We start from the raw sequence: 57,671 nt of genomic DNA, 5'->3' as shown, positions 1-57,671 counted from the left end.
GGACAGTTTGAGACTCCCTTACGGGATGGAAGCTCGCCCTGCAACAGCTGTGCCGGCCCTCATAGCACCAGCAATCGTGCAACAAGCTGTTGCACTAATCAGCACTCCGCCTCCCCCTAGGAGACTTGAACCGTCCGCACGCTCCAAAGAAGAGAGCAGTGGCATTAAGTCTCGTTGCTCCCTATCCTGTCCATCACTAATCAACTGCTCACACCTCTGGCATCCAAGGCCATCAGCGTGAGTGTTGCCCACGTCGGGTCATGTCGATAGCCGGCCCAGCACAGATGAACACACGTGACTGTCAAGAAATGCGAAGAGTGCACCGAAGGCTTCGAGTCGTCCCGCAGGACACAGCGCTTCTGTTCGACGCGCTGTGGCAACAGGCAGCGGGATCGTCGACGTCGGACTCGCCACCGCCCTGCCCTAACACCCAAAGCGGACTCGCTGGCCACTGACCTGAAAGCCCAACTGGAAGCAACCAAGCGACAGCTGGAGTCGAAAACGAGATCATGCCAGCGGCACCGCGAAGTACTCCAGTCCAAGCTCCGTTCTCAAGCCTGCGAGATCGATCGTCTCGAAGCGGAGAACTCGGAACAAAGAATGAGTAACAACCTCCTCCAGTCAGAGGTCTCTCGCCTCAAACGCGCGCAAAGGACCAACGTTCGGGATCTGGCGCACGTCTCTGCCTGGCTGGTCTCCATTGCCCAGGCAAAGGGCGTGGCGCTCGATCAAGCAACCCTGGAAATTTTCCGTCGTCGTGGGTGGCATCCATCGAAGCGCCAAACTGGAGCACCGCGGCTATGACAATGTCCATCGCACGGCTCTCGGCACAATCCGGCCTGCGCTACCTGTTCAAGACGACGATGATGAACGACCTCGCCTCCTCTCCCCCGGACGCCACCACCTACTACATGAAAGCCGGCACACCGGAAGGCCGCTGGATCGGCAGTGGACTCAGCGGAATCAACAGAACCGCCGCTGAACCCGTCTCCGAAACTGACGCGAAAGCAGTCTTCGACTTAGCAGTTCACCCCGACACGGGCGGGCCGCTGGGTCGCCCGCACAGCCAACCCACCGCCGTCGACAACAAGACCGGCCCATCGACCGTGAGGCACGCCGTCGTCGGCTTCGACCTGACCTTCAGTGTGCCAAAATCGGTGTCCATCCTGTGGGCACTCAGCCCCCGAAGCACCCAAGACCGAATCCTGCGAACCCATCACGACGTCGTCGCAGAGACCCTTACATGGCTCGAAGAGAACGTCGTCCACACGCGCGCCGGACGGAACGGCGTCGCCCACCTAGGCGCGATGGGTGCAATCGCCGCCGCCTTCGACCACTGGGAATCACGTCTTGGCGACCCCCAGCTGCACACGCATGTGGTTATCGCCAACCGCATCCAGCGCATCACCGACGGGGCTTGGGTCACGCTCGACTCCCGCACCCTATACAAGGCCGCCGTCGCCGCCAGCGAGCATTACAACGGACTCCTCTTCGACGCCCTCCACCGACAACTCGGAAGCGACACCAATATCCGAATCCCCGTCACCAGCACCCGCAATCCGAGCCAGCAACTCACCGGCATAGACGAAGAACTGATCCGTGAGTTTTCTAACCGGTCCCGTCTCATCAACGTGGAAACAGACCGCCTCGTGGCGGAATGGAAGACGGAACACGGTCACCCTCCGCCCGCAGCAACGACCATCAAGCTTCGTCAGCACGCGACTTTGGCTACCCGTGTTCCAAAGGCCGAACTCCCCGCGCCTCTGCGTGAACTCTCAGACCAATGGCGGGCACGAGCGATCGCCAGAGGTTACCACCCAACTGACGTCCTCGCCGCCACGATCAACCGCTCCCGGATTTCCGCCTTTTCGGTCGTGGACCTCACGCCCGATTGGATTGGCGCCGTCGCAACCCTTGCCCGTGAACGGGTCGCCGCCAAGCGCTCAACCTGGAACCGCTGGAACCTCCTCGCCGAAGCGGAAAGGGTCTGCGCCCAGATCCGTTGCCGCTCCGCTTCCGACCGGAATGCACTAATGGATGCCGTCGCCACGGCCGCCGAACATCAGTCCGTGGCGCTCAACGAGTACCGCTACACCGCCCCACCAGACGCCGCGCCGGACGTCCGCATCAGGCAAAGCAGCGTCTTCGACTTCCACGGATCCCGCCTCTACACCGATACGTCAACGCTCGCCTGCGAGGATGCCATCATGGCGGCAAGAAACGACGACGGCGGCCCAGTCGTGCGCGCGGATGTCATCATGGATTCGCTTGACCGAATCCGACAGCCGGAGAAGCCGGAACTGCACTCCGATCAGCGTGCCGCCGTCGCCAGCGTCCTCCTCAGCGGCAACGGCCTCGACGCGATCGTGGGCCCAGCCGGCGCGGGAAAGACAACGACCCTCGGCGCCGTCAAGGCGATATGGGAAGCGGAACACGGTGCCGGTAGCGTGCTCGGGCTTGCCCCGGCGGCGGCAAGCGCGGACGTGTTGGGCCGCGGACTCTCCATGGCCACAGAGAACGTCGCAAAGTGGCTGCACGAGTCGGTGGGCCCAGGGGCAAGTTCACGGGCTGGGCGCTTCTTCGACGTTCAGACTCGTCTGGCGAAGGCTCATACCGACGACCGCCGGAGCATCGCACTCGCGCAGGAAGCTGCCCGGCTCGCCGCCGTTCAACAGCGATGGTGCTTTCACCCGGATCAGCTCGTAATTATCGACGAAGCTTCCATGGTTTCCACGTTCCAACTCGCCGCCCTGGTCCAGCAGGCCCGCGAGGCCCATGCGAAGATCCTCTTGGTGGGTGACCCAGGCCAGCTGGACGCAATCGACGCCGGCGGTTTTCTCGGCTGGCTGGACCGGCAAGAAATGACCACCCGACTCAGCAGCATCTGGAGATTTCACGAGAAGTGGGAGGGCGCATCATCCCTCAAGCTACGGAGGGGAGACTACTCAGCGATTCTGGACTATGAGAAGCATCGACGGATCAGCCACGGCACCTACTTGGACATGGTCCACCGGGCGTACCTAGCGTGGCAGGCCGATACGCTCGCGGGCAAGTCATCCATCCTTATCGCGGCCGACAATGACACCGTCGGCATGCTCAACGAACGCGCCCAAGCCGACCTCGTGGCCAAGGGCGAGGTGGATCCCGAACTGAGCGTTCTGCTCAACGATGGCCTATACGCCGGTTCCGGCGACACCATCATCGCCCGCGGAAACGACCGCAGGCTCGTCGACAGCAACGGTGACTTCGTCCGGAATGGAACACTGTTCGAGGTCGAAAGTGTCAGCAAGCGGGACGCCTCACTTCAAGCGGTTCGGCGGCAAACAGGAGCGAGGATCATACTCCCCCGGACGTACCTCGAGTCGCACGTTGAGCTGGGCTATGCAACCACCGCACATCGCTCCCAGGGCGTCACCGTCGACACCGGTCACACTGTGGTTACCCAGGGCCGGCTCACCCGCGAGCTCTTCTATGTCAGCATGACCCGGGGCCGGTCCGGCAACTTTGCCTACGTCAGCGAAGGTGATGACTCTGAGCACCCTGCCCTTGACCCCTCGCTGCAGCCGTCGTGGCGGAGCATCTTAGGCGAAGTACTCGCTGCGGAAGGTGCTGAGCGGACCGCCCATGAAGTACGCGACGCGGAGCGCAAAAAGTCAGACACCCTCGAACGCCTCTACGCGGAGTATGACTATTTGGCGCAAATAGCCGCTGCTCAAAGTCTCACGGAATACTTGAGCAAGCACGACGGCGGCTCGTCACTCGAACTCGAAAAGTCACCTGCGTGGGGCGCGGCCGTCGCGGCGTGGCGGAAGGCCACGGCCGTCAGCCTTCAGGGGGCTGAACGCGTCTTAGAGGAGACTCTCCGAGACAAAACTGGTGCGAACGACCACGCGTCTATCCTCAGCATGCGGTTGCGTCGGTTCGTGAATGGGATGCCGACAATGTCGATCGACCCCTTGCTTGAGGGTCTTGCTACTCCTCGTCCTGACTTAGCGGAGATGGTCGATCAGGTCCGCCAACGCATCCGGCAGAGGACCGACACCGTAGCCATGACTGCCCTGACAGAGGACCCTGAGTGGAAACGCGTCTTGGCGGTTTCCCTTGGCAGCGGTGCGTCAGGCCAACTGATTCGTGACGTCGCCCTATTCAGGGACAGGTGGGGGATCTCGGACTCACCCCTGCCACTGGGAGCGACTCCCGCTGACTACGAGTGGGAACAGCGGGATCAGAGGGAAAAACTCCAAGTAATGATTGATGGCGCTCGCAATTGTCCAATAGCACCTCAGCGAGAAACCAGTTCATTGAATATGCCCCTTTCCCAGCAGGTCGTCCTTACCAGGGCTGGCTGGCAGCTCTAAGCTGATGGAAGAGGCGAGACTATGGTCCTAAACCCCACGGTGAAACCGAAAGTTGCTACAGCTGGGCTGGTATCGACCAGCACCGTTGTACTGATAGCCGTTGTCCTCTTTCTGGTGTCTTTCGATGCGGCCGAAGTCCCTTCCGTATTCAAGGTTATTGTTGGCGGCCTCTTGGTGGCAGCTGCGCTGCTGTTAGGTGGGTTTTGGTGGACACGGGTCAACCACCGCCGTACATGGCTGGCCGACGCAACGGAAAGATGGAGGTCTTTCGACAATGCCAAGCTGGCAAGCGGGACTACGACCGAATTGACGCTCCTGAGCGTTAACGCAATACAACCCACCGGTTCATGGGTCACCATCATGTGGAACCGCTTCAACCATGTTCAGCCGGCTTGGATGGAGGCGCTGTCAGAACCGATTTGGCCCGGCGCCGTTCTGCTCATCGCCCCGGACCCAGCCCAGGTGACGCCCAGCGCGCCCTGGCCGGACACATACTTCATCCGAGCCGGAGATTGCTTGGCATGGGCACCGGTTGACGGGCGGCCAACTGAGGCGTCTGCTGTCAGCCCAAGTGTAGATCGGTTTGCCAAGGGATCCGGATGAACGGATCCTAAGTTTGACGACGGTCCTCAGCGAGGGCCTGGGGCGGATGTGGATGTTCAAGTTGTCGCTCGCGTTCCGCACGGACGCCCGAGGCAACGAAGTTCACCAAGGCGTCCGGGTCCCCAACCAAGGCGTTGAGGATTTCGATCGGCGCATCGGGGTTGAGTGCGACGATGAGGGCGAGGTCCATGCGGCTGCCCGCGAGCTTGATGAGCACCTCGGGCGGGGTCGCGCTGTTGAAAGCGACCGCCTGACGCACTTCGTCGTCGTTGTCTTCGGCGAGCGAGGCCAGGGCGGCCGATGGCGTGTTCGGGTTCGCCGCGACGGCTCGCCGCACCCGGGAGCTGCGCCGCTCCCCGCCAAGGAGAACAAGGATGTCCGGCGGCGTGCGCGGGTCGAAAGCGACCTGCAGGCGCACCTCCGCTCTCCGACTGGCGACCATCGCTTCGAGGTCATTCCGACTCGGCGCTGCCTCTCTCCACGCTCGATCCCATTCGGCAGCCACCTTCTCCTTGTCCTCAGGTCTTGTGGCCGGGTTCCTGTACGCGGCCAACCCCACGGACTTGTCGTCGTCGAAGAGCAGTCCACCGAGCAGCGCAGGATGGAGGCGCGCACTTCTCGCAGCGCTTGCCCGTACTTCGGGATCGTCGTCGCGCGCAAGCGCCCGGAGGAGGCCGGCGTCCAACGCCTCGTTGCAAGCTGCCGCGGCTCGGATCGAGGAATCCGGATCCTCCGAAAGGGCTTTCAAGGTTTCGGAAGGGACGCGGGTGTTCTCGGCGACGGCACGCCGGACGACAAGCATGCGTCGTGGGGTGTGCTTGTTGTCGGCAAGGATCTGGTGCTTGCGGCGTCGCGTCACGGTTTCGCGCACAGCCAGCTGCCGCCTGCCCGCGACTCCCGGGAAACCCTCACGCAGCTTCGGCAGCAACTTGTCCGGGTCCCCGCCGAGGAGACGGTCAAGGCTCCAGACTTTCGTCAGGCACTGGCGCGGAAGCCAGAGCCCGACGCTGCGGATGCCGAGGGCGTCGTCGAGGTCGAGCATGACGTAACCCAGCAGTTGGCGGAGGAAGTCTCTCAGTGTCGGGACGGTGAGCTTCCCATAGGCCTTGCTGTCGATGAGCGTGTCCCCCACCAGCCAGTCGGCATCAGCGCCGCCAACAAGATTGGAGCCGGCAAAGACTGGGTTCGGTTCGTAGCGCTCACCCGCCGCGCTTCTCCCCTGCCAATCGTCGAGCTGACCGGCGTTGGCCTCCATCAGCGCTCGAAGATCGGTGAGCGAAGGCTCGTCGATGGCCATGGCAAACGAGAGGCCATTGTCAGCAAGATCCAAGGCCTCACCGAGAGATCTCTTCAGAGCCGCGGCACCACGGCGGTAGACCTGCTCGCAGTGCGCAAGCACGAGCGCGGCACGGTCGAGTTCAGCCGCGTCCGAGGGGCTCTCGACGATCCGAACGGCTACATCGAATGCCTCAGCGAGGACCTGCGCGCGGTGGGAGCCATTCTCAATCTCGTCCTCATGGAGGGGCAGCACGGCGACGCCGAAGGCCGCGGCAGAGTCATGGGGGTCAAAGCCCCCGAGCGCGATTCGCGCACGGAAGTCGATCGCCGTGCCTGAGCGGGCGGCGTCGACACCGAGTGGCGGAGGCACAACCGTCCTGCTTCGGACCAGACCCTCGAGCCCAAGTGCCCGGGCCATTGATTGGCCCCGACTAGACCTGCCCTGCATGCCTGCAAGGATCGGCGAGACGCCGTCGAGATACGCGCGGACGGGAGATCCGAAGTTCCTCAAATGATCCGTAAGGCTCATRCATCCTTCCCCCAGCGCGATTGTCTTTCGGTCGTGCCAACCCGGCCGCTCCTAGCGCGACCGCCTCCCTGTGTCCTCGAATCCAGAATGTCTCTAAAGTACCGTCCGCACCAAGGATCGAAGAACCGAGGCGTCCCCCTTTTCCGGAACGGTTGGCCCGTAACTCGGGTCCAGTTGCTGCTGAGTGATTGGCTGGACTCACACAGTCGAGGAGCCGCGGAGACCCGGAATCGACGCGAGCTAGCTGAAGCGGCGTGAAGTACTGGCCACGCTCGGCTTGCCCCTTGGGATGCAGTCTGGCAGCAGATCGGCCTCGTTTGGGCCGTGCTGGAGCGACGAGCAGCACGTGCGAGCAGATGGAATTCCAAGCCGCATTCGAACATATGTTCTATACTTGTCTTCGTGATCAAGTCTGGCTCCCCTGAAGATGTCGAGCGCATGATGGCTCGCATGGACGCCGAGGCAAACCGCCCAATAGATGACCGCGCACCTATCCGAGACTTTCCGAAGTTTGGTCGGCCGCTCGTGTACGTCGGCGGCATCTATGGCAAGGCTGTCGGGTGGACGCACAAGTACGGTCTCGTTGAGTGGCTGGATTCTTCCGGGAAGTACCACATGGGGTGGGCGCACTCCTCGAGCATCAAACGTGTGCAGCCAGATGACTGGAAGGGCAGTAGCAGGCTGTAGCCGAACGTGGATGGTCCGGGGCAAAAGCGGCAGCGATCTATGTCAGCGAAAGCGAGTGCGCTGACAGCGCGATCCAGACGTACAGCTCCTAGAAGGCATGACGTAATGGCCTGGTCCCAAAAGAGGACCAGGCCATAGCGCGTTTTTAGTTTTCAAGGCACTGGAACCACGGACGCCTTGCTTCAGAGGCTAATCTCGTTCCGCGCCGGCCCGCCTAAAGGGGCCCACTCAACCGGTCCCTTCGTAGCAATGCTGTAGGCAGGTAGGGCCGCTTCAGGAGCCGCCTGCAGACCCGCACCCGCTTCAGCTTCGGGAGCAGTCGCCGCTCGTGGAGAACGCTGGTACGCGGCGGTGCCGAAGCGGAGGTCAGGACCGATGGTTTCAGCCACGATGCGGCGTGCTTCCCGCTTCTCCCCGTCCTTTTCGAAGGCACGGAACTCGAGTTCACCCGAAACGGTGACGGGGTCGCCCTTCCTAAGGGAGGTCGAGGAATTCTCGGCGAGCGCCCGGAATGCCGAGACGTTGTGGAATACAGGCTCTCCGTCCTGCCAGATTCCGTCTGCTCCTTGGATCCGCTGGTTTACAGCCACCCGCAGTCTGGCGTGCGCCACACCCGACTCCCCATACGTGAGCTCGGGATCGGCGACGAGATTGCCGACGATGTTGACCGGAATCTTGGTGCTCATATCTTCTGTCCTTTCCTTCGCAGACGGGGCGGTCCCGTCCGACGCTTTGGGGGTCGGTTATGGGCCCGAGATCTCCAAGCCACGCGACGGCTCACCAGGCTGCTTCAGGCCTGCATAGGTGTCCGGACTACTAACCGTCGGAGAGATCTCAGCCGCAGTGACCTTCCCACCGAGTCCCGGAGGATCAGTGACTTCAAGGATTTGCTTGGCGGCCGCCGTGACGCGGCCCAGGACGGACTTCGCGATGTCCACGCGAGAAGCAGGCTGATTCCGGGAGGAGCCGTGGCCCTTCGCTGAATGCTCCGCCGCGATCACGGCGTCAGCCCAGCCGGACAAGTAGCTTGCTGACTGGGGGCCCCGATCAATCCCGTGCGCCTTCAACACCGTGTAGGCAACCGACTCGGCCTCGATTTCAGCCAGCCCGCGGTGGTCCACGCTGCTGCCATAGAGCTTGCCCACATTGTCGTCCGGACCATGCAGTAAGACATGCCCAAGCTCATGCGCCAGCACGGCAATCCGTTCCTCAGGGTTCAGCCACCCGCCCACCTGCACCTGGCGCTGACCGAAGTCGGTGAAGCCGCTTGTTAGTCCGTATTGCGCATCCGTGACGTTAATCGAGAAACCATGCGAGCGGGCAACTCCAGCCAATGATGCCCACAGCTGAGGCGCCTCCACCGATGAGTTGCCGGGTCTAGGAACCAGCAGCGGAGCGCCCTGGGTCTGGGAAACGTCAAAGACCGCCTGGCCGCGCCAGCCGGTTATGAGCGTCTTTTTCCCCTCATCGACAGCACCGCTGGGCAGCTTATCGCCCACAGGAATGCGCTGACGGGTGCCGTCGGGCAACAGCATCTGTTGGACACGGGCAATCCTGGGTGCAATGACCCATAGGGCATGCTCGCCGCGAAGGACAGTGCGGCCGTGTCGTTCCCATTCCTTGTACCCCGCGACGAGCGTCGGCTCGTCCGTTCCCCGCTGCGCCATCTGCATCATCAGCAAGGCAACGTTCCCGCCCGAGTAGCGCCACAAGTTGGCGGAAGCATCGAGCAAGACCTGCCAATGTGAGGGTGACTCAACTGCGTTCTCCAGGATTGAGTGCAAACCATCCATGAGGGCGGCAACGCGCTCCTCAGGGGCCATACGGCGAGCGCCCGGTCCCGCCAGAGCGGAACTCTGGTCAGAGGCGATGGAGGACGGAACTTCGGATGTAGCGGCCACGACAGCCACCCTTCATGCTTCTTGGATCGCAGTATTTGCTGCGCAGACACCCGTTCATGGCTCGGACTGCCACGAGCGACATGACTCAGAATTCAGAAACCAGCTGATGAGCATCCTTGCGCCACTCGGTGAACGCGGGGTCGTCATTAGCCAGGACGCGGGGTGAAGGCTCCTTGTGCACCTGAAGACCAACGCATCCGGCGGTCCTGGTGTGCGTCCTCAAGCGTTCGACGGCGTGTGGGAGCCTTTCGTGGAAGGCGAGCGGACCGAATCCAGGGTCGTCCTCCGTGTAGGAGGCAAGCTCCGCGCGCTGCAGAGCGTAAAGCTCAGCCACGATCTCTGAGTGCCGCCACCAGCAATCCGGAACCACCGAGGTCGTCAATTGATAGGTGGCGACGAGCCATGTCACCCATGTGAAGAGGGACCCCCAGACGTCCTGCGACTGCTCCGGCGTCATCTCCCTCCAGCGTCGGGTCACATTCTTGGGGCCAGCGGGGATGGGGAACGCAGACCTAAACAACTGTGCGGTGAGCTCGTCGTCCCCAAAGGAAGCCGAGGACGGGACATCAAACTGGTCCGTGTCGTCATGGCTGTGCATCCGGCGCCTCTTCCTTCTTCTGTTGGCGTTGCCGGTGCCCGTCCGCCAATTCGCGCTCCATCTCGGCTTTCAGGCGGCGCAACTCCCCTGCGTCCTTCCGCTTGTGCCACTCAAGGAGGTCCAACAGGATGGGTCGGGTGCGCCGGCCGAGCATGAGGGCTGTTCCAACAGGCAGGCGTCGAATCTCGTCCAGAGCAATGACCGGACTCTCGCGTATTTGCTCACCGTCCTGCCGGCCCTGCGAGGACCACGACCGTGTGGTCAGCGTAAGACTCCGCTCCCCCAGCAATCCGGCCAGCGAGCGGAGGTCCCTTTCGTCGGATCCGCCCCCAAAGATCACCTTGATGATGGCCGAGTCCCAGATCGTGGCCGCCTCATCAATGGACCAGCCGGAACGAGCCTGGGATAGGGATTGCAAAACCACGAGTGTCGAGATGCCAATGCCGCCGCCGTCAGAGAGTGCCACAGGCAGTCCGGGCCATGGAGCCAGGTTCGCGATCTCATCGAGGATCAACGAAAGGGGCGGCTCCAACCGGCCTCCCGGTGATACGAACGCCATCTCCCTCGCTGCATTGTCGATGTCATCGATCAGTGCGGACAGGTACGGCCCTGCAGCGGCCGCCCCAGCGCGGGTGCCGATGAGATAAAGAGTTCCCCGGTCCCGTATGAAGGCTTTCGGATCGAACTCTTCGGACTCGTCCTGTGGGTTTAGGGCGGCCAGCACTTTCGGTGACGACAGTGGTGCCACCGCCGCCGATACCCCAATCCACGAGTTGGACGTGTTCCGCGGGTCGTCTTCCAGTATCCCCATCAAGTCCGCTTGCCATCCCAGCGCGGCCCCGGGCCGGCCCAGCACCTCGAGTGCTTCCCTTGCGAGTACCGGGCTGGAAGACCAGCGTCGAAATGCCGTCACTCCCTCGCCGCACAGCGCGGCAGCATGGAGCAGGCACTGAAGGACTATCAGCGAGCGCTTCTGCCATGCTGCGTTCTCGCCCTTCATCTCAGTGTCCGCTGTGATAACTAGCCCACGACGGGTAGCCATGTCCGGGTCCTCGCACCCGCGCACGGGCGACCAGCGAAGTGACGATGGAATTCCGGACATACCTTGCGGATCAAAGACTGTCACGGGTCGTCCGCCGGACGCCCGGGCCTTCAACGTCACAACCAGGTTGTCCGCGCGCGTGGAAGTCGTGACGACGGCGCCGGGCGCATCAAGTATGGCGTTGATGACAACGTACAGACCCTTACCGGATCTCGGTGCGCCTTGAATCACCAATGACTCTTCCGTGGAGACGTGGACCGTGACCCCGCGGGAGCGGCCCAGCGTCCACGACAGGTCCTGCACGGAGGGGTTCACGACTCCTGGGCGTGTGAACTTCCCTCTCTTGCGCACAGCCCTCGCCCCGAAGTCGTGAAGAACCTCGGCGCGGCGGGCTACGCCGTCGCGGTTGAGGATGTCCTGGCGCAGCCACCCGCCTGATTGCTTCCATCGCCGCCACGCGACCAGTCCCCCGACCGCGAGCGCGCCGACCACGAGTAGCGCCGGGGCCAGCACCCACCAGACACTGTCTGCGCCGACTTCACAGTCAGATGGGCGCACAAGTATCCATTCCATCCTGTTGGTGAGAAGTCCGACGGCGGCCGCCGGGTTAAAGGGCGACGGCGGCATACTGCCGCAACGCATAGTGCCGGCTACGTGAGCTGCAGCTTGAACCACTGCACAGACACAGACGTAGGCTGCCGCCGCAACAAGACCCGCGGTGACCAGCGGATTGTCACTCGCAGCCCGCGAGCTGCCGCGGGCTCTCACAGCATCCTGTCGTCGGTTGAGAAAACAGCCAGCTCGTCAGTTGTCACCCGGTTGGCAACGATGAAAGAGCGGTTTCCCACCTTCCAGAGCCCGACCCCTTTGGGAAGGTTCTCCACGTGCTCGCATTCAGCTTCGGTGAGGCCGAGCGCTTCCTTGGTCAGGCGCATCGCGTCATGCTTCTGCCTGTAAATGATCCTGGTGTCTGCCTCGGTCAGCAGGCCAAGGGCTTTCTGGCGATGCCCACTGGTACTGTCCCCGATCTCGTTGAGGTCCGCCACCTTGTGCATGATCAACAGGTTCGCGATCCCATAGGTTCTGGCCAGCCGCCACTGCTCGCTCATCTTGGCCAACATGTACGGATCGGCGAGCATTCGCCACCCCTCGTCGTACACCACAAGCCGTTTGCCGCCGTCGGGATTTGTAATGGCAGCTTCCAACCAGGTGGCGCCACAGGCGGCCGCCAGCGAAAGGGCCTGCTCCGATGCCCCGATCAGCGCCGACGTATCCATCACCATCATCGGTGCGTCCGCGTCGAAGGCCACAGTGGACGGGGCATCGAACATACCTTCGAGATCTCCGGATACCGTGCGTCGCAACGAGTGGCTGACGGCGGTTCCTCCCTCGACGCCGACCAGGGCCGTCATCTCTTTCGAGGGTTTGAGCAAGTGGTCCAGCACCATAGGCAAGGTGGGGTTTGAGTTCTCGGCCATGGTTTCCATGAGGGCGATGTCCAAGGCCGTGTGCTCTACGGGGCGGAGCGGTGTGCCCTGCCGCATGAGGGAGACCAAGGCCACCAGCAGATAGCGGCGCCGTTGCCTCACCACCGCCTGCCATTGAGCCTCGGTGAGGGCGCTCGGGCGGGGCCCGGCGTCGAGGGGATTCACCCTCGCAGGTCGGCCGGGACCAACGGAGATCACCTTGCCGCCCACGGTCTTGGCGACGCCGACCCACTCGCCTTTGGGATCAGACGCGACGGCGGCCTTCCGCCCCAAGGTGATGGACCGCGTCACCAACGACTTGCCGCACATGGACTTGCCGGTGCCGACGGTTCCGATCACCACGATGGACGGGCCGCTGATGATCCCCTTGTCATACAGAATCCACGGATCGTAGGAGAAGGCCCCGGACCCGAACACGTCGGTGCCAATGTAAGTCCCTTCGTGCCCCAGGCCCGACTCCGTAAGGAACGGATATGCGGCGGCAAATGTCATCGTCGAAGCACGGTGCGGCGCAGGACGCAGTCGGTGCGGACCACGCAGCGAGTTTTGCTCCTTGCTCCCCCAGTCACCTGTGAAGCGAAACGCCTGGAAATCCTTCTGCTTGTCCTCTGCGGCTGCGCTCGCCCATGCTGCCCCGGGAGGTGAGATCCGCCGTCGTGCCTTCCGTTCGCTTCGGTTCTTCCCCGACGGGACGTACTCAAGGCTCTTCGTTTCCTGCTTCAACGCAATCCCCTCCCAAGCGGCAGCCCGCCGGCGACAAACGCAGCCCACTGCTGTCCGTATAGGAGCCGCAGCTCGACGAATGCGCCGGCAGCGGCGGATTCGAGTTCCTGGCGGTGCCGCGCCAAGTCCTCGAGCGAGGTCGCCGTGACGGTCATGTAGGCCGCCGGGCGCACATCACCATGGCCGGCGACGATCTCTTCCTCCCTCTGGATCACTTCTTCCTCCTCGGCTTTTTGCTCACGGGTGAGTGGCCTGTCGAAGCGGGCGTTGATGCGGCGGCGGGTTTCACGTGCCTCCTGCGCGGACCGGATGTCACGCAGGGCTTCAGCCGTGGGTACAGCCCGGATGACTTCCGTGAAGGTGTGGCGGAACTCGCCGACATAAATCAGGGGATGCAGGAACCCCGGGAAGACCTTTTGTCGCGGCCATTCAGCGATCCAAAAAGTCTGGTGGAACCCTGTGTCGGTCCGTAGGTACGTCCAGTGTTCCTCCACGGCCATCGGACGATGCCGGTCGAGGTTAGCAGTCGCCTTACCTGCCGGTTCGTCCAGCGGCGGGGTTGTCGCCACCGGCACTCTCGCCGACGGCAAGGTCGCAGGATCGAATGCACCACGAATGATGCCCAGCAACCCCGCTTCGCCGACCCATTCCTCTACCATGACATTGTGAGTCCCCAGCGACGTTTGTATGGCCTCGACTTCAAGCCGCAACACGGTTTCGAGGCCTGTGAGTCCCCCGCCTGACTCCTTGATCCGCCGTCGAGCCTTGCTGGTGTCCAAAACCACCACCACGAGAAGCTCATGGCTCATAGTTGACCCGGCAGCACCCAGCAAGTCCTCGTATGCACGTTGCCCCCACGTGAGCTTCCCGCCGCCAGCTCCGGCCTGCTCGGCGTTGCCTCTGTAGTAATCCCAGAGGGCCGACGATGGGTAGGGCACGGTGTAATCCTGGATGGCGATCCGGGCCACGCCCTGACGTTGGGCCATGCCGGCCTGGACACGTGACCAGGCCTGGACGGCCCATGCCTTGTCATCCGCGTCCAGGAGCGCAAACGATCGCGTACTGCATCGCAGCAGAGCGATCGCCTCCTTTCCGTGGCGGTCGACGATAAAGCATTCGGCGCCGGCCGTTGTTCGGATCTCCAAATTGCCTAGACCGCCCGGAAGGGCGAGCCGCCCAGCAAGTTGTGGCGTTGCGGGCTTTGCGAGGAAACGGGTCTGGCCTGTCGCCGCACGGTAAAAGTACAAAGCGATCTGTTTCGCCCACACGGGGTAAGGGATGCGGGAGTACTGGAGAAGTCCGAGCAGCATGAGCCCGAGCCACATAGGTCCGGAGAGGAATAGGCCTGCCGGCCCAGCGCTGGCTGATGCCACGATGGCGACTGACGCTCCCCCTGCGATGATCAGCAATTGGTACCACTTGAGCCCGAGGAAGAATCCCCGGCGCTCGTATCTTGGAAACTTGACGGCCTCAAGGACGCGCGAATCCTCAGACATGAGGAGTACCTCCCTTCGGAGGGTCGATTCTTGGGTGCTGGGGTTTCGGAGGTTGGACTCTTGCTGGGGCTGGTGCGCTGGCGTTCGGCTGCGCTCTCCGTTCGGCCTCTTTCAGAGGTGCCTGCCGAGGAGATTCTGAGGCCGTGCCGTTTTGCCTACGGGGATGGCCGCGCATTGAGCCCAGGGACTCCGAGGGGTGCGGGGCGGTCGGAGCGCCAACGGAGGTTCCGCTGCTCAGAGCCAGTCGAGTCCCGTCGCTGCCAGGTGAAGACGCTTTGGAGCGGACAGTGGATGCCAACACTTGTGTGGGGAAAGCGCTACGGCTTGAGCTGATCGGCCGAGTCATTGCGGAGCGACTTACCAGGCTCGCGAGTGTCATGCGGCCACCCGTCTGCCTGCTTATTTGGCGGGCCGCAACATTGCTGCTCCTGGACAGGATGTGGCCGCCTCCTGCGGTTTGGGCGGCGGCCGCGAGCTCCCCGCCGGCGAAGCTCACCAGCCGCAGGGCCATCATTGGTGCACCGCAGGCGAGGACCATGCCGACTGTGCCGGCTGCCAATCCTGCGAAGGACTTGGACTCGGCAAAGAGCTTCACCGCGACTGCCAAGACTGTTCCGGCCAACGGCTTGGCCAGAACCAAGGCAATGACGACCTCGCACCATCGCCGCGCCCAGGATTTTGTCTTGTCCCAGGGAAGCAGCATGAGCGCAACGGGGGCGACGGCGGCCAACACGACGAGCGCGAAGGAGCGGAAGATCATCGAGCACATCAGGATGAAGGCAAGGATCCAGACGACTATGACTGCCATCACCGTCACGACGACGGCACCAGGGGCGCCCCCGGTGTTCCCCGGTGCCAGCGAGATTAGGTTCCATTCTCGCCCTGTTCCTTCTGGTGCCCGCTCGAAGCCAAAGAGTCTCATGAACACCAGGTAGGGATCGGAGCCAATCGATTCGAGGAGCGCGGCCGAGGCTAAGTCGCTCGCCCGCGTCAGTTGCCGGACGAGATACACAGCCGCCCCAACGAGCGGAATGGCAGCAGCTCCGCCGAGCATCGCCCGTCCGATCCGTCTCGGCTGCTGGCTAACCAGGCCGGACAGTACCTGAAGGATCATCACGACGACGAGAGGTGTCAACATGACAACGACCCACCAGTTCGTGAGCCCCCGGATGGAGAGCCATTGGGAGTCGTCGACGTCTGACACGGTGAAGGCGCCGGTGATGAAGGCCCAAAGCCATGACGCCATGTTCTGAAGGATGTTCGCAAAGAGCGACGTGACTGCACCCATGGCGTTGTCGTTGGCCTGTGAGACCAAACCGCAGCCGGGCGGCCACCATCCATTGAGATCGCACTCAGCGGGCATGGGCTAAAACCCGAGCGGGAAGGCGGTCTGCGACCAGAGGATGTAGCCGTTGATGCCGCCGAGGATGGCAGCAACGGGCCCCGTCCACAGGAGGATCACGCCGCCGCCGGAGGCAAGGCGTGAGGACTGGCTTAGTTTGCCGGCCAGAAGCATCGCGGCACCGATGATGGCCACGATGGCAATGATGATAAAAGCGCCGACGAGGATGCCGCCGCCGATCTGTTTGAGCGATTCCAGGAAGGGAAAGCTCGCGTTCGGGGTGATCCCCGGGTCCACCGCTGCGAAAAACATTAGTGCTCCGTCCGTCGTATTCCATGGAGTGAGCAGATGAGCTCACGGGTTCATGGGAGCTACGGAGGGGCAGCGACATGACTCCACCAGCGAACACCCTCTTAAGACGGAAAGAGCACCAGACGTGCAGTGACTCCAGAGATGGGTTGGCCTGCGGGATTGGGTGTGGTGCAGGAGCCGGTCAACGGTGGCCGTGGCTCGGGTTTTGGGCATGAGCTCGTCGAAGCCGGCCGGGTGGGCGGCCAGGAAATTGCGATCAAGGGTTCTCAGGTCCCCGTTGTCCGGACCCGGCGGCGCGCCTCACCGTAACGACTGCCGTCAGCTCTTCTCGCTACCTCCGCGAAGGTGGGCTATGAGGGCGGCGAGTACTAAATCTCCAAGCGATGGCTTTGCCGGCGGCTCTGGAAGCCCAGGCTGATCTGGGGGCTCAGGCGGGTCTGGAGGCTCCGGGTCTTCCGGCTCGCCCGGGTCTACCGGGGCGAGGACGGGAGGAGTGCTTCTCAGGCAGTTAGCCATTTCCAAGGCTGCACCCCAGAAATCCTCCGGGCTTGAGGCTGAGTTCAAGCCGTCATCGGCAGCCGAAATACAATCCGCGTTTGGACTGTTCGGGTCGGGGTCGTTGTCGAGAGCCACAGCCCGCACGAGACCGCTGTAGCCCTCCCGTTGTATGCCCTGAACGAGTTCGCCGATGATCTTCACATACGATTCCATGACCTCTCCCACCATTTTCGTGCGCCTGGCCAGGGCGAGCTACCAACTCTGATGGGCATCAGGGTACGCGCTGGGTGAGGCTCCGGATAGGGGTCGCGTTGGCTCTCTAATGGGTGGTGGCTGGCCTGGTGCCTGGCTGCCAGGATGGCTGCCAGGCACCATGTGTGCGGAAGACAGTCCAGGACTCTTCAGCCGGCGCTGTGGGCGGACAGCTTCCGGCGCGATAACAGTATTGGTCTCGGCGTCGTAGTTAAGATCGTCGCGCGCCACGCGCGCTGTGCGCGATCACAACCTGCACCGTGCTCGCTTCGCATGGCAGATCGATCTGCCCACGGAAGCCGACGTTCCAACCGACCGCTCCACCAAGGGCCATCAGGTGGCCGTCGGGTGGCTTCGAGCCGTCGAAGTTGGTGGACACAAAACGTTGCTCCGTCACGCTCGAAAGGGTTGGGGACCGTTCCCGGCTGCTCGCGGTCGAAGTCTACGCAGACGCGCTCGCCGTGCCCCCGCGTCTTGCGGAAGCCGATCGTCGCCTCCACGCACTGTGCGATGTCTGCTGCGGGCAGCGTATAAAGCATGGACGCGCGGTCGTCGAGATCCACTTCAGGCGCGCCCCCGGGCGCGAAATCGTCGATGAACACCTGTTGCTGATTGCTGCTGAGTACACCAGGGCCCAGCTGCACTTGCATCGCACCTATCTCGCCAGCGCGATATTGCGTCAGGTAGCGGCTGACGCAGATCCGATCCTCGTCGCCGCGCCGCGACGGGCGGCGGAATAGATAGTAACCATTCCAGGGGAAGCCCTTTACAGGGTCGAACGACCAGCGCAAGTTGGTGGCCGATACGTCGGTCGCCGAACCGTCATCCCCGAACTCGACTTTCATCCGTTGGTGCGTTACGCCGCCAACATCATCCGTGGCTATATTGTCGCCGGTGGTTCCATTGTCGATTCGAGTGTTGTCGGCCATCTATGGCGTTCCCAGTTATTTGCCCTCATTATGAGCCAATCCCCTAGTGCTGCCAATAGTTGTCGGAACCACACTCTAGTATTTGAACCATGTCCTTCACCTATACCTCAGCCGACCTGGCGAAAATCGACACCACGATTCCCGGGCGTGCGGCAAGCGCTGACCTTTTAATCGTTCCTGGCGTCGAAGTCAAAAAGGAAATAGACGTGGAGGTGGACAGCGAAGTGGCCGATATCGAGGCCGCCCTCAAGCTAGCCGTCCTAGTGGGCGCTCCTTTCATTAGCGTCTCGACCACGCCGTTCTCGGTCGACATGACCAGGATCTACTTTGAAACAGAACACGGCGAAGAATTGCCGCCGACAGCAGAACGGATTCTAAAGGCTGCCGACAAGCACGATGGCACGATGATGTCCCTCACGGTGAACTGGCTAGCTCAAGGCTTAGCGTATGAGTGGTGCGCCCGCTGCGACTGGGCCGGCGAACTGATGGAGAAGATAAACGCCGTGCTTGAAAACGCTGAGGTGGAATCCGAGGCTGAACGAGAGGAGCACCGCGAACAGTACCGCGCTGCCTATCGAGCTTCGCTTTCAGCCCTGCTCAACTCTCCCAAATACCGTGGTGAGCCTATCGGGAAGCGTCGTCACCTCGTGAAGTCGATTCTCGCTGAGGCGGGGGTAGAGGAAATGCCCGAGGTTTTTATGACCCGGCAGGTGCAGCCTGAGGCCAACAGGATCATCGGTGAAAAGGTCTACGAATACGAGCAGGACTTCCGTGCCCGCAAGACGGAGCTGGCCGACGAACTGAGAACCTATCCAGCCTGGCAGCGGGTCTACACCCAAATCAAGCGCAAGGCAGCTGCCGCTGAGTTCCTAAAGGAGAAGGCCGACGGCTACAGGTTGAGCACCGACTTGGCTGGCGAGATTAGTGAAGCTGCGGCCAAGCCGGTGTATGTGTCTCGCTACTAACATCAATAGTAGTGTGAACAGGTAAGCCTAGAGAGGGATGATGCCATTGGAAATCAACAAATAGTACCCGGCGAACAGTACCCAGATACCAGAGACTCCCGTGAGTAGCCGAATATGGTTTTGGGGAGTCATGCTCTCGGCAAAGGGCGCTAGCATCTCCAAAACGATGAGCAGGAAGCAGATGAAGATGGCTGTAAGAACGAGTTCGACTTCTGCACTGTTGCCCGATCCCCTGGCTATGGCCCTCAAGGCGGCGAACTCACCCATGGCAATGGCCAGTCCGATTGCCACCGTAATTCCCAATACCATAGCCTTGAACTTGAACCCACGTGCCGCTAACTGCCCGTATTGCTTCGCATAGGTTGCACCCTGCTTGATGCCCACGGCTACAGCGATGAGAAGAGTGGGGATAGCTGATGCTGCAACCTGGAAAAACATAATGGGCAGATCGTTCATGCTCCTATCGTGCCATATCCGGTGATAGCCTTTTTATATGGCAACCAAAACTTACACCCGGCTTCTCGATGACCTCGATGGTTCCGACGCCGATGAAACTATCCGCTTTGGTATCGACGGCGTCACCTATGCGATTGACCTCAATTCCGGCCACGCTTCCGAACTCCGTGACTTCCTGAGTCGCTTCCAGGATGCCGCTCGAAAAGAAGGCGGCACAACTAAGCGCCAGGGCAAGTCCACTAGTGGTGTCGATACCAAGGCTGTCCGGCTCTGGGCGGCTGACAACGGTATCCAGGTCAATACTCGTGGCCGTCTCCAGGCTGACGTAGTAGAGAAATACCTGGCCGCACACTAAAGGCCGGTGCCAGCCAGGAGAGAGAGTCTCCAACCGACTGACACCGGCTGGTCACAGAATATAGCGACCCTTGGTTTTTTTAAGGACAGAATCAGGCCCGGAATCTAAATCGATTCGTGGCCTGATTTGTTTAATTGCCCCGCCGCTCCCCCGTGCCTCACGCTCGATATATGAGAAAGCTTTTGGTTGCTTTAGCCCTCGCCCGGGGACTGGCGCTAGGCGATATCAGCGCCGCCAGTGCTGTTTCCAGTGGCTGGTACGACGAGAACTGGGCGTACGAGCCGTATGTGGATCTCGACCGAACTGACCAGGGAGCTGTGGCGTCTGGCATGTCCGGCGGGGTGGTGTCCGGAATCTGTATCGGAACGACTGGCTGGGCCTGCCACATTGCCTCGGCTGTCGTGGGAGCTGCTGCGTTCTACATCGCCGCCAACGGTCTCTGCCTGGACAGGCTGAGAATCTATCCCAATTACCTGTTCAGCTACCCGATGAGGTGCGTGTCATGAGTCTTCGTCAGCAGGATAAGCGCGTGATTCTCATCGGCCTGATGGTGGGGCTGATTGTGTCCGCCGGCGTGGCCTCTAACTCTGGGACTCCGGTGCTGGCGTTCGTAATGTCGGCGGTGCTGGTTGTGGCTGATTGGCCTGGTGTTGGGGGTAATTCGCCGCTAGGTACCGGCGCTTGGCCTGTTCGCCGTGCCTCCCACGTTCCCCGAGACTTCATTCGCGCCATTGTCCGGTAGTACTTTCGACTAAGACTCCGCCCCCGATATAGGGGGTAGTCCGGGTCTCCCACGTGAATGCCATTTGGACAGCAACCGCAGAGAGGCACTACTTCCCCTCCTGCAATTTCAGCCAGAGCAGGGCGAGGGCTTCGGCCATGGTGTCGCCGTGGAAATTGAGACTGCCCTTAGCTACTCCGCCTTCGTCAAGATATATATGGCGAGCGACGTACCGTCCGACTGCATAAGGAGAAAGCTGAATTGGCGCAACATCCCAGGTGTGGTCTTCTAGGTCCGGCATCTGGTCGGCGATCTCTTGGGCGGCCGATGCGCCACAAGCCCCTTCCGCCGATCTGGTTGGCGCGCAGCTGCCCGGCTTTGATCAGGCCCCGAATCAGGCTCAACTTCACGTTGAGCTCTTCGGCGGCCTGCTCGACGGCCAGGAAGCGATACTGCGCGGATTCGTCGCTCACCCCACCATCCTAAGCGCGGCCATGACGGGCACCGGGAAACCCAGGAGTTCTGTGTGCGGCGGCGGCCGAGACTACGAAGCAAGCTGATTGGGCAGCTCTGGAAAGGACTGGTTTTTTTGTCGGAGCTGGGCCATAACAAGGCGCCCAACGCCCTGGAGCCGGCGCCAAATCTCTCGCGTCTGGGCCGGGTCTGCTCCCGGCCATCAGGTACTCGGGTGGCAGCAGAACGTCATGTGCTGGGCAGGCACTTGCACGGGCATATGATTCTCGATGCATCATTCAACTTTTCCAATGGGGGAATCCATGAAGAAATCCATCGCCTCTATGGAAGAGGTTGCGTGATGGTGAACTCTTTGGCGCAGCTTGGGCGCATTGTTCACGTCCAGCCGCGTGAAGTGTGGCCGCACGAGGCACATCACTTCACGCCATGGCTGCTTCAGAATGTTGACGTTCTGAATGAACTGCTGGGGATGGAGCTCATCTTGGAAGCGGCCGAACATCCAGTCGGCGACTTCAGTCTCGATCTGAAGGGGTATGACGAAGCAACCGGCGACGTTGTCATCGTCGAGAACCAGTTGGAATTCTCAGACCATACCCACTTGGGCCAGATCCTTACCTATGCCGCCGGAACCGACCCAACAACGATCATTTGGCTCACAACCGGATTCCGGCCGGAGCATCGAGCGGCAATCGACTGGCTGAACGAGCGGACTGATGAGAACACTCGATTCTTCGGCGTGGTCATCAAAGTGGTGCGGATCGGTGGTTCGGAGCCAGCCCCGAGCTTTGAGTTGGCCGCACAGCCGAACGACTGGGAGAAGCAGGTGCGCCGCGCGACATCGGCGTCGTCTGAGGCAGGCGGCAAAGCAGCCATCTACGCAGAGTTCTGGGCGCTCGCACTCGAGCGAATCCGTAACCAGCACCCGACATGGACCCGCGGTCGCCGGAGCACGCAAAGCTGGGCCAACACTTCCACCGGAGCACGCGGTGTAGTGCTCTCGATGGCATTTACGCGTGCAGGTTTGATCACGCAGTTCTACTTCGAAGACCCAGATGCGACCATCAACTCCCAGCGCTTCGAAGCAGCGCTGGCGCAACGGGACATATTTGAAGGCGCCCTCGGCCGCACCGTGGAATGGGACCGGAGGGACGGTCGGAAAGCAGCCAAGATCGTCGATGGGCCTGCGGAATACGACGTCACCGACACCGCACGCTGGCCCGAAATGGTCGATTGGCTGATAGAGAGCCAAACCCGCATGCGTCAGGCCCTTGATGCCATCGGCGGTCCGAAAATCTTCGAAGGGACTGTGCAATGAAGACAAAGACACGGTTTTGGGCCAGGACAGCGGCCGCTCGGCTTAGGCACACGGCGCATTAGAACTGGACGCCCATCCCCAACTTCCGCCAGTCATTGTCGATTGCGGTGCAGCACGGTTAGAAAACCAGTAGGAAATGCACTCTAGGAGCACGAGGATTGCCGCTGCTGGGACGGCCAGAACTGGCATTGAGCGGCTCCCAGCTAGGAACTTAGCCACGTGCATTCGCGTTGACCACCAGGTTCGTATGGAGTCGCGAACCCCTCTCCCCCGCGCTGCATAGGCACGGGCGGAAGATCGTGACAGTCCGCACCAACTCTTTACTCCGGGATGGGTACCAAAAGTCCCTTGAACAGCCGCTTTGCTCCGGCATGCGACCCGGCAGGGCTGCGATACCCACCCCATATCTTTCGCCGGAACCGTAGGGAGGTGGGTTTCTAACCGGGATATTCCTTGTTCGCTGAGCACGCCTCTGGCCCGGGCGCTCCGTTTGACCATCGAACCCGACGTGCGCCCTCAGCGCCCTAACAGGTCAAAATAGGCCGAGCCGGGATTCCACCCCACGGGATGCAGCAGTGTCCCTACCGCCGGGTTCAGAGCACTCCACATCATGCCGTCGCCGGCGTAAATGCCGACATGGCCCCAGTTGTCGGGTCCCTGCGGATTTTGAACCACGAGGTCTCCTGGTTGAGGATCCTCTGTTCGGACGCCAATGCGCCATTGTTCAACTCGCGGCAGCTCGATTCCGGCTTGCCTGTAGATCCACTGCACATACCCGGAGCAATCCCAGGCTTTGAAGGCAGTACCGCCCCATACGTATCGCCCGCCCAGGCCATCCTGCGTGAACCTCAGTATGTCCTGACGCAGCTGGCTCAAGTTGCGTGAAGATCCAGCAGACGGCGGCCCTGGCGGAGACGTGGAACAGGAGGCCGGAGAAGTACCAGCCTCCAGTGCAGCAACGATTGCCGTGGCCGCCGGCTCCCAACGCGCATACAGTTCAGGGAAAGCAGACACCTGAACGGCTTGAGCAGCCAGACCTTTGTCTAGGGCCTGCCAACCGGGAATGTCCAGCAGTCCCCGAGGGCTGCCGCGATTCGGTCCCGATGGACCGCCGTAGAAGGCACGCGCGTTATAGGAGGCATCCATCAGCTGCTCCACTGTCCCCCAGCCCGCCGCCGGACGCTGCTGGGCTGAACCGACCGAGTCATGGTCACGTCCAACGCCGTCATTCGGGAAGTTCAGGGAAGTGGGCACGCTGGGGTTCGCGAGCATGCGCAGACTTGACTCCTGCAGCGCCATCATGATGGCGACGATCTGCCCGGAGCGCGGTATTCCAAGCTGCTTGCCGACCGTAATGTATGTCCGTGCAACGCTCTCCTGCCGCGGCGTCAGCTCGTAGAGCAAGCGCCCAGCGTTCCGAACTTCCAAGCCAGCGCCAGTCACGTTAGACGCAGTGGTCATGTCGGTGCCCTCTGGTGTACAAGCAACTGCGGGTTGACGCGCCATACCAGTTATCGCGGCCACGCCTCCGGCAAATGCCACAGCGCCAACAAACAAAGCGATGGAAGCGGCCGCCGATACGACCTTCAGCAGTGCCCGTCGCCGCGTAAGCCCCGCTACGGCTGCCAGAGCAACCATTAGTAGACGATTCTCTCTGCGGTCGCGTAGAAGCCAACCATGGCGCAGCGCTCAGATGGAGCGGTGACGGCGGGAGGACAGTTGACCATCACTGTGACTGGTGCGGAATAGGCATTTCTCCCGGTACTTGACTCGTCCACAACTTGCACCGTCACCGTGCAAACGTGAAGGCCTTCCCACGGGGCCGGATATTCCTGGACTTTGGCCAACTCGAGATCGCAACGCAGGGACTCTGCGGTGCCGCTTCGGCGAGCAGACTGACCTGCCAGGGTCGTGAACGTACCCGCTGTCACGCCAGTTCCCTCAAACTCCCTAACCAGTACAGATAAAGGATTGGATCCATCAGGCAGCAGCTCCCACCAAGACCGCACCTTGGCGTATACGTCCGAGTACGACGACGATCGACTGTCCCAGGAGAAGAGTCCCTGGGCTGCGGCTCCAGCGAGCGCCCGGTAATCGCGGGTACGCGGCAAATCATCACGCGTTGCCTCCGCCGTTATGGCGGCCTCACCAGGAACTGCGGAGGGCTCCCCACGTGCCGAGGAAGTGCCAGAAGGGTTCGCCGTTGGCGGCGCGGTTGCGGACATCGCTGGCGCGACCTTCCCGCTGGGTCCATCGGCAGGCCAAAGTATGAAGATTCCGCCAAACATGAGCAGGACCATCAGTCCCCCAGCGAACCACTGCCGGCGGCCAGCTCTACGGAACCAATTCATCGCCCAACCCCAATGTCTGAAGCCATGACCTACAGAGCCGGTCTGTTCACTTCGTGCTGAAGCACCCGCCAAGCTGCCCGGTACAACTGCCGGGCAAAGCCGATATTTACCGCGATGTACCTCTCAGTGACGCCGAGTTCACTGGCCAGAGCTGCCATCTGCACGGACCTATCCGGTCCTCGCAGTCCTGGACGAACTATCGTCTCCGCGACGCTCCGGAGAACGTTTGTGGGAAGGCAGTTCGCAGCGCATCGGCAGAGATCATCGACGCCCAATCCGGGTTCGGGGTGACAGTTCAATGCTGTGTTGATTGTTTTGGCCGTGTGGCGAACGACAGTTACGGCGTGCCATCGACGCCGGTCCTGGGGCGACGGAGGTCCGTAATGCCTCGGCCCAGTGAGACTGGAAACTGCAAGCTTCCAGGTTTCCTCGCTGACGCTGCGCTGGACCATGCCCAGCATGGCTTGCGCCCAGGCCTGATCAACATAGTTTTCAACGCCGTCTGCCACCGCTCCAGCACCTATGACAGCGAGGAGCTCGGGTGAGCTTTCCGTCGTCGTGAAGTCAACCAGCAACGGCAACGTTTGATGGCTGAGCTCGCGCCGGATATGGGCAGCGCAGATTTTGCTACAAACACCCTGAACCCACGCTTCAAAGGGGATGCCGGGCAACTCCCGGTAGCGACCCCTCGCGACCCCGTCCCACACGGCGACTCGGATGTCCTGCATGACGTCATCCACATCGCAGGATCGCCCGATTCGCGCGAGGCGGGAAACGACGTAACGATGCACACCATCAACCGCGACCAGGATCCGATCGATGGGGATGCCGGGTTCTCCAGGCGGAGGTGAGCTGTGCAAAGAGACATCGACATCAACGACCGTGTCTGAGCCCTTAGTAGATTGATACGCCTTGGCTTCAATTTCCATGGCTTCACCGCTCTGACTGTTCAGATCGAGTAGTTCGCAGAGTCGCACATAATGCCAACCCAGTTAGTGGATGCGGAGATCCAACAACGATCAGAAGAAGCTACAGGAATTATTGTCGAAGATAATTAAAGTATCGTCAAGAGTGCTGTTCTTACTTTTTGCGCCACCTTCGGGAAGAATGACCTTATGCCGAGAATTACGCAGCCTCACGACGCCGCCTGGTCGGCCGACGTCGAAGCTGCCGTCGCAACCTTCGGCAACCGAGCGCGAAACGAAATTCTTCGGTTCCTCACTTCTAGTGGGCCTGCAACTCGGGGGGATATCGTCGCCGCTGTCAGCGCGGGCGATCCCAGCGTGGCAAAGCACCTGGCCGCGCTCGAAGAGGCAGGAGTGGTGATCGTCGACGTCGAGCCTGGACGTAGGCACGGACGGTCACCCCGATATTCCGCGAACCCTGTCCGAATCAAGGAACTGCTGGACGCTCACCTTAAGTACCTGCTGGAACAGTAGTCGCAGTGCCTTGGAAAGATGTGCCAGACGTTTAGTCTGCCCGCTCCGGCGCCTCATCTGCATCCGACGGTGGACTGGCCGCGGCCCTCTCCCCTTCCGGACGGCGGCTGATGTCCTTGTTCAGGTACTCCGTGATCGCCCGAAGCGTCTCCGGCGACACGTCACCAAGGGTGCGGGCCGCAAACGTCTTCACCCTCGCAGCACGGAGAGATTTCACAAACTCAAGCTGCGAATCAATGCGTTGGGGCAGATCTGAGGCCTCGCTACCCACAAGATAAGCGGGATCCACGTTGAAGATTTCGCATAAGGCGGCTAGTAGTACCGGGTCGCTCACCAGCCTGCCCGTGCCGTCCTTCATGTAGAACCAGCGCGCTCTGGAAAGCTTGATCCCCTTCTCCGCCAGTTTTTCCTGGACTTCGCGGAACGTGACGGGTTGTCCTCGCTCGGCAACGACGACGTCGAGCAGTAGGTTCAAACGGCGTGCAAGGTCGGCCTGTGGCGAGCTTTCCGCGCCGTTGAGACCTTCCCCATCTCCGGACACGTTTCACCCCCAGACCTGACCTGGCTATCGCCAGTGAGCTACTGATTGTTGCCCAGTATTGCTACGGATAACTCCCCACGCAATATGTGGGGCTCCGTTCTTCCATCGGTATGTAGATGAGCGTATCGTCTTGCTGTAGACCCGTCTACAGCGGGTTAAAGAGGTTTCCTCGTCACCTGATTGTGGTCTCCATGGCGAACATCTTGATGAACCGGACGCGAAGCCGCCTCATTCGCTATTTGATCACACATGGCCAGGCCACCTGCTCTGAGGTCGCTGCAGCCCTAAACTTGTCTGATTCCTCTGTCCGCAAACAGCTCACTCTTCTGTGCGAGGCGGGCATGATCAGCGTGGGGTCGGGAACGTACAGGGCACGGACGGATCAGATCGAGAGACAGCTTGCGGACTTTGCGGCCACGTTTCAGTCAGCGGGCAGCGACTTCAGGAACCGCGTTACCGAGGACTCCCACCTCTCTGTATCGGCGTTCCACTCAAGTGAATGACCTGGAACTTCGAATCGAACCAATTGGACGAGGTCGGGCCGCAGCTCTGCCAAACGCTCCGAGACTTCCACCGGCGTCGATTTGTCCTCGATCCCATGCAGTATGAGCGTTGGCGTCTTGAGGTCATCGGCGCGGACTACCCAATCCAGCGTGAGAAGGTCAAGAGGTTGTTCGAGGCCCGTGACCCAGCGTCCTGCTTTCGCGCCCAACATTTTCAGCCCGACCCTGGCCACAGTTTCCGGCAGCCCACTGGCGCTCCCGTTGAACGTCAACGTCTCAGCCCAATCCAGGACGGGAGCCACCAGCACCAAGCCAATGATCCGATCTGAATGGGCAGAAAGATTCGCGGCACGCAGCGCCATGGAACCGCCAAGCGACCATCCGAACAAAACGAGCCGTAGAGCGCCGTGGTCCACGGCGAACTGGATGGCCGCTTCGAGATCCAACCACTCGTTCTGGCCCAAAGAGTACCGGGAATCGTTCGACGGCGGCGCTTCGCCGTCGTTGCGGAATGATACGACCAGCGACGTCAGACCGAGCCTGCTGGCAACAGGAACGCCGCGCAGGGCACCAGCGCGTTTCCCGCCCATTCCGTGGGCGTGGATAGCCCATGTCGAAGCCGCCGGACCACCCGTCGTGGGCGTGAATTTCCATGCGGGTGCCATGCCGTTATCGACCTTTATCTTCACTTCCTCAAACGGCAGGCCGAGTTGCTCTGGTTTGGAGTAGGCGTATCCGCTCCAGATGCCGGCTCTGGCAGCGTGTAGGTCGCCGGAGTCAACGCGCTCGACGAGCCGCGTCACTGTCCCGTCGTTCGTCTCTTCGTCTACGACGGCCCCGATGCAGGCATGGCCCCTGCCATTGCCAAACCAAAAGCTGTATCGGCCGGGCGCTCTCGTCAATGGCGTCGCCGGCAGTTCGATCCTCAGGGATCCGTCTTGTCCTACGAAGACTTGCCTTATGGGAAGATCCTCCCGGCGCGTAGTCGTCGGCACCACCACCCGGCGCGCAAAGTAAGCAGCACCCAGGAACGTTATTGCGGCCGCACTTACCGCTCCAATGGTTAGGGGGCCCAGCACTCTAGGACTCCTCATCCCTGCTCCTGACATGCTCGTCGATGACATCCCGAAGTCGCGCGAGCGTTTCAGGTGATAAATCCTGCAATTGCCTGGCCGCAAAGTTCCTAACCCGCGCCTCGCGCATCGATTTCAGGAGGCTGAGCTGAGCTTCCACCAGCTCGGGTACCTCTGTTGAGTCATCAAGAAGGTACCGGCGATCCACGCCGAAGAATGTCGCGAGATTCTGGAGCAGCTCCTTTTCCATAGCCAGGGAGCTATCACCGCTTCGCATGTAGGCCCACCTTGACCGTGACAACGGGGTGCCCCGTTCAACCATGTCTCGACTGATTTCCTTGTAAGACAAAGGCCCTCCCCCTCGGATCTCATACAGATCCAGCAACAGATTTATCTTGCGGGCGAGCCTCGCCTGCGGCAATTCAGAGGGTGCCGCGGCATCATCTGTCACTAGGATCCTTCTTCCTCCCCCGTCGTCCCAGACCTACTCGACCATCCTGTACGCCTTGACTGGATGCGAGGTAATCCTCTGTTCGAGCCAACGTTTGGAAATCAGCTTCATCCAGAAACTTAGCAGCGGCCGGATCCATCAGGAGAGCATCTTCAATTTCGACAAGCATCCGATGAAGTCTTCGCGTCTCAGGATCACCCCGCTCGATGGCTGCAGCGGGTGCCGCCAGGCGTCCATCCTTGCGGGTCGCCGTCGTTATTTCCCAGATATACGTGAGGTTTTCCAGTAAGCCAGCTTGTGTCCTCAGTTGTGCTCGTCGCACGATCCGACGGGCGACCGGTGGCAGGGCCAGCCCAGCACAGAGGAACACCATCGCCCCGACAAAACTCATGTCGTAAACGGCGGCCAACTGCTCCATCGTTGACTGCTGTCCCAGAAGATGGGCGACGTCCATTCCCAAGACCGCAAACACGACGACGAGAGCCAGGGAGCACCCAACGCCAATGAGGGTGAAGGCGACTCGAAAGTGAGACGTGGCCATCCGCCGTCGGAATCTAATGCACACGTATCCGGTCACGCCGACGACCACCCCGATGTAGACAAACTGGATGGCGGAATAGAGAGCGGCAGCAGGCTGGTCACCGTAGTCCAACATGAATTTCGTTGAGGAGGCCGGTGCTTCGATGCAGAGGAAGGCAAAGACCAGCGCCCCGGAGACTAGACCCAGAATCAGGAGGCCAGGACGGTCACTGCGCACAGGTACATCGTTTAGCTCTGCGGCCCGGAGGATCGCCTGGGAAAGGAAGTAGATTCCCACGACCATCAAGATGTTCGCGAAAAGATCCAGGAGGTTATGGCCACCGAGGGCTCGATCACCCGCGATATATATCGGGTCGACATTCAAGGAAAGCGCGGTTCCGATCGCTACCGCGGCCACGAGAATGCTGTGGTCTTTTCTGGTGCGGGCGCCCGGCAGGAGGCATAGAACGAGGCCCCAGATGACCGCAGCGGCGACTGTCTGGATCACCCGAAAACCTGTTCAAATGATCTTGGCTCCATGGTGCTGTCGCGGATAGCGCCGGCAAGAAGATCGGCGAGACTCTCAGCGGCGGCCTCCAGTTCGTCAACGAAGCTACTTCGGGCCAAAGCCCGTGACACCATCTCGCCGTCAAGATTTGGGAAGAGGCTGTCGGCATACTCCGAGGAAATGCCCAACTCATCGTGGCGCAGGATCATATGTCCAAGCTCATGAAGGATGAATTGCTGCCTGTGGAGCGCTGAGTCCGAAACGGCGTGCAGAATGATTTCCCTAGTATCCGTCGACAGCCACAGTCCGCAGACGGACGTGCCGTTGAGGATCGTCGTGGCTTCGATCTCGATACGACGCCGGCGTAGGGCTGCCACGATCCCGATGAGTCCAGCCAGAGTCAGCCGGCTTGGTAGCCGCAGCGATAGAAAGGCATCCGTAGCAATCTGCGCTGGCGCCGGTTCTTGCGATGTTTGCCGGTCCATACCGCTCCCTCCTTGCAGCGGACAGCAAGCGTGGCTGCCTTTACGGCAACTACCGCGGCGCGTCAGACGCCACAGCTTCAATTGAACGCCTCGGCTCTGGACATGTCCAGAGCCAAGGCAGACAGATGAGATTAACAATTTGCTATTCAACGGCCCAAGAGAAGAAACGTGCATTATGACGCCATCATGAGTGATGCGTTTAGGAGCAGCACCTCTCGGTTGCCCGAGACGACGATTGGTTCTCGTTGCAGGGTTCCCGTCGAAGTTGCCTGTTCAAAATACTGCCAACATCGATGGTCCGTCGGGAACGTCATCGGGCACCTGCGAAGGGCTGGTGGGGGCAAGCCTTCGCGGAATGCCGGATGCATGAAACACCTAACGAAACCCTGGACCAGCAGCGACGCCGCAAGCCTCGGTCACAGAGCCAGCGCCTCTAGGAGTTGATCTGCAGCAGTGCTGTCCTCAAGGTTTATCGTTTGGGCGATTTCTTCCAGCGGGTGTAGCAGCGCATCCATCTTGTCTTCGCTTTCACTACCCGTCCATTCGCTTATGGCTATGAATTTGGTTCTCGGATCTCGCAACTGGACGGCATCTCGCCTGCCTTTGAAGCTGAATACGGGGTTGTCCCTAAGGGGAACCTTCTCGATGATACCGCCCCGCCCTTGCTGAACGCCGAAGTCAAACCTGATCCGATGGACCGGGCCGCCGGGTGTCCAAAGTCCCTCCATCTCCACGTTCTCCTGCGGCGTAATATTCGCAGAACGAAAGAGCCTCCTTACCCGGCTATCGAAGTCGTCGCCGGGCTTGGGGGCAGGGTCGCCTACAAGTTCTCCGAATAGGCGGGCTGTGAAAGCTTGCCAATTCGTCTCAGTCTCGAACTGCACGCCGCCGGACGATATGGCGAAGTTATGCGGTCGCCGTTGTTGGAGAGTCAGCGCGTCCTCCCAGGCGTCTGATTCCGCCTGACGCCGGTAGTACTTCACCCAAGATTCAAAGTACTCTCGCTCCAGCTTAAAGCTCTTCAACTTATGACCGTCAAAGCGCCCGTCCGGACGTTCACCGATGAACTGGAGATGCCACCCCGCCGGAGAGTTCACGGCTACTCCGACATTCCGGGGCTCGTGACGCCGCAGGTCGTGCGTGTATTGAATGAGGAACCATTCTGCGTGCAGGGGAAACACCTCCAACTATTTGTTAGTGACACAGCGTAATCGAACATACATTCTAATGCATAGGCTCTGTGTACGCGCCCCCTGGAAGGGGGAAAGATTCCGGGTGAGCCGTTAGCTCCAGGCTGTACTCCACTAGCTTCGCTATGTTTTTGGCCCGCCGCTCGAGGAAATCTAAGTAGTGAGCTTTAGCGTCGAGCGTCAACAACGCTCGAGTGTGGCAGATGTCCAGTGCGTGAGCAGCGATGGCTGTGCCCTGCCTTGAAATGAGCTTCGTCCAGGCAGCACAGTCTTCCGGCTTGAAATCGATCGTCTTGCGGCCCGGGTACAGGAAGCCCTGCTCCGCAAGTTCTTTGAGTTCGGCCGGGTCACTCCGATGCTCGCCGAGGAATGCCCCCTCGTGGTCAATTGCCCAAAGACCGACGCTGGGGTGCCAGACGAGATTCTCCGACACCCTGTCAGGGTTGTATATCCAGACGTCGAACACGGCTACGCCCGCCATGATGTGGGGCTCTCTGGAGTAGACCTCCCTGAGGTCGGGGGGTCCGTAGAACTTCCCCGTCCGCCCTGCAACGGCGGTTGTCCACGCCTCACGACCATTCATAATGTCGGACACTTCGCCAAAAGGGACTGGTATGCCAAGGGAGTTGGCGAGCCGAGCCGCTAGGAATTCATGCAAGATCAAAGCATGCCCGGCCTTGCGCGGCGATTTCACGAACACTTGGGCACGGCCCTGCCATAGGTCCTTTGAGCCCTGGTCAGACGTGACCAGATCCAGAACCTTTAGCCCAGGTTTAGCTACCCTTTTCCCCAACTCAGCCCCCTATTCATTGGTTCGAACAGTAGCACTTGGCTCAGCCTGTAAGCTCGGCAGCCATCCGATCGCTGCATCCATGGCTGCCGCAGAAGAAATAACCGTGGGCTCGCTCTTCATATCCGCCTTCTGGCCGCACCCCTTCATATGCACTACTCAATTGCCCAGCGCACACGAATAGCCCGGCGGTCTGAAGCCAATCCGTCAGCAGGGTTTTCTTGATCACGAGCTTCCTCAGATCATCGCCGGTGATTGCGAAATCACCCTTAGATCCAAGAGATCTCCCTTGTAGCGGCCTGCGCCACAGCCTAAGCACAAGGCCCAGATTGCCGAGTGACTACGTCCGGATGTGGTGGATCGCCACGGTCTAGGCTCTATGCCGCCTCTCGATCCATGCTAGCTTCGGCCACCGTCTGCCGAGGTAACGGTGTCCGTGGTGCCCGCCACGCGTCCTCGCCCTCAGTAATCTGGGGAAGTCTGCTTCGGGTGCCACTCCCTGGCTCAACCGTTCAAACCGTGGCCCGGAAGGGATACGTCACCCTTGTTCAATTCGCGGCGGCCAGTCTCACTTTCGAACGGGTACCGATGAGCCGCTCCTTTGCCGCCGGCCGACTGACAGAGATCGGGGACCCACTGCTGCCGGGGAGGATCTCACTCAACTTCGCGATTTCCAGGATGTGTTCGGAAGTGAAAATGATCTTTCCCTTTCCCCAGCATGCGTGGGGGAAGCGTCCGCTGGTGGCGCCGTCGCGGAGCCATGACTCTGTGCAGCGCATCAGCGCGGCTGCTTCGGCGGGCTCAAAAAATTCGATCTCCACGGGATCTCCAAATGGAAGGCGTTACTTTCCACTTTCATGGCCTCGTGGAGGCCAATCGACATGACCGGAAATGCCAGTAAATGTTCCACGGGACGGACATCCGCCACGCCCCACGTAGAGCACTCACAATCACCGTAGAAAGGCTGTCACAGAGCGCTCAGTGGCGTCAGCACCGGCCTGCAGCGCCTCGGGCATCAAGTGCCCGTAGACCTGCTCAGTAGTCCTTGTAGAGGCGTGCCCCAGCCGGCGCGAGATGGTGAACAAGGGCACGCCGTCTTGGATCAGCCAGGAGGCGTGAGTATGGCGGAGGTCGTGAATTCGTGGGTTCTTAGTTAAACCGATTGCTTGGGCCGTGCGAACGGCAGGGACCCAGTAGTCGTCCCAATAGAGCTTGTGAATGATTCGCCCACCCTTGGGAGTCGTGAACACAAGTTCTTTTCCCGGCCTGCTGGCGACCAGCGGGATCAGCAGCTCCACGAGCGCCGGATTGAGCCCGATGGTGCGCTTACCGGCACCGGTTTTTGTCGCACCAATGTAGAACTGGTTCTGCCCGTCCCGTTTCCATGCCTTGTTGATCCGGGCGGTGGGCGGTTTGGAGAGCAGGTCGACGTCCGCCACAGTCAACGCAGTGGCTTCTCCGAATCGAGTGCCCGTCATGACCAGAAAGTTGGTGAAAGCTTTGTACCGCTCCCCCATCCCCTCCATGATGAGGCTGAACTCGGCATGGGTCAGGAACATCGCTTCATCCTCGGCCTTCTCAATACCAGGCAGCTGCACACCGCGGCAGGGATTGCGGGAGATATACCCAAGCATCTCCGCGGTGTTCATCGCCGCCGAAATCAGACCGTGGACGTTGTGGATGGTCTTCGGCGCCTTGCCCTTGGCCATCATCGACTTCACCCAATGGGCGATCAGCCGGTAATCGAGTTTGTCCACCGGGACTTGGCCGATGACGTTCCGAATGTGGAGGTCCAGCATGGTTTGGTACGTCTTAATGGTTCCGCTCGACGGACGGATCAGGAGGTCGATGTGCTCCTGGATGACCTCAGCAACGGTCGGTGTGCGCTTCTCGTTGGAGAGGATGGCGTGCTGCGCAATCTCGAAGGATTGTCCGTTGGCGTCCAGAAGCCTCTTCAGGGTTTCAGCTTCGACGAGAGTGGCGACGGTCAGGCCCTGCTGCTCGCGGCTCTTCGGGTCCCGCCACAACACCATGTAGGACGCTGTTCCGTCCTTTTTGATGCGCTTTCGAATGCTGGCCACACTAAAAACGGTACGCCGCTGTCAACACTTTGGGCGGTTTTGTCAACACCCAAAGATAAAACAGGCCGCTGACCTGCGGAAACACAGTGCCCGAGGTGGGACTCGAACCCACACACCTTTCGATACCGCATTTTGAGTGCGGCGCGTCTGCCAATTCCGCCACTCGGGCGCGGAGTACACCGGTGTAACAATCGCTCAACCACAGTGCTGTGAGCAACGCGATCGCTTCCAGTGCGCGAAATTACTCTACATGCAGATAGGCTGAATTCCAGAATCGCGCCAGTGACGCCGCATCGAACCAAACCGGTCCAAGTACATTGGCGGACAAAACCTATGATGGTGGAGTTCCCGCCGTACCTTTCCAAGGAGTTCCCGTGTCAGAACAGACGGAGTCTACCCCCACGTCCCAGCCGGCGCGCCGCGTTGTTGTCGCCGAGGATGAGACCCTCATCCGCCTGGACATCATCGAGATCCTGCGGGGTGAAGGCTACGACGTCGTCGGCGAGGCTGACAACGGCGAAAAGGCCGTCCAGCTCGCCGAGGAGCTCAAGCCCGACCTTGTCCTGATGGACGTCAAGATGCCCGTCATGGACGGCATCACGGCCGCCGAAAAGATCGTCAAGGCCCGGATCGCTCCCGTGGTCCTGCTCACCGCCTTCAGCCAGAAGGAACTCGTGGAGCGTGCCCGCGACGCCGGCGCCATGGCTTACGTGGTCAAGCCGTTTACGCCGGCGGACCTCATCCCGGCCTTGGAGATCGCGCTGTCCCGCCATGAGGAAATCAAGGCCCTCGAGAGCGAGGTCACCGACCTGCAGGAGCAGTTCGCCACCCGCAAGCTCGTGGAGCGCGCCAAGAGCCTCCTGACCACCAAAATGGGCCTGACGGAACCGGAGGCGTTCCGCTGGATCCAGAAGACCTCGATGGACCGCCGCCTCAGCATGCGCGAGGTCGCCGAAACCATCATCAACCAGGTCAACTAGCTTCCACCAGCGCCGGCCGCACACCGCGGCCGAAAGCCCCGACGCAGCGAGCACCAAAGCAACGCAACACTAAAGCACCAAGCACCAAAAAGGGAGGATCTCCGCCAACCGGCGGGGATCCTCCCTTTTGCGTTCACACGCCCAAAACTAGGCCTGGGCCCGGTTCTTCTTCTTCTTTTCCGGCCACGGGCCGACCTTGTCCTTGGCCACGGCAGCTTCGCCCTGGCTGCCGATGTCGGCGAGGTCGCCCACCTTGTGGACCTTCAGCAGGTTCGTCGAACCGGCCTTTCCGGGAGGCGAACCGGCGGCGATGACCACCAGGTCACCGTCCTCGACGACGTTCAGCTCCAGCAGGCTGCGGTCAACCTGGGCCGTCATCTCGTCGGTGTGGCCCACCATCGGGACCAGGACCGGCTGGATGCCCCAGGTCAGCGCGAGCTGGTTCCAGACGTGCTCCACCGGGGTGAACGCGAAGACCGGCTTGATGGGGCGCAGACGCGAGAGGCGGCGTGCCGAGTCACCGGACTGGGTGAACGTACAGATGTACTTCGCTTCCAGCTGGTCGGCGATCTCGACGGCGGCGCGGGTGATGGCACCGCCGCGGGTCTTGGGCTTGGTGCCCAGCGGGGGGACCCGCTCCAGGCCGTGCTCTTCGGTGGATTCGATGATCCGGGCCATGGTCTTGACCGTCTCGATCGGGAACTTGCCCACGCTGGTCTCGCCGGAGAGCATCACGGCGTCGGCGCCGTCGAGCACCGCGTTGGCGCAGTCGGAGGCCTCGGCGCGGGTGGGGCGCGGGTTCTCGATCATGGACTCGAGGACCTGGGTGGCCACAATGACCGGCTTGGCCCAGCGGCGTGCCAGTTCGATGGCGCGCTTCTGCACGATCGGCACTTCCTCAAGGGGAAGTTCCACACCGAGGTCGCCACGGGCCACCATGATGGCGTCGAAGGCGTCGATGATCTCGTGCAACTGCTCCACGGCCTGCGGCTTCTCGATCTTGGCGATCACCGGCACGCGGCGGCCTTCTTCGTCCATGATCTCGTGGACGCGCTTGATGTCCGAGGCATCCCGGACGAAGGAGAGGGCAACCATGTCCACGCCGCGGCGCATGGCCCAGCGCAGGTCGTCCTCGTCCTTTTCGCTCAGCGCAGGCACGTTGACCGCAACGCCGGGCAGGTTGATGCCCTTGTTGTTGGAGACCCAGCCGCCAACAATCACCTGGGCAACCACCTTGACGTCGTCGACGTCGATCGCGCGGAGGGCGACCTTGCCGTCGTCGATCAGCAGGGCATCGCCGGGGTTGACGTCCTCGGTGAGGCTCTTGAGCGTGGTGGAGCAGATTTCCTTGGTGCCGGGAACGTCCTCGGTGGTGATCGTGAACGTGTCACCGACCTCCAGGAGGTGGGGACCGTCAACGAAGCGTCCGAGGCGGATCTTCGGGCCCTGCAGGTCGGCCATGATGGCCACGGCCTTGCCGAGCTGGGCCGCTGCCTTGCGGACGTTCTCGTAGGTGGTGTCGTGCACGGAGTATTCGCCGTGGCTCATGTTCATCCGTGCCACGTCGACGCCGGCTTCCAGCACTGCAAGCGTGTTTTCAAAGCTTGCGATTGCCGGTCCGAAAGTGGCCACGATTTTAGCGCGTCTCATATACCTACCCTAGTGGTGTGTTGCATGGATTAAGTTGAAGTGCGGATGAATCCCGGAGGTCCTGTTGGACTACAGAACAGCCATCGCACGGTCGGTCGGCGCCACGGGTGCCGGCAGAATGGTGCTGCCCATCAGGAACTTGTCCACCGCGGCCGCGCAGGCGCGCCCTTCGGCGATGGCCCAGACAATCAGCGACTGGCCGCGTCCGGCGTCGCCAGCGACGAAGATGCCCTCAGTGTTGGTCATGTAGTAGCCGTCCCGTGCCACGTTGCCGCGGCCGTCGAAGTCGGCGTGGACCTGCTCGGTGATCCCGGCCGGCTCGGGGCCGGTGAAGCCCAGGGACAGCAAGACGAGGTCCGCGGGGATGATCCGCTCGGTGCCGGCCTTCGGGAGGCGCTTGCCGTCAACGAATTCCGTCTCCGCCACCTTGACGCCCGTGAGTTTGCCGTTGTCCCCGACGAACTCCACGGTGGAGGCGAGGTAAGTGCGTTCGCCGCCTTCCTCGTGCGCGCTGGCGACCTCGAACAGGGTGGGGAACGTCGGCCACGGCTGGTGGCCGGCCCGCTCGACGGGCGGCTGCTTGCCGATCGCGAGGGTGGTCACGGACGCGGCCTGGTGCCGGTGCGCGGTGCCGAGGCAGTCGGCGCCGGTGTCGCCGCCGCCGAGGATGACCACGTGCTTGCCCGCGGCGTTGATCTGGTTCTCCACGGCCTCCCCCGCCACCACCCGGTTGGCCGGCACAAGGTAGTCCATGGCGTAGTGGACGCCGTCGAGCTCGCGGCCCGGGATCGGCAGGTCACGCGGGACGGTGGCCCCGGTGGCGATGACGACGGCGTCGTACCGGCGGCGCAGCTGCTCCCACGTCACGTCGGTGCCGACGGCCACTCCGGTGCGGAACCGGGTGCCTTCGGCCTTCATCTGCTCCAGCCGGCGGTCCACCTGCTCTTTTTCCATCTTGAAGTCGGGGATCCCGTAGCGCAGGAGTCCGCCGATCTTGTCGTCGCGCTCGTAGACGGCCACAGTGTGGCCCACCCGGGTCAGCTGCTGGGCGACGGCGAGCCCGGCGGGGCCGGAACCGACGACGGCGACCGTCTTGCCGGTCAGTCGCGCCGGCGGCAGCGGGTTGACCCAGCCGTTTTCGAAGGCCTGGTCCACGATGGATACCTCGACCTGCTTGATGGTCACGGCGGGCTGGTTGATGCCCAGCACGCAGGACGCCTCGCAGGGGGCCGGGCACAGCCGGCCGGTGAACTCGGGGAAGTTGTTGGTGGCGTGGAGCCGCTCCATCGCTTCCTCGCCCTTGTCCCGCCAGATGAGGTCGTTCCATTCCGGAATGAGGTTGCCCAGCGGGCAGCCCTGGTGGCAGAACGGGACGCCGCAGTCCATGCAGCGGCCGGCCTGGCTCTTCAGGACACCCTTTTCCTGGGCCTCGTAGACCTCTTTCCAGTCCATGATGCGGACCGGGACGGGACGGCGCGGCTGGGTTTCACGCTGACGTACTTTCAGAAATCCGCGTGGATCAGCCACCGGTCACCTCCAGGATTCGAGACCAAACTTCTTCGCCGTCGGGGTCCAGGCCCTCTTCGATGGCGTCAAGACGGGTTTGCAGGACGGCCGCGTAGTCGCGCGGCAGCACCTTGGTTATGCGGGCTGCGGTGTCATCGAAGTTCTCGAGGAGCCGTGCCGCGAGCAGCGATTCGGTTTCCTCGAGGTGCTTGACGAGCAGCCCGTGGACGATGTCGCGGTCCTCGGCGTCGAGCTCGCGCAGCTGCAGCTCGCCGGATTCCAGGGCCTGCTTGTTGACGCGCTCGGTCTGCAGGTCCAGCACGTAGGCCGTGCCCCCGGACATGCCGGCCCCGAAGTTGCGTCCGGTGCGGCCGATGATGAGCGTCTGGCCGCCGGTCATGTACTCGCAGCCGTGGTCGCCGATGCCTTCGGCCACCGCGGTGGCGCCGGAGTTGCGGACCAGGAAGCGTTCGCCCACCTGGCCGCGCAGGAACAGCTCACCGCTCGTGGCGCCGTAGCCGATCACGTTGCCGGCGATCACGTTGCGCTCGGCCGGGAAAACGTTGGTGCGGTCCGGCCGGACGATGATGCGGCCGCCGGAAAGTCCCTTGCCGACGTAGTCGTTGGAGTCGCCGAACATGCGCAGCGTGATGCCGGCCGGCAGGAACGCCCCGAGCGACTGGCCCGCGGTGCCAGTGAGCGTGATGTCAATGGTGTCCGTGGCCAGCACGTCGGTGCTGAAGGTCTTCGTCACGACGTGGCCGAGCATGGTGCCGACGGAACGGTCCGTGTTGATGACGTTCACCGAGATCTTCACCGGTGTGCGGTCGCTGAGGGCTTCGGCTGCCATGGCGATCAGGCGCTGGTCGAAGTGCTTGTCGAGTTCGTGGTTCTGGCCGGTGAGGTTGCGCAGCGGCGCGTCGTTGTCGAACTCGAGGCCGTGCAGGATCGGATCCAGGTCCAGCCCTTCGGCCTTCCAGTGGCTGATCGCGTCGCGGGAGTCGAGCATCTCGGCGTGGCCGATTGCCTCCTCGAGGCTGCGGAAACCCAGCTCCGCGAGGATTTCGCGGACTTCCTCGGCAAGGAATTCGAAGAAGTTCACCACGAACTCGGGCTTGCCGTTGAACCTGGAGCGCAGCTCGGGGTTCTGGGTTGCGACGCCCACCGGGCAGGTGTCCAGGTGGCAGACGCGCATCATGATGCAGCCGGAGACCACCAGCGGGGCGGTGGCGAAGCCAAATTCCTCGCCGCCGAGCAGCGCGGCGATCACGACGTCGCGGCCGGTCTTGAGCTGGCCGTCGACCTGCACCACCACACGGTCGCGGAGGCCGTTGAGCATGAGCGTCTGCTGGGTCTCGGCGAGGCCGAGTTCCCACGGGACACCGGCGTGCTTGAGCGAGTTCAGCGGCGAGGCGCCGGTACCGCCGTCATGCCCGGAGACCAGCACGACGTCGGCCTTGGCCTTGGTGACGCCGGCCGCCACGGTGCCGATCCCGACCTCGGAGACGAGCTTGACGTGCACCCGGGCCGAGGGGTTGGCGCGCTTGGCGTCGTAGATCAGCTGCGCGAGGTCCTCGATCGAGTAGATGTCGTGGTGCGGGGGCGGCGAAATGAGGCCGACGCCGGGGGTCGAGTGCCGCGTGCGGGCCACCCAGGGGTAGACCTTCTGCGCCATCAGCTGGCCGCCTTCGCCGGGCTTGGCACCCTGCGCCATCTTGATCTGGATGTCGTCCGCGTTGGACAGGTACAGGCTGGTGACGCCGAAGCGGCCGGAGGCGATCTGCTTGACCGCGGAACGGCGGGTGGGATCGAGCAGGCGGTCCACGTCCTCGCCGCCTTCACCGGTGTTGGACTTGCCGCCCAGCCGGTTCATGGCGATCGCGAGGGTCTCGTGGGCTTCCTTGGAGATGGAGCCGTAGCTCATGGCGCCGGTGGAGAACCGCTTGACGATGCTGGAAACGGCTTCCACTTCTTCAAGCGGCACCGCGGGACGCGCACCGGCCTTGAACTTCAGCAGCCCGCGCAGGGTCATGAGGTTCTCGGACTGGTCGTCAACGCCGCGGGTGTAGGCCTTGAAGATGTCGTAGCGGCGTTCACGCGTGGCGTGCTGCAGCCGGAAGACGGTCTCCGGGTTGAACAGGTGGGGTTCCCCGTCGCGGCGCCACTGGTATTCGCCGCCGCCGAGCAGGGGCTGGTGCGGCAGTTCGATGCCGTTCTCGGGGTAGGCCATGCGGTGCCGTGCCAGGACTTCGGCGGCAATGACGTCGAGGCCGACGCCGCCGAGCTGGGAATGCGTGCCGGAGAAGTACTCGTCCACCAGGTCCTGGCCGAGGCCGAGCGCTTCGAAGGTCTGGGCGCCGGTGTAGGAGGCCACGGTGGAGATGCCCATCTTGGACATGATCTTCAGGACGCCCTTGCCCAGGCCCTTGATCAGGTTGTAGACGCCGTCCTGCGGGGTGACCCCCACGACGTCGCCGGAGGCGATGAGCTGTTCCACGGATTCCATGGCCAGGTACGGGTTGACGGCGGAGGCGCCGTAGCCGATAAGGACGGCGACGTGGTGCGTTTCGCGGACGTCGCCGGCCTCCACCACGAGGGCGGTCTTGGTGCGGTTGGCGCTGCGCAGCAGGTGGTGGTGGACGGCGCTGACGAGCAGCAGGGACGGGATCGGCGCCCATTGGGCGTTCGAGTCGCGGTCCGAGAGCACCACGTACTGGACGCCGCGGTTGATGGCGCCGGAGACCTGCTCGCAGATTTCGGTGAGCCGGGCGCGGAGGGCGTTCTCGCCGCCTTCCGGGCGGTACAGTCCGCGGACCTTCATGGCGACCTTGCCGCCGTCGGCGCTCTCGATGTTCGCGATCTTGGCGAGCTGGTCGTTGTTGATCACGGGGAACGGCAGCGAGACCTGGGGCTGCCGGACCTGCTTGGTGTCCAGCAGGTTGCCGTTCGGGCCGATCGCGCACGTCAGGGACGTGACGAGCTCTTCACGGATCGCGTCCAGCGGCGGGTTGGTGACCTGCGCGAAGGACTGCACGAAGTAGTCAAAGAGCAGCCGCGGGCGCTTGGACAGCACGGCCACCGGGGTGTCCGAGCCCATGGCCCCGAGCGGTTCGGCGCCGGTCCGGGCCATCGGGCCCAGCAGGATCTTCAGTTCCTCGGTGGTGTAGCCGAAGGTCCGCTGGCGGATGTTGACCGAGGCGGCGGTGTGCACGACATGCTCGCGTTCGGGCAGGTGGTTGAGGTCGATCAGGTTTTCCTTGACCCATTCGGCCCACGGGTTCGCGGCGGCGACCTCGGCCTTGACCTCGGCGTCGTCGATGATCCGGCCGGCCCCGGTGTCCACCAGGAACATCTTGCCCGGCGAGACGCGGCCCTTCTTCACTACCTTGGAGGGTTCGACGTCGATCACGCCAACTTCGGAGGCGAAGATGATCAGTCCGTCCTCGGTGATCCAGTACCGGCCCGGGCGCAGCCCGTTGCGGTCCAGCGTGGCGCCGACCAGGTTGCCGTCCGTGAAGGAGACAGCTGCCGGGCCGTCCCACGGCTCCATGAGCATCGAGTGGTATTCGTAGAAGGCGCGGCGGGCCGGATCCATGGTGGCGTGGTTTTCCCATGCCTCCGGGATCATCATCATGATCGAGTGCGTGATGGGCCGGCCGGAGAGCCAGAGCAGTTCGGCAACCTCGTCGAAGGACGCCGAGTCCGAGGCGCCCGGGGTGCAGATCGGGAACAGCTCTTCGGGTGAGTCCCCCAGCAGCGAGCTGGAGAGCTGGGACTGCCGTGCCCGCATCCAGTTGCGGTTGCCCTTGACCGTGTTGATCTCGCCGTTGTGCGCGATGGTGCGGAACGGCTGGGCCAGTGGCCAGGACGGGAACGTGTTGGTGGAGAAGCGCGAGTGGACGATCGCGAGCTTGGTCTTGAAGCGCTTGTCCGACAGGTCCGGGTAGAACGGCTCGAGCTGCGCGGTGGTGAGCATGCCCTTGTAGACGATGGTCCGGGAGGAGAGCGACGGGAAGTACACGCCGAACTTGTTCTGGGCGCGCTTGCGGATCCGCCAGGCGCGGGAATCGAGCTCGTTGCGCTCGAGGGTTTCTCCGGTGCTGGAGGCGAAGAAGGGCTGCGTGAAGTGCGGCATGCAGGCCCGGGCCATGGCCCCGACCAGGTCGGCCACGATCGGGACGTCGCGCCAGCCAAGGACGGTCAGGCCCTCGTCGGCGGCGAGGCCCTCGATCCCGGCCCGGGCGGCGTCGGATTCGCGCTGCTCGGCGGGCAGGAAAGCGGTTCCCACGATGTACTGGCCAGGGGCCGGAAGTTCGAAGTCCGTGACTGCGCGGAAGAATTCGTCCGGCACCTGCATCAGGAGGCCGGCGCCGTCGCCCGTACCTTCATCGGCGCCCACGGCACCGCGGTGCTCGAGGTTGCGCAGTGCGGTCAGGGCGGCGTCGACGATGTCATAGCCTGGCTCGCCGCGGAGCGTGGCGATGATGGCCAGCCCGCAGGCGTCCTTCTCGTTCTCCGGGTTGTAGAGTCCGGCAGCGGCCGGAATCGCCGCGAAACGGCTGAAGGGTGACGCGGCAGCCGAGGGCTGGTCCGGATCGGACCAGCTGGGGCTGTGAAGAGTTTGGGTCATTGGAGACGTCCTTCCTCCTGATCGTGCGTATGGGAGGGACAACATTGGCCCGGCTCGGAACGCCAGCGTGTGACGGGCGTAACAGAGTGTTTTTCTAACTGGAATTGTAGGCCAGCCCGGCCTCCTGTACTAACAGTTACGCAGGTGCTGGCCCGGGCTTGCATGGACAGCGTCTATCTGCTGTCCACAGCAAGCCCTCTTGCCACGACGCTGTGGAGTCGGGTCCGGCGAGCGGTGGCTCCGCGCAACCCGAGGTGCCGGCGCTGAGCTACTTGGTGCCCTCAGCCTCCGGCGCGGTCCCAGTTCCCTGGCGGCCGGAAACTCCGGCTGCCGGAGCCCCGGTGGCGGGCGCAATGCCGCCGGTGGAGTCCTTGCCCGCATCCTCGGATGCGCGAACTGGTCCGCTTTGGTTATTCCGGAGATTAGCACGGGATTCACTATCTGAGACAGCAGAGTCCGCATGGCGGATGGTTGTTGCGTCCGCGGGAACGGTGGCGCGGTCCGCGGGAACCGTGGCGCGGTCGGCGTCGACCGTGCGCTCGGCGTCGTCGGCTTCAGCGACCGGATTGGTCTCCGTCGTCTTGGTCGCCGCGGTCTTCGCCTCTGCCGGCTTTGTCTCCGCCGTCTTCGCCTCTACCTGCTTTGTCTCAGCCGACGTCTCTGCCGGCTCAGTCTCTGCCGGCTTTGTCTCTGCCGGCTCGCGGCCGGGGAGGAACGGGGTGTCCGCTTCCGAGGGCTTGCGCAGTCCGAGGAGGATGAAGGCGAGCAGGGCTCCTGCAAAGACGATGATGCTGGTCCAGACATTGAGCCTGGTGGTGAGCCCGAAGAGGGTGATCTGTTCGGCGTCGTCGATCCGCATGGCCTCGATCCAGACGCGGCCAAGGGTGTAGTACATGGCGTAGACGCAGAAGAGGCGGCCACGGCGGAAGCTGAATTTCCGGTCCAGGGCCAGCAGGATCAGCACGCCGGCCAGGTTCCACAGCGACTCGTAGAGGAACGTCGGGTGGAAGAGCGTCTCTGCCGGCATGCCGGCCGGGAAGTTCGGGTTGGTGGGATCGATCTGCAGTCCCCACGGAAGCGTGGTGGGCCCACCGAAGAGCTCCTGGTTGAAGTAGTTGCCCCAACGGCCAATGGCCTGGGCGAGCAGCAGCCCGGGGGCCGCCGCGTCCATGAAGGCGCTCAGCTTCACCCCGGCTCGCCGGCACCCGATCCAGGCGCCCACGGCGCCCAGCAGGACGGCGCCCCAAATGCCGAGGCCGCCGCGCTGGATCTGCGGAATCAGGGACAGATCTCCCGTGCCATCGAATCCGGGACCAAAGTAAGCGTCCGGGGAAGAGAACACGTGGTACAGCCGTCCGCCGATGATGCCGAACGGGATGGCCCAGATGGCGATGTCCCAGACGCTGCCCTCAGGTGCGCCGCGGCGCGCCCAACGGACAGAAGTGAGCCACAGGCCGGCAATGATCCCGGCGAGGATGCACAGGGCGTAGGCGTGGATGCGCAGGGACCCCCACGGCAGCGGGATGTCGAATCCGGACCAGCTCGGGCTCGGAATGCTCGCGGGAATCATCGCCGCCGCGTGGAGGACTGACTGCATTGCTTACGCTTCTTCCCTGGTAAGGCCGGTGCTGAGGTCTTTCGTCAAGGAGGCTACCGCATCCACGCCGCCGTCCCGGATAGCCGCGACGAGGGCGGTGCCCACAATCACGCCATCCGCATACTCTGCGATCTCGCGGACCTGGGCGGCGTTGGAGACGCCGAGGCCCACGCAGACGCGTTCGGCGCCCGCGGCGTGCGCGGCGGCAACAACGTTCCTGGCCGCCGAGCTGACCGACGTCCGGGCGCCGGTGACGCCCATGATGGAGACGGCGTATACGAAGCCGCGGCTCGCGTCGACCGTGCGCTTCATGCGTTCGGGGGAAGACGAGGGAGCCACGAGGAACACCCGGTCCAGTCCGTACTTGTCGGAGGCTGCCATCCATTCGGCTGCCTCGTCGGGGATGAGGTCGGGCGTGATGAGCCCGGCTCCCCCGGCCTCGGCCAGGCGGCGGGAGAACTCGTCCACGCCCATCCGGACCACGGGGTTCCAGTAAGTCATCACCAGCACGGCGGCGTCGGTCTTGCTCGTGATGCCGCGGACGACGTCGAAGACCTCGCGGACGTGGAAGCCTTTCGCGAGGGCCTCCGTCGTGGCCGCCTGGATGACCTGGCCGTCCATGACCGGATCGGAGTACGGGATGCCGATCTCGATGAGGTCGGCGCCGTTCTCGGCCAGGGCGATGCCGGCGGCAATGGTCTCTTTAACGCTCGGGTAGCCGGCTGGCAGGTAGCCGATCAGGGCCGCCCGGCCCTGGGCGCGGGCGCGGTCAATGGCCGCTGCCGACTTGCTGGCGTGCTCCGCGGCGTTCTGGTTGCCGTCCTGGCTGGTGCTCACAGCTGTTCCCCCTCTTTGGCGATTTCGGCTTCAGGTGAGTCCTTGTCCAGCAGGTCGAACCATTCCGCAGCGGTGGCCACGTCCTTGTCGCCGCGGCCGGAGAGGTTCACGATCACAATCTTGTCTGAGGCCTTGCCTGCTGCATTGCCTGCGGCGGCGGCTTCGGCGACGAGTCGCTGCCCCACCTTGATGGCGCCGGCGAGGGCGTGCGCGGACTCAATGGCGGGAATGATGCCCTCGGTGCGGCACAGCAGGCGGAAGGCCTCCATGGCTTCGCTGTCCGTGATCGGCTCGTAGCTGACCCGGCCAATGTCGGCGAGGTAGGAGTGCTCGGGGCCGACGCCGGGGTAGTCCAGGCCCGCCGAGATGGAGTGCGACTCGATGGTCTGGCCGTCGTCGTCCTGCATGAGGTAGGAACGCGCGCCGTGCAGCACCCCGGGCTTGCCGAGGGTGATGGTGGCCGCGTGGCGTCCGGTTTCGACGCCCTCGCCGCCGGCCTCGAAGCCATAGATCTTGACCGAGGCGTCATCGAGAAAGCCGTGGAAGATGCCGATCGCGTTGGATCCGCCGCCGATGCAGGCACAGACGGCATCCGGCAGCCGGCCCGTCTGGTCCAGGATCTGGGCGCGGGCTTCCTCGCCGATCACTTCGTGGAAGTAGCGGACCATCGCCGGGAAGGGGTGCGCTCCGGCGGCGGTGCCCAAAAGGTAGTGCGTGTTGCCCACGTTCGCCACCCAGTCGCGCAGGGCCTCGTTGATGGCGTCCTTGAGCGTTTGGGATCCGTTGGTCACCGGGATGACCGTGGCGCCGAGGAGCTCCATCCGGGCCACGTTGAGGGACTGCCTGCGGCAGTCCTCGGCGCCCATGTAGACCACGCATTCCAGACCCAGCAGGGCTGCCGCCGTGGCACTGGCAACACCGTGCTGGCCGGCGCCGGTTTCGGCGATGACTCGGGTTTTTCCCATCCGCTTGGCGAGCAGCGCCTGGCCCAGGACGTTGTTGATCTTGTGCGAGCCGGTGTGGTTGAGGTCTTCGCGCTTGAGGAAGATCCGCACCCCGCCGGCGTGCTCAGCGAAGCGCTTGGCCTCGGTCAGCAGCGACGGCCGGCCCGAGTAGTTCTTGTTCAGGTCCGCGATCTGGGCCGTGAACTCCGGATCGGCCTTGGCCTTCTCGAAGGTGTCCTCAAGCTCATCCAGGGCCGCGATGAGCGACTCGGGCATCCACCGGCCGCCGTAGTTCCCGAAGTAGGGCCCCGGGGCGTGGCGCAGGGACGGTTCGCCCTGCGCGGGCTGCTCCTGGGGACGGCCGCCCTGCAGGAACGCGTCCACGGCACTTTCGTCGGAGCCGGCTGCTGGCGCATCGACCATCAGTCTCACCATCCTGTTCCACTGCTAGCTTGGGGGATCTGCAGATGAGATCCGCTCATTGGTCCGGGCAAATTGCGGGCCCGGTACCGCTCACGGTCCGGACGGGGGCGCCAGGACCGGCCGGCCTCAGGCGCGGGCGGCGATTGCCGTCGCGCCGGCAGCCATGAATTCGGCGATCCGCTCGCGGGGCGTCGCGTCACTGACCAGCGCCTCGCCGACCAGGACCGCGTTGGCGCCGCGGGCCGCGTAGTGTTTGACGTCCTCGACGTCGCGCACACCCGATTCGGCGACCACGAGGGCATCGGCGGGAATGCCGCCGGCCAGCTCCGCGAAGACAGAACGGTCGACGTCGAGCGTCTTGAGGTTGCGCACGTTAACGCCGATGATCCGGGCCTCCGCGGCAACTGCGCGCTCGATTTCCTCGGCGGTATGGGTCTCGACCAGCACGTTCATGCCGAGCTCGCGGCTGAGGGCCGTAAACTCGCGCAACTGGGCGTCCGAGAGCGAGGCCACGATCAGCAGGATCAGGTCGGCGCCGTGGGCCCGGGCCTCCCAGATCTGGTACTCGTCAACCATGAAGTCCTTGCGCAGCAGCGGGATGTCCACTGCGGCCCGGACGGCGTCGAGGTCGGCCAGGGAGCCGCCGAAGCGGCGCTCCTCGGTCAGGACGCTGATCACTGCGGCCCCGCCGTCGGCGTACTGCGCGGCGAGGGACGCGGGATCGGCGATGTCCGCGAGCCGGCCTTTGGACGGGCTGCGGCGCTTGACCTCGGCAATCACCTTGAGCTGGTCCCTGGTGCCGGAGGTCCCGCCGAGGGCGGCCCAGGCGTCACGGGCGGGCGCCGCCGCGGCGGCGCGTTCCTTCAGCTCCGCGAGCGTGACCAGACGCTGGCGCGCCTGCATATCCTCCCTGACACCGGCGTTGATGTCGTCGAGAACGCTCACGCTCAGTGGCCGGAGTTCTTCAGCTTGCTGCCGCCGACGCCGTAGCCGGCCTTGCGCATGGCCCAGCCGGCGAGCAGGCCGATCACCATGACCGCCGCACCCGCGACGAAGATCGGGGTGTTGGCGATGACGAAGGCAATGGACGCAATGAGGGCGCCGATCAGCATCACGATCACGCAGGTCCACGCGGCCGGGCTGTTGCCGTGACCCGGCGCTTCGCTGTGGTCGACGTCGTCGTAGACGCCCTTCGGCGCAGCGGACGTGGATGCGGAAACAGTGGCTTTGCTCATTGAACTCTCCTCAAGATGAATACTGCTTACATTCTGCCATTTTTTGGCGGGCGTTATTGGCCGCGTTGCTGGCCGCGTCATCGGCTCAGGTGGGGTCGTCACCGCGGGACAACCGGTCCCAGCTGTCAATCTCGTCCGCGGGGGCGGCCGCGGCAGTACCACCAGCTGCAGTCCCGCCGGCGGCCGGCCTTGCGGCGGCCGCGTCATATTTGGTGCGGCTCTTCCAGTAGCGGCCGGCCGGCACGATCGCGAGGGCGCTGAGTCCCAGCAGGGCACCGGCGACGACGGCGAGGACGGGGAACACTGTGACGTCCACCTGCACGCTGCTGCCGCTGATCCCGGTGGCGGCCGCAATCGAGCCCTGCGCCGCGGCCAGCGGGTCCGCCAGCACGACGGCCGCCGCGGCCACGATGCCCGCGGCCGCGAGAAGGATGATCGCGGTGATGATCCAGCGGGCCACGCGCCCGGCGATGGAGGCCGCGAGGCCGCCGGCAAGGGCCACGAGGGCCAGGGCGGTCACAGTGGTCGCGGCCTTGCTGCCCTGGACCTGCAGGCCGTCCTGGCTGGCCACGGCCGCGCCGAGCTGTGTGGGGTCAAGATGCACGGTGAGCCAGGTCTGGGTGGTGGTCCCGAACACGGCCAGAGCCAGGGCAGCGATCACTAGGACCAGCGTGGACTTGCGGGCCCAGCCCGGGACGGCGGACCGCGTGGTGCTCTTCACAGTGGTCTTCACTGTGTTCTTGGCAGAGGCTCCCGGCTGCTCCATCAGCTCTCCGCCCCGGCGTCGGGCACCGAGTCGGCGGTGATGTTGTGCAGCGATCTGGCAGTGTGCACGGCGCGGAGCGGGGCGGCGGCCTTGTTCACGGTTTCCTGGGCCTCGGTCGGGTTGACCGAATCTGCGACGATGCCGCCGCCGGCCTGGACGTAGGCGCGTCCTTCCCGGAGCAGGGCCGACCGGATTGCGATCGCCATGTCCATGTCCCCGGCGAAGTCCAGGTACCCCACCACGCCGCCGTAGATGCCGCGCCGGTGCGGTTCGAGTTCGTCCAGCAGGCGCAGGGCCCGCGGCTTCGGGGCGCCGGAGAGGGTGCCGGCCGGGAACGTGGCCTTGAGGACGTCGTAGGCCTTGGCGGCCGGGGCCAACTCTCCGACCACCGTGGACACCAGGTGCATGATGTGGCTGAAGCGTTCCACTTCCATAAATTGCGTGACGTCGACAGATCCTGCCACGCAGACCTTGGAGAGGTCGTTGCGGGAGAGGTCGACCAGCATCAGGTGCTCGGCGCGTTCTTTCTCGTCCGCCAGCAGTTCCTCGGCCAGGGCCTTGTCCGCCTCCACCGTCCTGCCGCGCGGGCGTGAGCCGGCGATGGGGTGGGTGATGACCTCGTCACCGGTCACGGTGACGAGGGCCTCCGGCGAGGAGCCGACGATCGTGTACTCGCGCCCGCCGGCGTCCTCGAAGCTGAAGAGGTACATGTAGGGGCTCGGGTTGGTGTTCCGCAGGACCCGGTAGACGTCGAGGGGGTCGGCGCCGCACTCCATTTCGAAGCGGCGGGAGATCACCACCTGGAAGACCTCGCCGTCCACGATCGCCTCCTTGCCGCGGTCCAGGGCGGCCAGGTACTCGGATTCGTCCCAGCGTTCCTGCACGCTCGACGCGAAATCCAGGGCGGCCGTTTCCAGCACGGAGACGGGCTGCTCCACGGGGCGGCTGATCTTTTCGAGCAGGGCTTTGACGCGGGCGACGGCGTCATGCCAGGCGTCGTCGACGCGTTCGGTGCTGTTGTCGAAGTTGATGGCGTTGGCGATCAGCAGGACGGTGCCGTCCATGTTGTCGTGAACCGCCATGTCCGTGACCAGGTTGAGGGCCATTTCCGGCAGTTGGAGGTCGTCCTCCGGCGGGCTGGTCAGTTTCTCCCAGTGCCGGACGGTTTCCCAGCCCAGGAACCCCACCAGGCCGGAGGTGAACGGCGGGAGGCCGTCGAAGCGCTCGGTGCGGAGCGCCGCGACCGTGTCGCGGATGGCGTCGACGGGGTTGCCGTCCAGCGGCACGCCGACGGGGGGCTCGCCCAGCCAGTGCGCGCTGCCGTCCTTGGTGGTCAGGGTGGCCCGGGAGCGGGACCCGATGAAGGAGTAGCGGGACCAGGCTCCGCCGACCGCCGCCGATTCCATCAGGAACGTCCCGGGCTGGCCCTGGGCGAGCTTGCGGTAGAGCCCGATCGGGGTTTCGGCGTCAGCCAGCACCTTGAGCCGGACGGGGATGACGCGGCTGTGGCCTGCGAGTTCACGGAACTCTTCGAGGCCGGGGCTGATGATTCCAAGGTCCTGCATCGCTGTGCTTTCCGCCTGTTCTTTAGGTGAACCTGTCACGGGATCCGGTCATTGGGATCCTGCCTGGGGTCCGGTTCGTGAAGCTGTGGAAGCGCCGGAGCGCTCTGCCTGTGCCCTTTGCCTGTGTCCTTTGCGGGAGGCGCTCAGCCTCCGTGCCCGACGACGGCGTCGAGCTCGCGGCCGTCGAAGCAGGTCCGGGTTCCGGTGTGGCAGGCCGCGCCGACCTGGTCGACCCGGACCAGCAGCGCATCGCCGTCGCAGTCCATGGCGAGCGACTTGACCCATTGGACGTGCCCGGAGGTGTCGCCCTTGCGCCAGTACTCCTGGCGGGAGCGCGAATAGAACGTCACGCGTCCGCTGGTCAGGGTCCGGTGGAGCGCCTCGTCGTCCATCCAGCCCAGCATCAGCACCTCGTTGGAATCGAACTGCTGGACGATCGCGGCCACCAGGCCGGCGCTGTCGCGCTTGAGGGCGTCCGCCAGTCCGGCCGGAAGGGGGCTGCCGCTGACGGGGCTGCCGTCGACGTGGCTGTCATCGACGGGGCTGCCGTTGACGGGGCTGGGGGCGGGGGCGGGCTGCTCAGACATCAGATCAAGTCTAGTGCCTCCGGGCAGCCAGCCGGCCTGCGGGCAGGTCCCGCCGCTTAACACTGGTGCACCAATCGGGCCGCCCGCCGCGGTCCCCCGCCCGATGATGCCGCCAGGCACGGTTGCGGCGGCGATTCCTGTGCCCACGCACGGCCGTCTCGTGCTAGTTTCACAAGTGATGCATTTCGTCGAACCGTCCCGAGAAGTCCTGGCCGAAACCCTGCTGGCGGCCGGCCCTGATGCCGCCACGCTCTGCGCAGGTTGGCTCACCCGCGATCTTGCCGCGCACCTGTACCTGCGCGAGCGGAAAATCGCCGTCGGACTGGGCCTGCTGATCAAGCGCCTCTCCAAGGCCTCGGACCAGGCGACGGCCGAACTGGCGGGCACGCTGAAGACCACAGAGGACTACGCCAAGCTGGTCAACGACTTCCGGGCCGGTCCCCCGGCGCTGTCCCCGCTGCGGATCAAGGCCCTGGACGAGAGCTCCAACCTGATCGAGTACTTTGTACACACCGAGGACGTCCGCCGCGCCGTGGACCGCTGGGCCCCGCGCGCCCTGGACCAGGCCTACTCGGACGCTCTGTGGGACGAGCTCGTCAAGCGGGCCGCGATCCTGTACCGCGGCGTGGATCTGGGCATTGTGCTGGTGAGCCCCTCGGGCCCGCGGCATGTGGCCAAACGCGCCCCCGTGTCGGTGGCCATCGTCGGCGAGCCGGGCGAACTCCTCATGCACGCCCACGGCCGCACCCGCCACGCCCTCGTGACCTTCGAAGGCCAGCCGGACGCCGTCGCGCTCCTGCAGTCCGCCGAAGTCGGTCTCTAACCCTTCCCGCCCTGCCCCTGCCCACACGCAGGACAGAACCACGCCCGTGGAATTAGCGGACTTCGAAGCCCGCGTCGCGGATCGCGGCCTTGACCTGCGCGATCATATCCAGCGGGCCGAAGTGGAAGACCGAGGCCGCAAGGACGGCGTCGGCGCCTGCTGCCACGGCCGGCGGGAAGTGCTCCGGCTTGCCGGCGCCGCCGGAGGCGATGAGCGGGACCTTGACCCCCGCCCGCGCCAGGCGGATCAGTTCCAGGTCGAAGCCGTCCTTGGTGCCATCGGCATCGATCGAGTTCAGCAGGATTTCACCCACCCCGCGGTCGGCCGCTTCCTTCGCCCAGGCGATCGCGTCGATTCCGGTCCCCTGCCGTCCGCCGTGCGTGGTGACTTCGAAGCCTGACGGGGTGGGCTGCGAGCCCGGACGCGTGCGCCTCGCGTCCAGGGAGAGCACCAGGACCTGGGAACCAAAGTGCCGGGTGATCTCGTCGATCACGTCCGGCCGGGCCACGGCCGCGGTGTTGATGGCAGCCTTGTCCGCGCCGCAGCGCAGGAGCTTGTCCACCTCGGCCACGCCGCGGACGCCGCCGCCCACCGTCAGCGGGATGAAGACTTCCTCGGCGGTGCGGCGGACGACGTCGAACGTGGTCTCCCGGTTGCCGGAGGACGCCGTCACGTCAAGGAAGGTCAGCTCGTCGGCGCCGCTGTTGTCGTAGCGGTGCGCCAGTTCCACCGGATCCCCGGCGTCGCGGAGGCCCTCAAAGTTGATGCCCTTGACCACACGGCCGGCATCGACGTCGAGACACGGGATGACGCGCACGGCAACGGTCATGACTTCTCCTGGTTTTTGACGGAGCTAATTGACGGGGGTTATTGCTGGAGGGACCCGGCGGTGGGGCGCCTAGATGCGGCAGGCGTGGATGCTGCTGACCAGGATGGCGCGGGCGCCGAGGTCGTAGAGCTCGTCCATGATCCGGTTGGTTTCGCGCTTGGGCACCATCGAGCGGACGGCCACCCAGTCCGAATCGCGCAGCGGCGAGACGGTGGGCGACTCCAGGCCCGGGGTGAGTGCGGCGGCCTGCTCCACGAGTTCCTTGCGGATGTCGTAGTCCATCAGCACGTACTGCCGGGCCACGAGGACGCCCTGGAGCCGTCGGATGAGGACCTCCGTGGCGGGGTTCTGCTCGCCCTTGCGGCCGATCAGCACCGACTCGGAATTCAGGATCGGCTCGCCGAAGATCTCCATGCCGGCGGCCTTGAGCGTGGTGCCGGTTTCGACGACGTCGGCAATCGCGTCCGCGACGCCGAGGCGGACGGAGGATTCCACGGCGCCGTCGAGGCGGACCACCTTGGCGTTGATGCCGCGCTCGGCCAGGTAGCCGCGCAGCAGTCCGTCGTAGCTCGTGGCCAGGCGCTTGCCCTCGAGCTGGGCAACGGTGGTGAAGTCGCCGACGGGTCCGGCGAAGCGGAAGGTGGAGGCGGCGAAGCCCAGCGGCAGCAGCTCCTCAGCCTCGACCTCTGCGTCGAGCAGCAGGTCGCGGCCGGTGATGCCGACGTCGAGCGTTCCCTGGCCCACATACACGGCAATGTCGCGGGGGCGCAGGAAGAAGAACTCAATATCGTTGTCCGGGTCCACCATGACAAGCTCGCGGGTGTCGCGGCGCTGGCGGTAGCCTGCCTCGGCCAGCATGGCGGCGGCAGCTTCGGACAGGGATCCCTTGTTCGGGACGGCAACTCTAAGCATGGGAAAAGTCTCTCTTGGGGTCGGAAGGATCTGTTGGGGCACATCGGCCACGCAGTGCACGGGATCCGCCAGCGAAGTCATGGCGGTTGCCGGTGCGGGCGCGGCTAAAGATGCTTGTAGACGTCTTCCAGGGTGAGTCCTTTGGCGAGCATCAGAACCTGCAGGTGGTACAGCAGCTGCGAAATTTCCTCGGCGGCGGCCTCATCGGATTCATACTCGGCAGCCATCCAGACCTCGGCTGCTTCCTCCACGACCTTCTTGCCGATGCCGTGGACTCCGGAATCCAGTTCGGCGACGGTGCGGGAGCCTTCCGGGCGGACGGCTGCCTTTTCACTCAGTTCTGCGAACAGCGACTCGAAATTCTTCACGCCCCCAAGCCTACTTGCTCCCGGCACAGGAACGCCCGCCGGGCCGTTGCATGACGGAGGGGGTGTGAGGCGATACACAAAAAACACAGCCGGCGCGGGCGGCCAGGGTGGCGCGGGCGGCCAGGGTGGCGCCCGCGCCGGCCGGAGCTGCAGCTTGGCGGCTCAGCCGAACTGCTTGAGCGTCACTGCCGTAGCCAGGGCGGCGGTAACCGCCTCGTGTCCCTTGTCCTCGGTGGATCCCGGCAAGCCGGCCCGGTCGATCCCCTGCTGTTCGGTGTCACAGGTCAGCACGCCGAAGCCCACGGGGACGCCGGTGCGGACGCTGACCTCGGTCAGGCCCAGGGTGGCCGCCTCGCAGACGTATTCGAAGTGCGGGGTGCCGCCCCGGATGACGACGCCGAGCGCCACGACGGCGTCGAAGTGCGGTGCCAGCCGGGCGGCCGCGACCGGGAGTTCAAACGTGCCCGGCACGCGCAGGACCGTCGGCTCATTGATCCCGGCGTCCTTCGCGGCGCGCAGGGCGCCGTCGAGCAGTCCGTCCATGATCTGGGTGTGCCAGCTCGCGGCCACAATGGCCAGCTTGAGCCGTGAGGTTTCCTCAGGCTTGAAGGTGCTGAGGTCGATCTGGGGGGCGCCGTGGCCGCTCATAGGGTATTCCTTGCTGTTGAGTCTGATGGTTGTGCCGCTGCCTGGCCGTCCTTGCGGCCATCGTGCAGGCCAGGACGGCCGTCGGGTGCAGCCGGGCGAGACGGGCAGGGGCGGCCCGCGCGGGCCGCCGCCCGGTCAGTCTTGGTCGTGTTCGAATCCGGACAGGCCGGCGGCCGGGGCGGGTTCACCGTCCAGGACCAGGCGGTGGTCCATCCGGTCCTTCTTCGTCTGCAGGTAGCGGAGGTTCTGCTCGCGGGAGGGAACCTCCGTGGGGACCATCTCCACCACCTTGACGCCTGCCTGCGCGAGCCGGTCCTGCTTGTCCGGGTTGTTGCTCAGGAGCCGGATCTCGTGGAGACCCATCTCCGCGAGGATCTGGGCCGCGGCCTTGTAGCAGCGCGCGTCGACCGGCAGTCCGAGCTGCTCGTTGGCCTCCACAGTGTCGAACCCGGCCTCCTGCAGGGCGTAGGCCTTCATCTTGTTGGCCAGGCCGATCCCGCGGCCTTCCTGGCCGCGCAGGTACAGCAGCGTGCCGCCGAGTTCGTTGATCAGCTCGAGGGCATAGGCCAACTGTTCGCCGCAGTCGCAGCGGTAGGAGCCGAACACGTCCCCGGTCAGGCACTCCGAATGGAGGCGCACCAGCGGGGCCTGGCCGTCAACCGGCGCCATCGGTGAACTGACCGCCAGGTGTTCGGCGCCGGTGGCCAGGTCGGTCCAGGCCTGCGCCACGAAATCGCCAAAGGCGGTGGGCAGCTGGACAATGGGTCCTGCGCTGACCGGATGCGGTTGACGGGCCATGGCCGTCTCTTCTCGGGTCTCCGAAGTCGTCACTATTTCTCCTCCATCAGACAGGATCCGTTGCGTGGCTGGTGTGCTTTCCTGCTTCAAGGTACGCCACCAGATCCGCAATCGAAATCAGGGGGCAGCCATGCTCAATGGCGAAGCCCCGCAATCCGTCCAGCCGCATCATTTCTCCGTTGTCGTACACAAGCTCTGCTATTACGCCCACGGGCTCCAGGCCCGCCAGCCGGCACAGGTCCACGGCCGCCTCTGTGTGGCCGGGACGTTCCCGCACTCCCCCCTTAACGGCGCGGAGGGGAAAAACATGCCCGGGACGGGTCAATGAATTTGGCCGGCTTTGCGGGTCGGCTAGAATCCGGGCCGTCAGGGCGCGGTCCGTGGCGGAAATTCCGGTGCTGACACCGACGGCGGCGTCGCAGGACACGGTGTAGGCCGTGCCCTTGGCGTCCTCGTTGATTGCCACCATCGGCGGCAGCGCCAGGGCGTCGGCCCGGTCGGCGTCGAGCGGTACGCAGATCACTCCGGAGCTATAGCGGACTGTCCAGCCCATCAGCGCCGCGGTCGCGTGCTCGGCGGCGAAAATGATGTCGCCTTCGTTCTCGCGGTCCTCGTTGTCCACCACCAGGACGGGTCCCCCGGCTGCCATGGCGCTGATGGCGTCCTCGATCGGATCGAGGCCTGCGCGTCCGGTGCCGGCGGCGGCTGCGGCGGCGCGGAGCGCCTCGGCCAGGTCGTGGCCGGGCTGGTCCTTCACCCGGCTCATTTCGCGGCCCCGTCCGTGAGGGCGGCTGCTCCGGCGGGAGCTTCGGGCGCCCGGTGTGCTGCGGGCGACGTTCCGCCGGCAAAGGACAGCAGTCGCTCGGTGTACTTCGCCAGGACGTCGACCTCAAGGTTCACATGGCCGCCGATTGTCTTCTGGCCCAGGCCGGTCTCGGCCAGGGTGGTGGGGATGAGGCCCACTTCAAACCAGGGCGCCGGATCATTGGCCGGGCTGACCGTCGTGACGGTGAGGGAGACGCCATCGACGGCGATGGATCCCTTTTCGGCGATGTACCGGGCCAGCCCGGCCGGCACCGCAAACCGCAGCCGGTCCCAGTTGCCAAGCCCTTCGCGCTCCAGGAGCTGGCCGACGCCGTCGACGTGCCCCTGGACCACGTGACCGTCCAGCCGTCCCCCGGCGGGCACGCAGCGTTCCAGGTTAACCGGATCGCCCGCAGTGAGCTCTCCGATGGTGCTGCGGTTGAGGGTCTCGCCCATGACGTCGACGCTGAAGTCCCTGCCGTCGATCTGCGTGGCGGTGAGGCAAACACCGTTGACCGCTATGGATCCGCCCAGGGCGAGGCCGTCCGTGGTGCCGGGCGCGTGAAGCCGAACGGTGGCGCTGCTGTCCCCGTTGCGCTCAACGGACAGCACTTTCCCCTGCTCGGCGATAATTCCGGTAAACATCAATTGCCTCCTGCGGCGGTGTCCGCGCCGGTGCGGTGCGGGGTTGTATCGGATGAAGYAGGGGTAGCGGCCGGGGTAACCTCGTCGGCCGTATCCGGGCGAAGATGCAGCCGGAGGTCGCGGCCGAGGACCTGGACGGCGCCCCCGGATGCCGGGTCCCATTCCCAGCGCTGGGCACCGGCCAGGGTGGTGATGCCGAGGTCGTCCAGGGCGGCCGTGCCGGAACCAAGCAGCGTCGGCGCCAGGTAAACGATGAGTTCGTCCACGAGGCCGGCCGCCAGGAAGGCGCTCAGGATCCGGGAGCCGCCCTCCACCATGAGGTGCCGGACGCCGTTTGCGAACAGCTCGTCCAGGGCCTCGCGAGGGTCGCGGGTGGCCAGGTGCAGGACGTTGCCGTCAGCACCGTGGATGGCGGCATCGTCCGGAATGCCCCGGTACCCCATGACGGCGCGCAGGGGCTGTTTGCCGTCCACTTCGCCGTCGGCGTTCCGGGCGGTGAGCCGGGGGTTGTCGATCAGGACCGTCTGGGTGCCCACCAGGATGGCGTCAATCCGGCCCCGCAGGGCGTGGTTGTCCGCGAGCGATTCCGGGCTGGAGATCCACTGGCTGGTGCCGTCGCTGGCGGCGATGCGGCTGTCGAGGGTCTGCGCAATATGCAGGGTGACGAAGGGCCGTTTGGCGGCGACGGCGTCGAACCAGCGCCGGTTCAGGTCCAGCGCCGCGTCGGCTGCCAGCCCGGAGCGGACGCGGACGCCCGCTGCCCGGAGCGTCACGGCCCCGCCGGCGGCGGGATCGTGGGGATCGTCGACGGCGTAGATGACTTCGGTGATGCCGGCGTCGATAATCGCCTGCGCGCAGGGGCCGGTGCGCCC

Annotated in this window: 53 protein-coding genes and 1 tRNA gene (1 of these 54 running past the window's edge); 9 read left to right on the top strand and 45 right to left on the bottom strand. The window is 63.7% G+C overall.

The genetic code is table 11. The annotated features are described in order from the left end of the window. Positions 1–806: 806 nt before the first annotated feature. Positions 807–4,358, top strand: a complete 3,552-nt coding sequence (mobF, locus tag AC1DZQ_RS16645) for a MobF family relaxase (RefSeq protein ID WP_476964532.1) — start codon at positions 807–809, stop codon at positions 4,356–4,358. Between the two features lie 610 nt (positions 4,359–4,968). Here the strand turns inward: mobF and AC1DZQ_RS16640 are convergent. The 11 genes from AC1DZQ_RS16640 to AC1DZQ_RS16590 form a co-directional block, all read right to left on the bottom strand. After that, positions 4,969–6,768: a hypothetical protein gene (locus AC1DZQ_RS16640; protein WP_476964531.1), complete on the bottom strand. Its 1,800-nt coding sequence runs from the start codon at positions 6,766–6,768 to the stop codon at positions 4,969–4,971. A gap of 869 nt (positions 6,769–7,637) precedes the next feature. Then, positions 7,638–8,141 carry a single-stranded DNA-binding protein gene (locus AC1DZQ_RS16635; RefSeq protein WP_476945590.1) on the bottom strand — a complete coding sequence of 168 codons (504 nt, stop codon included), beginning with the start codon at positions 8,139–8,141 and terminating at the stop codon, positions 7,638–7,640. Between the two features lie 57 nt (positions 8,142–8,198). Beyond that, positions 8,199–9,278, bottom strand: coding sequence for an ArdC-like ssDNA-binding domain-containing protein (locus tag AC1DZQ_RS16630; protein ID WP_476964530.1), 1,080 nt, complete (start codon positions 9,276–9,278; stop codon positions 8,199–8,201). Between the two features lie 163 nt (positions 9,279–9,441). Beyond that, a complete protein-coding gene (locus tag AC1DZQ_RS16625) occupies positions 9,442–9,954 on the bottom strand; it encodes a hypothetical protein (RefSeq protein ID WP_476945588.1) in 513 nt (170 codons plus the stop codon). Then, positions 9,941–11,623, bottom strand: coding sequence for a type IV secretory system conjugative DNA transfer family protein (locus AC1DZQ_RS16620; RefSeq protein ID WP_476964529.1), 1,683 nt, complete (start codon positions 11,621–11,623; stop codon positions 9,941–9,943). Before AC1DZQ_RS16620 ends, AC1DZQ_RS16625 begins: the two co-directional genes overlap by 14 nt. Positions 11,624–11,760: 137 nt before the next feature. Continuing rightward, positions 11,761–13,206: an ATP-binding protein gene (locus tag AC1DZQ_RS16615; RefSeq protein WP_476964528.1), complete on the bottom strand. Its 1,446-nt coding sequence runs from the start codon at positions 13,204–13,206 to the stop codon at positions 11,761–11,763. Further along, the gene (locus AC1DZQ_RS16610) at positions 13,203–14,702 is read right to left on the bottom strand and encodes an SCO6880 family protein (protein ID WP_476964527.1); all 1,500 of its coding nucleotides are present in this window, start codon (positions 14,700–14,702) and stop codon (positions 13,203–13,205) included. Before AC1DZQ_RS16610 ends, AC1DZQ_RS16615 begins: the two co-directional genes overlap by 4 nt. Then, positions 14,695–15,948: a type IV secretion system protein gene (locus tag AC1DZQ_RS16605; RefSeq protein ID WP_476964526.1), complete on the bottom strand. Its 1,254-nt coding sequence runs from the start codon at positions 15,946–15,948 to the stop codon at positions 14,695–14,697. The genes AC1DZQ_RS16610 and AC1DZQ_RS16605 overlap by 8 nt, the downstream gene beginning before the upstream one ends. A gap of 120 nt (positions 15,949–16,068) precedes the next feature. Further along, positions 16,069–16,356, bottom strand: a complete 288-nt coding sequence (locus AC1DZQ_RS16600) for a hypothetical protein (RefSeq protein ID WP_056084497.1) — start codon at positions 16,354–16,356, stop codon at positions 16,069–16,071. Positions 16,357–16,674: 318 nt separating this feature from the next. After that, entirely contained in the window at positions 16,675–17,055 is a 381-nt protein-coding gene (locus tag AC1DZQ_RS16595) for a hypothetical protein (protein ID WP_476964525.1), read from the bottom strand. A 200-nt stretch (positions 17,056–17,255) separates the two neighbouring features. Next, a complete protein-coding gene (locus AC1DZQ_RS16590) occupies positions 17,256–18,035 on the bottom strand; it encodes a hypothetical protein (protein WP_476964524.1) in 780 nt (259 codons plus the stop codon). Between the two features lie 89 nt (positions 18,036–18,124). Between AC1DZQ_RS16590 and AC1DZQ_RS16585 the strand changes: the two genes are divergently transcribed. Further along, positions 18,125–19,000, top strand: coding sequence for a hypothetical protein (locus AC1DZQ_RS16585; RefSeq protein ID WP_476964523.1), 876 nt, complete (start codon positions 18,125–18,127; stop codon positions 18,998–19,000). 27 nt (positions 19,001–19,027) lie between these two features. On the opposite strand, the gene AC1DZQ_RS16580 is transcribed toward AC1DZQ_RS16585, so the two are convergent. After that, positions 19,028–19,456, bottom strand: coding sequence for a hypothetical protein (locus AC1DZQ_RS16580; RefSeq protein WP_476964522.1), 429 nt, complete (start codon positions 19,454–19,456; stop codon positions 19,028–19,030). Between the two features lie 37 nt (positions 19,457–19,493). Between AC1DZQ_RS16580 and AC1DZQ_RS16575 the strand changes: the two genes are divergently transcribed. Together AC1DZQ_RS16575 and AC1DZQ_RS16570 are read left to right on the top strand one after the other, a co-directional pair. Next, positions 19,494–19,811, top strand: coding sequence for a histone-like nucleoid-structuring protein Lsr2 (locus AC1DZQ_RS16575; RefSeq protein WP_476964521.1), 318 nt, complete (start codon positions 19,494–19,496; stop codon positions 19,809–19,811). Between the two features lie 170 nt (positions 19,812–19,981). Further along, positions 19,982–20,317, top strand: a complete 336-nt coding sequence (locus AC1DZQ_RS16570) for a hypothetical protein (RefSeq protein ID WP_476964520.1) — start codon at positions 19,982–19,984, stop codon at positions 20,315–20,317. Between the two features lie 421 nt (positions 20,318–20,738). Here the strand turns inward: AC1DZQ_RS16570 and AC1DZQ_RS16565 are convergent, their stop codons facing one another. Further along, positions 20,739–21,005 (bottom strand): MerR family transcriptional regulator, encoded by a 267-nt coding sequence (locus AC1DZQ_RS16565; protein WP_476964519.1) that lies wholly within the window; start codon positions 21,003–21,005, stop codon positions 20,739–20,741. Positions 21,006–21,220: 215 nt separating this feature from the next. Between AC1DZQ_RS16565 and AC1DZQ_RS16560 the strand changes: the two genes are divergently transcribed. Next, a complete protein-coding gene (locus tag AC1DZQ_RS16560) occupies positions 21,221–22,321 on the top strand; it encodes a DUF4268 domain-containing protein (RefSeq protein WP_476964518.1) in 1,101 nt (366 codons plus the stop codon). A gap of 516 nt (positions 22,322–22,837) precedes the next feature. Here AC1DZQ_RS16560 and AC1DZQ_RS16555 read toward each other — a convergent pair. Both AC1DZQ_RS16555 and AC1DZQ_RS16550 read right to left on the bottom strand, forming a co-directional pair. Then, the gene (locus AC1DZQ_RS16555) at positions 22,838–23,725 is read right to left on the bottom strand and encodes a C40 family peptidase (RefSeq protein WP_476964517.1); all 888 of its coding nucleotides are present in this window, start codon (positions 23,723–23,725) and stop codon (positions 22,838–22,840) included. Between the two features lie 976 nt (positions 23,726–24,701). Further along, entirely contained in the window at positions 24,702–25,601 is a 900-nt protein-coding gene (locus AC1DZQ_RS16550) for an RNA polymerase sigma factor (RefSeq protein ID WP_476964516.1), read from the bottom strand. Positions 25,602–25,787: 186 nt separating this feature from the next. Here AC1DZQ_RS16550 and AC1DZQ_RS16545 point away from each other — a divergent pair, with 186 nt between their 5' ends. Further along, a complete protein-coding gene (locus AC1DZQ_RS16545; protein ID WP_476964515.1) occupies positions 25,788–26,111 on the top strand; it encodes an ArsR/SmtB family transcription factor in 324 nt (107 codons plus the stop codon). Between the two features lie 31 nt (positions 26,112–26,142). Here AC1DZQ_RS16545 and AC1DZQ_RS16540 read toward each other — a convergent pair whose 3' ends face one another. Next, positions 26,143–26,652 carry a hypothetical protein gene (locus AC1DZQ_RS16540; protein WP_476964514.1) on the bottom strand — a complete coding sequence of 170 codons (510 nt, stop codon included), beginning with the start codon at positions 26,650–26,652 and terminating at the stop codon, positions 26,143–26,145. 116 nt (positions 26,653–26,768) lie between these two features. Here AC1DZQ_RS16540 and AC1DZQ_RS16535 point away from each other — a divergent pair, with 116 nt between their 5' ends. Further along, positions 26,769–27,155: a winged helix-turn-helix domain-containing protein gene (locus AC1DZQ_RS16535; protein WP_476964513.1), complete on the top strand. Its 387-nt coding sequence runs from the start codon at positions 26,769–26,771 to the stop codon at positions 27,153–27,155. On the opposite strand, the gene AC1DZQ_RS16530 is transcribed toward AC1DZQ_RS16535, so the two are convergent. The 10 genes from AC1DZQ_RS16530 to AC1DZQ_RS16485 form a co-directional block, all read right to left on the bottom strand. Beyond that, the gene (locus AC1DZQ_RS16530) at positions 27,074–27,958 is read right to left on the bottom strand and encodes an alpha/beta hydrolase family protein (protein ID WP_476964512.1); all 885 of its coding nucleotides are present in this window, start codon (positions 27,956–27,958) and stop codon (positions 27,074–27,076) included. The two genes, AC1DZQ_RS16535 and AC1DZQ_RS16530, sit on opposite strands and share 82 nt — an antisense overlap. Positions 27,959–28,235: 277 nt before the next feature. After that, complete coding sequence (locus tag AC1DZQ_RS16525) at positions 28,236–28,679, bottom strand: hypothetical protein (protein ID WP_476964511.1); 444 nt, start codon at positions 28,677–28,679, stop codon at positions 28,236–28,238. Then, a complete protein-coding gene (locus AC1DZQ_RS16520) occupies positions 28,669–29,706 on the bottom strand; it encodes a hypothetical protein (protein ID WP_476964510.1) in 1,038 nt (345 codons plus the stop codon). Before AC1DZQ_RS16520 ends, AC1DZQ_RS16525 begins: the two co-directional genes overlap by 11 nt. Next, positions 29,703–30,191, bottom strand: coding sequence for a hypothetical protein (locus tag AC1DZQ_RS16515; RefSeq protein ID WP_476964509.1), 489 nt, complete (start codon positions 30,189–30,191; stop codon positions 29,703–29,705). The genes AC1DZQ_RS16520 and AC1DZQ_RS16515 overlap by 4 nt, the downstream gene beginning before the upstream one ends. Positions 30,192–30,607: 416 nt before the next feature. Next, positions 30,608–31,288 (bottom strand): hypothetical protein, encoded by a 681-nt coding sequence (locus AC1DZQ_RS16510; RefSeq protein WP_476964508.1) that lies wholly within the window; start codon positions 31,286–31,288, stop codon positions 30,608–30,610. Positions 31,289–31,415: 127 nt separating this feature from the next. Then, on the bottom strand, positions 31,416–32,039 hold the full coding sequence (locus AC1DZQ_RS16505) for a hypothetical protein (RefSeq protein ID WP_476964507.1): 624 nt from the start codon (positions 32,037–32,039) through the stop codon (positions 31,416–31,418). Positions 32,040–32,214: 175 nt separating this feature from the next. Then, positions 32,215–32,400: a hypothetical protein gene (locus AC1DZQ_RS16500; protein WP_476964506.1), complete on the bottom strand. Its 186-nt coding sequence runs from the start codon at positions 32,398–32,400 to the stop codon at positions 32,215–32,217. A gap of 319 nt (positions 32,401–32,719) precedes the next feature. Next, a complete protein-coding gene (locus AC1DZQ_RS16495; protein ID WP_476964505.1) occupies positions 32,720–32,992 on the bottom strand; it encodes a hypothetical protein in 273 nt (90 codons plus the stop codon). A 129-nt stretch (positions 32,993–33,121) separates the two neighbouring features. Next, positions 33,122–34,252: a tyrosine-type recombinase/integrase gene (locus AC1DZQ_RS16490; RefSeq protein WP_476964504.1), complete on the bottom strand. Its 1,131-nt coding sequence runs from the start codon at positions 34,250–34,252 to the stop codon at positions 33,122–33,124. Positions 34,253–34,339: 87 nt separating this feature from the next. Next, positions 34,340–34,421: transfer RNA gene (locus AC1DZQ_RS16485), tRNA-Leu, on the bottom strand. A 205-nt stretch (positions 34,422–34,626) separates the two neighbouring features. Between AC1DZQ_RS16485 and AC1DZQ_RS16480 the strand changes: the two genes are divergently transcribed. Next, on the top strand, positions 34,627–35,232 hold the full coding sequence (locus tag AC1DZQ_RS16480; protein ID WP_476964503.1) for an ANTAR domain-containing response regulator: 606 nt from the start codon (positions 34,627–34,629) through the stop codon (positions 35,230–35,232). A gap of 147 nt (positions 35,233–35,379) precedes the next feature. Here the strand turns inward: AC1DZQ_RS16480 and pyk are convergent, their stop codons facing one another. The 11 genes from pyk to hisI all read right to left on the bottom strand — a co-directional run bounded on the left by pyk (position 35,380) and on the right by hisI (position 50,972). Then, positions 35,380–36,882 carry a pyruvate kinase gene (gene pyk, locus AC1DZQ_RS16475; protein ID WP_476964502.1) on the bottom strand — a complete coding sequence of 501 codons (1,503 nt, stop codon included), beginning with the start codon at positions 36,880–36,882 and terminating at the stop codon, positions 35,380–35,382. Between the two features lie 69 nt (positions 36,883–36,951). Beyond that, positions 36,952–38,409, bottom strand: coding sequence for a glutamate synthase subunit beta (locus tag AC1DZQ_RS16470; RefSeq protein WP_476964501.1), 1,458 nt, complete (start codon positions 38,407–38,409; stop codon positions 36,952–36,954). Beyond that, positions 38,402–43,018: a glutamate synthase large subunit gene (gene gltB / locus AC1DZQ_RS16465; protein ID WP_476964500.1), complete on the bottom strand. Its 4,617-nt coding sequence runs from the start codon at positions 43,016–43,018 to the stop codon at positions 38,402–38,404. The genes AC1DZQ_RS16470 and gltB overlap by 8 nt, the downstream gene beginning before the upstream one ends. Positions 43,019–43,286: 268 nt before the next feature. Continuing rightward, positions 43,287–44,615 (bottom strand): prolipoprotein diacylglyceryl transferase, encoded by a 1,329-nt coding sequence (lgt, locus tag AC1DZQ_RS16460; RefSeq protein WP_476964499.1) that lies wholly within the window; start codon positions 44,613–44,615, stop codon positions 43,287–43,289. A gap of 3 nt (positions 44,616–44,618) precedes the next feature. Further along, a complete protein-coding gene (gene trpA / locus AC1DZQ_RS16455) occupies positions 44,619–45,452 on the bottom strand; it encodes a tryptophan synthase subunit alpha (RefSeq protein WP_476964498.1) in 834 nt (277 codons plus the stop codon). Beyond that, a complete protein-coding gene (gene trpB, locus AC1DZQ_RS16450) occupies positions 45,449–46,819 on the bottom strand; it encodes a tryptophan synthase subunit beta (protein WP_476964497.1) in 1,371 nt (456 codons plus the stop codon). Before trpB ends, trpA begins: the two co-directional genes overlap by 4 nt. Positions 46,820–46,945: 126 nt before the next feature. Next, positions 46,946–47,764, bottom strand: a complete 819-nt coding sequence (trpC, locus tag AC1DZQ_RS16445) for an indole-3-glycerol phosphate synthase TrpC (protein WP_476964496.1) — start codon at positions 47,762–47,764, stop codon at positions 46,946–46,948. Positions 47,765–47,766: 2 nt separating this feature from the next. Next, complete coding sequence (locus AC1DZQ_RS16440; RefSeq protein ID WP_018772470.1) at positions 47,767–48,054, bottom strand: HGxxPAAW family protein; 288 nt, start codon at positions 48,052–48,054, stop codon at positions 47,767–47,769. An 85-nt stretch (positions 48,055–48,139) separates the two neighbouring features. Further along, entirely contained in the window at positions 48,140–48,820 is a 681-nt protein-coding gene (locus tag AC1DZQ_RS16435; protein ID WP_476964495.1) for a Trp biosynthesis-associated membrane protein, read from the bottom strand. After that, a complete protein-coding gene (locus AC1DZQ_RS16430; RefSeq protein WP_476964539.1) occupies positions 48,820–50,385 on the bottom strand; it encodes an anthranilate synthase component I in 1,566 nt (521 codons plus the stop codon). Before AC1DZQ_RS16430 ends, AC1DZQ_RS16435 begins: the two co-directional genes overlap by 1 nt. Before the next feature lie 143 nt (positions 50,386–50,528). Continuing rightward, the gene (gene hisI / locus AC1DZQ_RS16425) at positions 50,529–50,972 is read right to left on the bottom strand and encodes a phosphoribosyl-AMP cyclohydrolase (RefSeq protein WP_476964494.1); all 444 of its coding nucleotides are present in this window, start codon (positions 50,970–50,972) and stop codon (positions 50,529–50,531) included. A 178-nt stretch (positions 50,973–51,150) separates the two neighbouring features. On the opposite strand from hisI, the gene AC1DZQ_RS16420 reads away from it, so the two are divergent. Next, positions 51,151–51,795: a TIGR03085 family metal-binding protein gene (locus AC1DZQ_RS16420; RefSeq protein ID WP_476964538.1), complete on the top strand. Its 645-nt coding sequence runs from the start codon at positions 51,151–51,153 to the stop codon at positions 51,793–51,795. 52 nt (positions 51,796–51,847) lie between these two features. On the opposite strand, the gene hisF is transcribed toward AC1DZQ_RS16420, so the two are convergent. From hisF to ribD, 8 genes are all read right to left on the bottom strand, one after another. Continuing rightward, the gene (hisF, locus tag AC1DZQ_RS16415) at positions 51,848–52,624 is read right to left on the bottom strand and encodes an imidazole glycerol phosphate synthase subunit HisF (RefSeq protein WP_476964493.1); all 777 of its coding nucleotides are present in this window, start codon (positions 52,622–52,624) and stop codon (positions 51,848–51,850) included. Positions 52,625–52,693: 69 nt separating this feature from the next. Next, entirely contained in the window at positions 52,694–53,536 is an 843-nt protein-coding gene (gene hisG, locus AC1DZQ_RS16410) for an ATP phosphoribosyltransferase (protein WP_476964492.1), read from the bottom strand. Between the two features lie 104 nt (positions 53,537–53,640). Then, complete coding sequence (locus AC1DZQ_RS16405) at positions 53,641–53,904, bottom strand: phosphoribosyl-ATP diphosphatase (RefSeq protein WP_018772463.1); 264 nt, start codon at positions 53,902–53,904, stop codon at positions 53,641–53,643. Positions 53,905–54,066: 162 nt separating this feature from the next. After that, complete coding sequence (ribH, locus tag AC1DZQ_RS16400; protein ID WP_018772462.1) at positions 54,067–54,552, bottom strand: 6,7-dimethyl-8-ribityllumazine synthase; 486 nt, start codon at positions 54,550–54,552, stop codon at positions 54,067–54,069. A 135-nt stretch (positions 54,553–54,687) separates the two neighbouring features. Then, positions 54,688–55,350, bottom strand: coding sequence for a GTP cyclohydrolase II (gene ribA / locus AC1DZQ_RS16395; RefSeq protein ID WP_476964537.1), 663 nt, complete (start codon positions 55,348–55,350; stop codon positions 54,688–54,690). A 46-nt stretch (positions 55,351–55,396) separates the two neighbouring features. Continuing rightward, entirely contained in the window at positions 55,397–56,116 is a 720-nt protein-coding gene (ribB, locus tag AC1DZQ_RS16390; protein WP_476964491.1) for a 3,4-dihydroxy-2-butanone-4-phosphate synthase, read from the bottom strand. Then, a complete protein-coding gene (locus AC1DZQ_RS16385; RefSeq protein ID WP_476964490.1) occupies positions 56,113–56,799 on the bottom strand; it encodes a riboflavin synthase in 687 nt (228 codons plus the stop codon). The genes ribB and AC1DZQ_RS16385 overlap by 4 nt, the downstream gene beginning before the upstream one ends. Continuing rightward, positions 56,799–57,671: the 3' portion of a bifunctional diaminohydroxyphosphoribosylaminopyrimidine deaminase/5-amino-6-(5-phosphoribosylamino)uracil reductase RibD gene (gene ribD, locus AC1DZQ_RS16380; RefSeq protein WP_476964536.1), read on the bottom strand. It continues 222 nt past the right edge of the window; 873 of the gene's 1,095 nt are visible here — the last part of the coding sequence; its start codon lies beyond the right edge, outside the window; its stop codon occupies positions 56,799–56,801. The genes AC1DZQ_RS16385 and ribD overlap by 1 nt, the downstream gene beginning before the upstream one ends.

The sequence above is a fragment of the Arthrobacter sp. P1_C12_2 genome, from assembly GCF_056406415.1.
The sequence above is the reverse complement of the archived record's forward strand: the minus strand, read 5'-3'. Positions and strand labels throughout refer to the sequence as shown.

Coding starts and splice junctions, on each gene's coding strand:
- AC1DZQ_RS16585 (WP_476964523.1), top strand. CDS start 18,125: ATGTCCTTCACCTATACCTCAGCCGACCTGGCGAAAATCGACACCACG.
- AC1DZQ_RS16605 (WP_476964526.1), bottom strand. CDS start 15,948: ATGGCGTCATGGCTTTGGGCCTTCATCACCGGCGCCTTCACCGTGTCA.
- AC1DZQ_RS16630 (WP_476964530.1), bottom strand. CDS start 9,278: ATGGCCCCTGAGGAGCGCGTTGCCGCCCTCATGGATGGTTTGCACTCA.
- AC1DZQ_RS16430 (WP_476964539.1), bottom strand. CDS start 50,385: ATGCAGGACCTTGGAATCATCAGCCCCGGCCTCGAAGAGTTCCGTGAA.
- mobF (WP_476964532.1), top strand. CDS start 807: ATGTCCATCGCACGGCTCTCGGCACAATCCGGCCTGCGCTACCTGTTC.
- ribH (WP_018772462.1), bottom strand. CDS start 54,552: ATGAGCGGCCACGGCGCCCCCCAGATCGACCTCAGCACCTTCAAGCCT.
- AC1DZQ_RS16620 (WP_476964529.1), bottom strand. CDS start 11,623: ATGCCGCCGTCGCCCTTTAACCCGGCGGCCGCCGTCGGACTTCTCACC.
- AC1DZQ_RS16640 (WP_476964531.1), bottom strand. CDS start 6,768: ATGAGCCTTACGGATCATTTGAGGAACTTCGGATCTCCCGTCCGCGCG.
- hisI (WP_476964494.1), bottom strand. CDS start 50,972: ATGTCTGAGCAGCCCGCCCCCGCCCCCAGCCCCGTCAACGGCAGCCCC.
- gltB (WP_476964500.1), bottom strand. CDS start 43,018: ATGACCCAAACTCTTCACAGCCCCAGCTGGTCCGATCCGGACCAGCCC.
- AC1DZQ_RS16635 (WP_476945590.1), bottom strand. CDS start 8,141: ATGAGCACCAAGATTCCGGTCAACATCGTCGGCAATCTCGTCGCCGAT.
- AC1DZQ_RS16575 (WP_476964521.1), top strand. CDS start 19,494: ATGGCAACCAAAACTTACACCCGGCTTCTCGATGACCTCGATGGTTCC.
- AC1DZQ_RS16550 (WP_476964516.1), bottom strand. CDS start 25,601: ATGGAAATTGAAGCCAAGGCGTATCAATCTACTAAGGGCTCAGACACG.
- AC1DZQ_RS16570 (WP_476964520.1), top strand. CDS start 19,982: ATGAGAAAGCTTTTGGTTGCTTTAGCCCTCGCCCGGGGACTGGCGCTA.
- AC1DZQ_RS16535 (WP_476964513.1), top strand. CDS start 26,769: ATGAGCGTATCGTCTTGCTGTAGACCCGTCTACAGCGGGTTAAAGAGG.
- AC1DZQ_RS16610 (WP_476964527.1), bottom strand. CDS start 14,702: ATGTCTGAGGATTCGCGCGTCCTTGAGGCCGTCAAGTTTCCAAGATAC.
- AC1DZQ_RS16435 (WP_476964495.1), bottom strand. CDS start 48,820: ATGGAGCAGCCGGGAGCCTCTGCCAAGAACACAGTGAAGACCACTGTG.
- AC1DZQ_RS16580 (WP_476964522.1), bottom strand. CDS start 19,456: ATGAACGATCTGCCCATTATGTTTTTCCAGGTTGCAGCATCAGCTATC.
- hisG (WP_476964492.1), bottom strand. CDS start 53,536: ATGCTTAGAGTTGCCGTCCCGAACAAGGGATCCCTGTCCGAAGCTGCC.
- trpB (WP_476964497.1), bottom strand. CDS start 46,819: ATGGTCGATGCGCCAGCAGCCGGCTCCGACGAAAGTGCCGTGGACGCG.
- hisF (WP_476964493.1), bottom strand. CDS start 52,624: ATGACCGTTGCCGTGCGCGTCATCCCGTGTCTCGACGTCGATGCCGGC.
- AC1DZQ_RS16440 (WP_018772470.1), bottom strand. CDS start 48,054: ATGAGCAAAGCCACTGTTTCCGCATCCACGTCCGCTGCGCCGAAGGGC.
- ribA (WP_476964537.1), bottom strand. CDS start 55,350: ATGGCCCGTCAACCGCATCCGGTCAGCGCAGGACCCATTGTCCAGCTG.
- AC1DZQ_RS16515 (WP_476964509.1), bottom strand. CDS start 30,191: ATGGACCGGCAAACATCGCAAGAACCGGCGCCAGCGCAGATTGCTACG.
- AC1DZQ_RS16385 (WP_476964490.1), bottom strand. CDS start 56,799: ATGTTTACCGGAATTATCGCCGAGCAGGGGAAAGTGCTGTCCGTTGAG.
- AC1DZQ_RS16590 (WP_476964524.1), bottom strand. CDS start 18,035: ATGGCCGACAACACTCGAATCGACAATGGAACCACCGGCGACAATATA.
- AC1DZQ_RS16600 (WP_056084497.1), bottom strand. CDS start 16,356: ATGTTTTTCGCAGCGGTGGACCCGGGGATCACCCCGAACGCGAGCTTT.
- AC1DZQ_RS16545 (WP_476964515.1), top strand. CDS start 25,788: ATGCCGAGAATTACGCAGCCTCACGACGCCGCCTGGTCGGCCGACGTC.
- ribB (WP_476964491.1), bottom strand. CDS start 56,116: ATGAGCCGGGTGAAGGACCAGCCCGGCCACGACCTGGCCGAGGCGCTC.
- pyk (WP_476964502.1), bottom strand. CDS start 36,882: ATGAGACGCGCTAAAATCGTGGCCACTTTCGGACCGGCAATCGCAAGC.
- lgt (WP_476964499.1), bottom strand. CDS start 44,615: ATGCAGTCAGTCCTCCACGCGGCGGCGATGATTCCCGCGAGCATTCCG.
- AC1DZQ_RS16420 (WP_476964538.1), top strand. CDS start 51,151: ATGCATTTCGTCGAACCGTCCCGAGAAGTCCTGGCCGAAACCCTGCTG.
- AC1DZQ_RS16625 (WP_476945588.1), bottom strand. CDS start 9,954: ATGCACAGCCATGACGACACGGACCAGTTTGATGTCCCGTCCTCGGCT.